Annotated in this window: 52 protein-coding genes and 2 pseudogenes (2 of these 54 only partly in view); 27 read left to right on the top strand and 27 right to left on the bottom strand. The window is 60.3% G+C overall.

Going from position 1 to position 57,513, the window contains the following annotated elements:
- A protein-coding gene (locus HX898_RS18190; RefSeq protein ID WP_180195317.1) for a PLP-dependent transferase crosses the window boundary here: on the bottom strand, positions 1–859 show its 5' portion. It extends 332 nt beyond the left edge of the window; 859 of the gene's 1,191 nt are visible here — the first part of the coding sequence; the start codon lies at positions 857–859; its stop codon lies off the left edge, out of view.
- Positions 856–1,578 (bottom strand): FadR/GntR family transcriptional regulator, encoded by a 723-nt coding sequence (locus HX898_RS18185; protein WP_171598049.1) that lies wholly within the window; start codon positions 1,576–1,578, stop codon positions 856–858. Before HX898_RS18185 ends, HX898_RS18190 begins: the two co-directional genes overlap by 4 nt.
- A 353-nt stretch (positions 1,579–1,931) precedes the next feature.
- On the opposite strand from HX898_RS18185, the gene HX898_RS18180 reads away from it, so the two are divergent.
- Positions 1,932–2,210, top strand: a complete 279-nt coding sequence (locus HX898_RS18180; RefSeq protein WP_180195316.1) for a hypothetical protein — start codon at positions 1,932–1,934, stop codon at positions 2,208–2,210.
- Between the two features lie 368 nt (positions 2,211–2,578).
- Complete coding sequence (locus HX898_RS18175; RefSeq protein WP_180195315.1) at positions 2,579–4,204, top strand: carboxylesterase family protein; 1,626 nt, start codon at positions 2,579–2,581, stop codon at positions 4,202–4,204.
- Between the two features lie 104 nt (positions 4,205–4,308).
- On the opposite strand, the gene HX898_RS18170 is transcribed toward HX898_RS18175, so the two are convergent.
- From HX898_RS18170 to HX898_RS18160, 3 genes are all read right to left on the bottom strand, one after another.
- The gene (locus HX898_RS18170) at positions 4,309–5,199 is read right to left on the bottom strand and encodes a LysR substrate-binding domain-containing protein (RefSeq protein ID WP_180195314.1); all 891 of its coding nucleotides are present in this window, start codon (positions 5,197–5,199) and stop codon (positions 4,309–4,311) included.
- Between the two features lie 210 nt (positions 5,200–5,409).
- A complete protein-coding gene (locus tag HX898_RS18165; RefSeq protein ID WP_171598053.1) occupies positions 5,410–6,225 on the bottom strand; it encodes an endonuclease/exonuclease/phosphatase family protein in 816 nt (271 codons plus the stop codon).
- A 92-nt stretch (positions 6,226–6,317) separates the two neighbouring features.
- Positions 6,318–7,781 (bottom strand): phosphatidylserine/phosphatidylglycerophosphate/cardiolipin synthase family protein, encoded by a 1,464-nt coding sequence (locus tag HX898_RS18160; protein WP_180195390.1) that lies wholly within the window; start codon positions 7,779–7,781, stop codon positions 6,318–6,320.
- A 272-nt stretch (positions 7,782–8,053) separates the two neighbouring features.
- On the opposite strand from HX898_RS18160, the pseudogene HX898_RS18155 reads away from it, so the two are divergent.
- From HX898_RS18155 to HX898_RS18140, 4 genes and pseudogenes are all read left to right on the top strand, one after another.
- Positions 8,054–8,338: pseudogene (locus tag HX898_RS18155) on the top strand (uracil-DNA glycosylase family protein); the annotation flags it as partial.
- A gap of 142 nt (positions 8,339–8,480) precedes the next feature.
- Positions 8,481–8,735 carry a DUF2934 domain-containing protein gene (locus HX898_RS18150; protein WP_138331323.1) on the top strand — a complete coding sequence of 85 codons (255 nt, stop codon included), beginning with the start codon at positions 8,481–8,483 and terminating at the stop codon, positions 8,733–8,735.
- Between the two features lie 316 nt (positions 8,736–9,051).
- Complete coding sequence (locus tag HX898_RS18145; protein ID WP_018071066.1) at positions 9,052–9,225, top strand: hypothetical protein; 174 nt, start codon at positions 9,052–9,054, stop codon at positions 9,223–9,225.
- Positions 9,226–9,399: 174 nt separating this feature from the next.
- Complete coding sequence (locus HX898_RS18140) at positions 9,400–12,117, top strand: response regulator (RefSeq protein ID WP_180195313.1); 2,718 nt, start codon at positions 9,400–9,402, stop codon at positions 12,115–12,117.
- A 31-nt stretch (positions 12,118–12,148) separates the two neighbouring features.
- Here the strand turns inward: HX898_RS18140 and HX898_RS18135 are convergent, their stop codons facing one another.
- Complete coding sequence (locus HX898_RS18135) at positions 12,149–12,544, bottom strand: hypothetical protein (protein WP_180195312.1); 396 nt, start codon at positions 12,542–12,544, stop codon at positions 12,149–12,151.
- A 218-nt stretch (positions 12,545–12,762) separates the two neighbouring features.
- Here HX898_RS18135 and HX898_RS18130 point away from each other — a divergent pair, with 218 nt between their 5' ends.
- The gene (locus HX898_RS18130; RefSeq protein ID WP_180195311.1) at positions 12,763–13,065 is read left to right on the top strand and encodes a DUF3175 domain-containing protein; all 303 of its coding nucleotides are present in this window, start codon (positions 12,763–12,765) and stop codon (positions 13,063–13,065) included.
- A gap of 5 nt (positions 13,066–13,070) precedes the next feature.
- The gene (locus HX898_RS18125) at positions 13,071–13,796 is read left to right on the top strand and encodes a glutathione S-transferase (RefSeq protein WP_180195310.1); all 726 of its coding nucleotides are present in this window, start codon (positions 13,071–13,073) and stop codon (positions 13,794–13,796) included.
- Between the two features lie 12 nt (positions 13,797–13,808).
- Here the strand turns inward: HX898_RS18125 and ligD are convergent, their stop codons facing one another.
- From ligD to HX898_RS18065, 12 genes are all read right to left on the bottom strand, one after another.
- Entirely contained in the window at positions 13,809–14,687 is an 879-nt protein-coding gene (gene ligD / locus HX898_RS18120; protein WP_180195309.1) for a non-homologous end-joining DNA ligase, read from the bottom strand.
- On the bottom strand, positions 14,684–15,691 hold the full coding sequence (locus tag HX898_RS18115) for a DNA topoisomerase IB (RefSeq protein WP_180195308.1): 1,008 nt from the start codon (positions 15,689–15,691) through the stop codon (positions 14,684–14,686). Before HX898_RS18115 ends, ligD begins: the two co-directional genes overlap by 4 nt.
- Positions 15,692–15,706: 15 nt before the next feature.
- Complete coding sequence (gene glgX, locus HX898_RS18110; protein ID WP_180195307.1) at positions 15,707–17,863, bottom strand: glycogen debranching protein GlgX; 2,157 nt, start codon at positions 17,861–17,863, stop codon at positions 15,707–15,709.
- 103 nt (positions 17,864–17,966) lie between these two features.
- Entirely contained in the window at positions 17,967–18,761 is a 795-nt protein-coding gene (locus tag HX898_RS18105) for an SDR family NAD(P)-dependent oxidoreductase (protein WP_180195306.1), read from the bottom strand.
- A gap of 115 nt (positions 18,762–18,876) precedes the next feature.
- On the bottom strand, positions 18,877–19,467 hold the full coding sequence (locus HX898_RS18100) for a hypothetical protein (RefSeq protein ID WP_180195305.1): 591 nt from the start codon (positions 19,465–19,467) through the stop codon (positions 18,877–18,879).
- Positions 19,464–19,847, bottom strand: coding sequence for a hypothetical protein (locus tag HX898_RS18095; protein ID WP_017992140.1), 384 nt, complete (start codon positions 19,845–19,847; stop codon positions 19,464–19,466). Before HX898_RS18095 ends, HX898_RS18100 begins: the two co-directional genes overlap by 4 nt.
- A gap of 43 nt (positions 19,848–19,890) precedes the next feature.
- A complete protein-coding gene (locus HX898_RS18090) occupies positions 19,891–24,369 on the bottom strand; it encodes a caspase family protein (protein ID WP_348649465.1) in 4,479 nt (1,492 codons plus the stop codon).
- A gap of 596 nt (positions 24,370–24,965) precedes the next feature.
- Entirely contained in the window at positions 24,966–26,180 is a 1,215-nt protein-coding gene (locus tag HX898_RS18085) for an MFS transporter (protein WP_180195302.1), read from the bottom strand.
- A gap of 444 nt (positions 26,181–26,624) precedes the next feature.
- Positions 26,625–28,118 (bottom strand): sulfatase, encoded by a 1,494-nt coding sequence (locus HX898_RS18080; protein ID WP_180195301.1) that lies wholly within the window; start codon positions 28,116–28,118, stop codon positions 26,625–26,627.
- Positions 28,119–28,156: 38 nt separating this feature from the next.
- On the bottom strand, positions 28,157–29,014 hold the full coding sequence (locus HX898_RS18075; RefSeq protein ID WP_180195300.1) for a carbohydrate ABC transporter permease: 858 nt from the start codon (positions 29,012–29,014) through the stop codon (positions 28,157–28,159).
- Positions 29,011–29,973: a sugar ABC transporter permease gene (locus tag HX898_RS18070; RefSeq protein WP_138389717.1), complete on the bottom strand. Its 963-nt coding sequence runs from the start codon at positions 29,971–29,973 to the stop codon at positions 29,011–29,013. Before HX898_RS18070 ends, HX898_RS18075 begins: the two co-directional genes overlap by 4 nt.
- Before the next feature lie 2 nt (positions 29,974–29,975).
- Positions 29,976–31,268: a sugar ABC transporter substrate-binding protein gene (locus HX898_RS18065; protein WP_180195299.1), complete on the bottom strand. Its 1,293-nt coding sequence runs from the start codon at positions 31,266–31,268 to the stop codon at positions 29,976–29,978.
- A gap of 244 nt (positions 31,269–31,512) precedes the next feature.
- Between HX898_RS18065 and HX898_RS18060 the strand changes: the two genes are divergently transcribed.
- The gene (locus HX898_RS18060) at positions 31,513–32,421 is read left to right on the top strand and encodes a LysR family transcriptional regulator (protein ID WP_180195298.1); all 909 of its coding nucleotides are present in this window, start codon (positions 31,513–31,515) and stop codon (positions 32,419–32,421) included.
- On the opposite strand, the gene HX898_RS18055 is transcribed toward HX898_RS18060, so the two are convergent.
- From HX898_RS18055 to HX898_RS18040, 4 genes are all read right to left on the bottom strand, one after another.
- On the bottom strand, positions 32,422–32,904 hold the full coding sequence (locus tag HX898_RS18055) for a GNAT family N-acetyltransferase (protein WP_180195297.1): 483 nt from the start codon (positions 32,902–32,904) through the stop codon (positions 32,422–32,424).
- 76 nt (positions 32,905–32,980) lie between these two features.
- On the bottom strand, positions 32,981–34,186 hold the full coding sequence (pcaF, locus tag HX898_RS18050; RefSeq protein WP_180195296.1) for a 3-oxoadipyl-CoA thiolase: 1,206 nt from the start codon (positions 34,184–34,186) through the stop codon (positions 32,981–32,983).
- A gap of 9 nt (positions 34,187–34,195) precedes the next feature.
- Positions 34,196–34,900, bottom strand: a complete 705-nt coding sequence (locus HX898_RS18045) for a 3-oxoacid CoA-transferase subunit B (RefSeq protein ID WP_180195295.1) — start codon at positions 34,898–34,900, stop codon at positions 34,196–34,198.
- Positions 34,897–35,604: a 3-oxoacid CoA-transferase subunit A gene (locus HX898_RS18040; protein WP_180195294.1), complete on the bottom strand. Its 708-nt coding sequence runs from the start codon at positions 35,602–35,604 to the stop codon at positions 34,897–34,899. The genes HX898_RS18045 and HX898_RS18040 overlap by 4 nt, the downstream gene beginning before the upstream one ends.
- Positions 35,605–35,763: 159 nt before the next feature.
- On the opposite strand from HX898_RS18040, the gene HX898_RS18035 reads away from it, so the two are divergent.
- A complete protein-coding gene (locus tag HX898_RS18035) occupies positions 35,764–36,522 on the top strand; it encodes an IclR family transcriptional regulator C-terminal domain-containing protein (RefSeq protein ID WP_138389723.1) in 759 nt (252 codons plus the stop codon).
- A 104-nt stretch (positions 36,523–36,626) separates the two neighbouring features.
- Here HX898_RS18035 and HX898_RS18030 read toward each other — a convergent pair whose 3' ends face one another.
- Complete coding sequence (locus HX898_RS18030) at positions 36,627–38,171, bottom strand: acid phosphatase (RefSeq protein ID WP_180195293.1); 1,545 nt, start codon at positions 38,169–38,171, stop codon at positions 36,627–36,629.
- 198 nt (positions 38,172–38,369) lie between these two features.
- Here HX898_RS18030 and HX898_RS18025 point away from each other — a divergent pair, with 198 nt between their 5' ends.
- The 15 genes from HX898_RS18025 (at position 38,370) to HX898_RS17955 (ending at position 53,689) form a co-directional block, all read left to right on the top strand.
- Positions 38,370–39,659: a cytochrome c peroxidase gene (locus tag HX898_RS18025; RefSeq protein ID WP_180195292.1), complete on the top strand. Its 1,290-nt coding sequence runs from the start codon at positions 38,370–38,372 to the stop codon at positions 39,657–39,659.
- 125 nt (positions 39,660–39,784) lie between these two features.
- Positions 39,785–40,033, top strand: coding sequence for a plasmid stabilization protein (locus HX898_RS18020; RefSeq protein WP_180195291.1), 249 nt, complete (start codon positions 39,785–39,787; stop codon positions 40,031–40,033).
- Positions 40,030–40,452: a type II toxin-antitoxin system VapC family toxin gene (locus tag HX898_RS18015; RefSeq protein WP_180195290.1), complete on the top strand. Its 423-nt coding sequence runs from the start codon at positions 40,030–40,032 to the stop codon at positions 40,450–40,452. The genes HX898_RS18020 and HX898_RS18015 overlap by 4 nt, the downstream gene beginning before the upstream one ends.
- Positions 40,453–40,563: 111 nt before the next feature.
- On the top strand, positions 40,564–41,490 hold the full coding sequence (locus HX898_RS18010; protein WP_171598072.1) for an ArsR family transcriptional regulator: 927 nt from the start codon (positions 40,564–40,566) through the stop codon (positions 41,488–41,490).
- Positions 41,491–41,700: 210 nt separating this feature from the next.
- Entirely contained in the window at positions 41,701–43,209 is a 1,509-nt protein-coding gene (locus tag HX898_RS18005; protein ID WP_180195289.1) for an alpha-N-arabinofuranosidase, read from the top strand.
- A 187-nt stretch (positions 43,210–43,396) separates the two neighbouring features.
- The gene (locus HX898_RS18000; RefSeq protein WP_180195288.1) at positions 43,397–45,301 is read left to right on the top strand and encodes an ABC transporter substrate-binding protein; all 1,905 of its coding nucleotides are present in this window, start codon (positions 43,397–43,399) and stop codon (positions 45,299–45,301) included.
- A 112-nt stretch (positions 45,302–45,413) separates the two neighbouring features.
- Positions 45,414–46,418 carry an ABC transporter permease gene (locus tag HX898_RS17995; protein ID WP_003554064.1) on the top strand — a complete coding sequence of 335 codons (1,005 nt, stop codon included), beginning with the start codon at positions 45,414–45,416 and terminating at the stop codon, positions 46,416–46,418.
- Positions 46,419–46,421: 3 nt separating this feature from the next.
- Positions 46,422–47,279: an ABC transporter permease gene (locus tag HX898_RS17990; RefSeq protein ID WP_062940577.1), complete on the top strand. Its 858-nt coding sequence runs from the start codon at positions 46,422–46,424 to the stop codon at positions 47,277–47,279.
- A gap of 1 nt (position 47,280) precedes the next feature.
- Entirely contained in the window at positions 47,281–48,270 is a 990-nt protein-coding gene (locus HX898_RS17985) for an ABC transporter ATP-binding protein (protein WP_180195287.1), read from the top strand.
- A complete protein-coding gene (locus tag HX898_RS17980) occupies positions 48,267–49,079 on the top strand; it encodes an ABC transporter ATP-binding protein (protein ID WP_180195286.1) in 813 nt (270 codons plus the stop codon). Before HX898_RS17985 ends, HX898_RS17980 begins: the two co-directional genes overlap by 4 nt.
- A 238-nt stretch (positions 49,080–49,317) precedes the next feature.
- Positions 49,318–50,151, top strand: a complete 834-nt coding sequence (locus HX898_RS17975; protein ID WP_180195285.1) for a DUF5131 family protein — start codon at positions 49,318–49,320, stop codon at positions 50,149–50,151.
- A gap of 102 nt (positions 50,152–50,253) precedes the next feature.
- Positions 50,254–51,462, top strand: a complete 1,209-nt coding sequence (locus tag HX898_RS17970) for a three-Cys-motif partner protein TcmP (protein WP_180195284.1) — start codon at positions 50,254–50,256, stop codon at positions 51,460–51,462.
- Between the two features lie 96 nt (positions 51,463–51,558).
- A complete protein-coding gene (locus tag HX898_RS17965) occupies positions 51,559–52,515 on the top strand; it encodes a hypothetical protein (protein ID WP_180195283.1) in 957 nt (318 codons plus the stop codon).
- Between the two features lie 97 nt (positions 52,516–52,612).
- Positions 52,613–53,236, top strand: coding sequence for a DUF488 domain-containing protein (locus tag HX898_RS17960; RefSeq protein ID WP_210273154.1), 624 nt, complete (start codon positions 52,613–52,615; stop codon positions 53,234–53,236).
- A 9-nt stretch (positions 53,237–53,245) separates the two neighbouring features.
- Entirely contained in the window at positions 53,246–53,689 is a 444-nt protein-coding gene (locus tag HX898_RS17955; protein WP_180195281.1) for a DUF488 domain-containing protein, read from the top strand.
- Positions 53,690–53,939: 250 nt separating this feature from the next.
- Here the strand turns inward: HX898_RS17955 and HX898_RS17950 are convergent.
- A pseudogene (locus tag HX898_RS17950) lies at positions 53,940–54,044 on the bottom strand (helix-turn-helix domain-containing protein); the annotation flags it as partial.
- 192 nt (positions 54,045–54,236) lie between these two features.
- Here HX898_RS17950 and HX898_RS17945 point away from each other — a divergent pair.
- Positions 54,237–54,536 carry a hypothetical protein gene (locus HX898_RS17945; RefSeq protein ID WP_180195280.1) on the top strand — a complete coding sequence of 100 codons (300 nt, stop codon included), beginning with the start codon at positions 54,237–54,239 and terminating at the stop codon, positions 54,534–54,536.
- A gap of 175 nt (positions 54,537–54,711) precedes the next feature.
- Here HX898_RS17945 and HX898_RS17940 read toward each other — a convergent pair whose 3' ends face one another.
- Entirely contained in the window at positions 54,712–55,608 is an 897-nt protein-coding gene (locus HX898_RS17940; protein WP_180195279.1) for a GGDEF domain-containing protein, read from the bottom strand.
- 204 nt (positions 55,609–55,812) lie between these two features.
- On the opposite strand from HX898_RS17940, the gene HX898_RS17935 reads away from it, so the two are divergent.
- Positions 55,813–56,247 (top strand): hypothetical protein, encoded by a 435-nt coding sequence (locus HX898_RS17935; protein WP_180195278.1) that lies wholly within the window; start codon positions 55,813–55,815, stop codon positions 56,245–56,247.
- Positions 56,248–57,068: 821 nt separating this feature from the next.
- Here HX898_RS17935 and HX898_RS17930 read toward each other — a convergent pair.
- Both HX898_RS17930 and HX898_RS17925 read right to left on the bottom strand, forming a co-directional pair.
- Positions 57,069–57,290: a hypothetical protein gene (locus tag HX898_RS17930; RefSeq protein WP_171598086.1), complete on the bottom strand. Its 222-nt coding sequence runs from the start codon at positions 57,288–57,290 to the stop codon at positions 57,069–57,071.
- Between the two features lie 210 nt (positions 57,291–57,500).
- A protein-coding gene (locus HX898_RS17925; RefSeq protein WP_138389741.1) for a hypothetical protein crosses the window boundary here: on the bottom strand, positions 57,501–57,513 show its 3' portion. The gene runs 194 nt beyond the window's last position; only the last 13 of its 207 coding nucleotides appear in the window; the start codon falls outside the window, past its right edge; its stop codon occupies positions 57,501–57,503.

The following is a 57,513-nucleotide window of genomic DNA, read 5'->3' as shown; positions in this document are numbered from 1 at the left end:
GGCAGACTGCCTCCACCACGTCGAGCTTCTGCAGGCGCCTGGCGATTTCGAGAGCGGATGCCTCGTGGGCCCGCATGCGCAGCGGCAGCGTGCGCAACCCGCGGATCAGGAGCCAGGCGTCGAACGGCGAAAGCTTGCCGCCGAGATAAGGATAGGCCTCTGCCTTGACGCGCGCAATCATCGCCTTCGAGCCGGCGATGACGCCCGCCACCACATCGCTGTGGCCACCGAGATATTTCGAGGCCGAATGAATGACGAGGTCGACGCCGAGCGTCAGCGGCCGCTGGAAGAACGGGCTCGCCCAGCTGTTGTCGATCATCGAGACGGCGCCATGTTGTCTGGCGAGTGCTGCGAGCGCGCCGACGTCATGCGCCTCCATCACCCAGCTCGTCGGGCTTTCCATGTAGAACAGTTTGGCGCCGGGCAGCGCCTGGGCGACCGCTTCCTCGTCGCGCCCGTCGACATAGGTCACCTCGATCTTCATCCGCTTCAGGATGGTGCCGAACAGCCGGAAGGCATCGGGATAGACATGTTTGACGGCAACGATGCGGTCGCCCGGCTCGACGAAGCTCAGCACCGCCGACGAGATCGCCGCCATGCCGCTGGCAAAGCCCAGCGCATCCTCCGCACCTTCGAGCTTGGCGAGAATTTCCTCGAAGGCACGCACCGTCGGGTTCAGGCCGCGTGTATAGATCGGCCGCACCTTCTCGCCGCGATAGGAGGCGATCATGTCGTCATAATCGGAAAAGGTGAAAAGCGACGTCTGGAAAATCGGCGGCACGACGGCGTCGGCGAAGTTGCCTTCGTCATGCGCGGTGATGAGGGAAGCAAGATCGAACGATTCTGCGCCGTTGCTCATTTGGACATTTCCTTGATGTCTTCCTCGACGATATCGAGAATTTTCAATGTTTCGGCGCGCGCCGCCTCGGGATCCCCGGCAGCGATCGCGTCGAAAAGGGTGCGGTGAAAGGGAAAGGACCGGCGCGCGAAATCCTGCCGGTCGAACGGATGCTCCCAGAAGCGCTCAAAGGTCTCGCGCATCTGCTCGAGAAGCTGGCGAAACAGCGGATTGTGGGTGGCGTCGTAGACGGCGAGATGGAAGGCCAGATCCTCCGGCCCGGAGGTGCCCTTCTCCAAGTGCACACGCTCCATCGCGTTCAGCTTTTCCTCGATGACGACGAGGTCCGTGCTCGTGCGCCGCCGCGCCGCGACCATGCCTGCCTCGCATTCGATGCCACGGCGAACCTCCAGCGTCTGCAGCAGCACGTCGCGCAGGTGAACCGTGTCGAACGACAGCGGCATGTGGATCGTCGCTCTGGAAACCGGTTTCAGCAGATAAGTGCCGCTGCCCTTGCGCGTTTCGATGACGCCGAGCGCCTGGAAGTGGCGGATCGCCTCGCGGATGGTCGAGCGGCCGACTGCAAGGGCCGCCATCAGCTCGCGCTCGGCCGGGAGCCGATCGCCCGCCTTCAACCGTGCCTCCTCGACATAATCCGCCAGCGCATCGGTCACCTGACGCGCGCGGTCCATGACCGGAAGCGGCCGGATCACTGGCCTGTCGCTACTATTTGCCTTCATGGTTCCCCATTTTCTTATCAGGCAGTCAGCCTCTAGGATTGGTCTGACATCTTAGCATTTATCAAAGAGCGAAAGACGTCAAGGGGTGTTTGTTCGTAGGTTGGCCCGCCGCTCCACAATTCCCTTTGCACCTTCGAAACGGTCTCGAAAATACCTCGACACGCGATGTGGTTGGCCTGCCGGACGGCGCCGTGGTCAAAGTCTCTTTGATATCCGGAGCCGCAGATGCAGGCGCACCAGCGCCAGTAGATGCCGTCAGTCCCCGAGGCGGCACCCGGTGGCGCTTACTGCAGACACGCCGTGGAACCGGCTCTCTCTTCAGGTGTTCCTCTCGATCAGCAGGGAGCTTTCAAATGACCTACGTCGCATCGCCAAGCTACGACCGTAACGACGCCAGCCGCGCGTCGAACCTTCGTCAGTGTCTCGAGACTGCCAGACGCCACCTCGATGAGACTTCGCACAACTCGGAAACAGAGAAAATCGAAACGCTCGTGGCTTCCGCCATCGAGGCGGGTTGGGAGGAGGATGAGGTGCGCGAGGCACTGAGCGCCGGCGACGAGCAAGGAAACAAGATGCCGGAGCACAAACCACCCGTCCCAACGATCGGCGTGGTCCCTTCGTCATCTTTCTGACAAGTGGCGGACGCTAGCGCGATCCTGGCAATCGGCGAGATTTCCGTTTATCTCGCCGTGTGATCACCTGTGCGGATAGCCAATCGCCACCACTCGGGCACCGAGTGGTGATACACCAGGCACGCTCAAGACGCTCCACGTCCGGCAAGACCAAAGCGCGCAGAAGCGGCCCGCGCGGCGTCCGATCTCCTGGCTGGAGGCCGGTCGGCAAGAAGACCCGTCCAACCCGCCGGTGTGATCCTCTCTCCAGCAAACCATCTGACTGTGGCCTGACAATTGTCGGCGCCGACCTAGTTAGTCACCGACGGCCGGGGATGGCGGCCGTCGGGCTTTTGAAAACTCGAAATCAACGACAAGAGGATCAGTTGATGAAAAGGACGTTCCTATATTATTGCGCTTTGATATCTGCGCTGGCGGCGATGACAGCTTCCATTGCCGGCGCACCCGTTCTCGCCGAAGAGTTTGTTGCTTCGCAGAGCAAGACGGTCGTCGAAACTAAAAAGGGCAGTCTCGTCGGCGCACTCGACGATGGCATCTACAGCTATCTTGGCGTCCCCTATGCACATGCCGACCGCTTCATGCCGGCGGAAGAGGTCGCGCCTTGGAAAGGCATCCGTCCCGCAGTCACCTATGGTGAGAACTGCTTCATCCCCCGCATGAAGGAAGTGGCCGGCGACGAACTCTTCAATCCGCACCGCTATCTGCCGATGAGCGAAGCCTGCCAGTTTCTGAACATCTGGGCGCCAGCGATCAAGGACGGAAAGAAGCGGCCGATTATGGTTTGGATCCATGGGGGCGGCTTCACCAATGGCTCCGGCATCGAGCTGACCTCGTATGACGGCCATAATCTGAGCAAGGACGGCGATGTCGTCGTCGTCACCCTCAACCACCGGCTCAACGTGCTCGGCTTCCTCGATCTTTCCGCCTACGGAGAGAAATACAAACGGTCGGGCAATGCCAGCGTCACCGATCTCGTTGCTGCGCTGAAATGGGTCCACGACAATGCCGAGGCCTTTGGCGGCGATCCCGGCAACGTGACGATTTTCGGCCAGTCCGGCGGCGGCTACAAGGTGCGCGCCCTGATGGGGACGCCGTCAGCCAAGGGCCTCTTCCAGAAGGCCATCGTCCAGAGCGGCTCCCGGACCGATTCCGTCGTCGATCAGGCATCTTCGCGGAAGGTGGCCGAACTGACGCTTGCCAACCTCGGTCTCAAGGCTGAGGAAATCGACAAGCTTGCCGACATCGACTACTACGATCTCCTTGCCGCAGCCGACAAAGCCGTCAAAGACGCGACCGCCAAGGGTGCGAAGGACGCCCGCTACGCACCTGTTCAGGACGGCGACTACATTCCCGCGAACCCTGTCGGGACAGAGTGGGTCGACCAGGCCAAGGACATTCCCCTGATGGTCGGGAACACCCTCAACGAGTTCGAGACGGTGATCAGTCACAAGGCGGGCGAGCTTTTTGCCGACAACAAGAACAACTGGGACGAAGACAAGTCTCAGGCCAAGCTGAAGGAGCGCTTCGCCGACAAGGCCGACGCGGTCGGCAAGGCATTCATGGCCGCCTACCCCGAGAAAAAGATCGCCGACGCCTATTTCCTCGATCTGCGCTTCCGGCCGGGAGCCATCCGTGATCTCGACCTGAAGGCAAAGCAGAACGGGGCTCCGGTCTACTCCTACATGTTTGCCTACGAGTCACCGGTCCTGGATGGGATTGCCATGGCCTGGCATTGTGCGGAACTGCCCTACGTGTTTGCAAACGCCGCCTTGGTCAAGACATCGACCGGCGGTGGCAACGACGCGCTGGCGCTTTCCAGGAAGGTGAGCCAGGCCTGGGTCAACTTCGCGCGCAACGGCAAGCCGAGCGCCGAGGGCTTGCCCGACTGGCCGGCCTATACAACCGACAAACCAGCGACCATGGTCCTCGACAAGGAGCCCCGCGTGGCGGTCGATCTCGATCGCAAGCTGCTGCAGGCTGCAGGCGCTCTCTAGCGCCAATTGCGGGATTGGACATACGGCGCCGGCTGATATCGACCCGGCCGGCGCCGGCCTGCCTCGCGGCAAAGGCGTCTATTCTTCGCCAACATCTGCCGCCTTCAAGATCCCCCAATCCGAGGTCCGATCCAGCGGACGAAGAGCGAGGCAGGTGGGCCGAGCCGTTTGAAACTCCGCGCAACGAGCCAATAGGCGCCGTGAGGAATGGCAAGATCGAAGAGCCGAAGCAGCCGACCCGTCTCGATCTCATCCGCGGCGAAGATCTCGTCCATCAGCGCTATGCCCTGCCCGCGCAGGACCGCCTGCATCACCAGGCCGCCATCGGCATAGATCGGTCCCCGCGCCGTCTCCGGCATAGTGACCTCAGCCGCCTCGAACCAGCGCGACCACACGTCCCGGTTTTCCTCATGCAGCAGCGTGTGGCGCAGAATGTCCTCCGGCCGCTCGATCGCCGGCCCCGTCGTGAGCAAGACAGGCGCTGCGACCGCAATCATCCTGACATCGGCGAGATGCTCGCTCTCGGCCCTTGGCCAGGCGATCGCGACCGCGCTGTGGCGGATGGCGATCTCGGCCTGGCCGCTGCGGAACTCGACGAGGCGCGGATCGGAGTCGATCGTCACCTCGATGTCGGGATGCCTCTCGCGAAATTCCGGCAGGCGGGGAACCAGCCAGCAGGCCGCGAAGGAGGGTTCCGCGCTGATCGTCACCGCTGCCGTTGCCGGCCGGCTGCGGATTTCTTCCAGGCATTCGTCGATCCGGTCGAAGGATGACGTCAGGATCGCCAGCAGCTTGTTGCCCGAGGCGGTCAGGTGGACGCCGCGATGGCGGCGCTCGAAGAGGGCTTCGCCCAGCAACGTCTCCAGCTCGCGGATCTGCCGGCTGACCGCCGCCTGCGAGATGAACAGCTCCTGCGCCGCCAGCGTGAAGCTCTCGAGACGGCCGGCGACCTCGAAACTCCGCAAAGCCGTCAATGGCAGGCGTCCGCGCTTCATCCATAACCTCAAGTCATTCGAGGCCGACGATAAGCTCGTTTGAAGGCGGGAGGCAAGAGGCGGCAAATGATCGCGAAGGAGAGATATCGATGCGCAGGCGGATATTCGAGATCATATTGAACGTCATCCGGCTGGTGACGTTTCAGCCATGGCCAGGTGAAAGCGCCGGCCGAAGTGACGACGACGACAGCACCCATTGTCGCCATGACATCAGCCCGGCACCGGTTCCAGATCGATCAGCGCCTTGATCGGCAGGTGGTCGGAGGCGATGCGCGCCAATGGCGTGTCATGCGCTTCCACCTCCGAAATGATCCCCTTGCGGTTGGCGATGATCCGGTCGAGCGCCAGAAGCGGCAGGCCGGCAGGGAAACTCGGGACGGCGGGCGGCAGCGGTCCGAAGGCGGATTGGAAGGTGTTGAGCGAAGAACGGTCGCCGAGCCGCCATTCGTTGAGGTCCCCCAGCAGGATGGTCGGCATCTCGTGCCTGTTATTGATCAGTTCGACCAGCATGCGGGCCTGCTGGGCTCTGCTATGGCGCAGCAATCCGAAATGCGCGGCGATGATGCGCAGCACCCCGCCCTTCTCGAGTTCGATCTCGGCAACGAGCGCGCCGCGCGGCTCCAGCCCCGGCAGCTTGACCTGATGCACGTCATGCACCAGCCCCTTCTTGAAGAGCACGACATTGCCGTGCCAGCCATGCGCCTTCGCCATGCCGGCAACCGGCACCGCGATCAGCCCCGTCTCCCGCTCCAGCCGCCCGAGATCGAGAATGCCGGTGCGCTCGCCAAAGCGCGTGTCGGCCTCCTGCAGCGCGATCACGTCGGCGCCGATTTCATGGATGACGCGGCTGGTGCGCTCCGGATCGAAGCGGCGGTCGGTGCCGATGCACTTGTGCACGTTGTAGGAGGCGATCAGCGTTCCGGCGCTGCGCGGCCTTGTCTCCGTATAGGCCGCGTCGAGCCGCTTTTTCCTGCTCCTGATCGAGGCGAGAATGCTGGCGGGAAGGCTGTCTTTTCTGGCGTGCATCGGCAGGCGCACTTGTTCCGTTGATCGAAAAGCTTGTCACAGCAGTATAGGCAGGCAAGCCGAACTTGCCACGTCCGATCACAAAAAATCCGTCAGAGATAGGGCGACCCTAGCCATAGCACCTTCTCGAGCAGCCGCACCGCGAAGGGTCGCGCCTGCAGCCCCTCAAGCGTCACCGGCGTCGCCGTTTTCAGGGTTTCCTCGATATGCTCGTCGATCTCGGCGGCGAAGCCCTCGTTCAGCACTTCGAGATCGACCTCGAAATTCAGCCGCAGCGAGCGCGGGTCGAGATTGGAGGAGCCGACATAGGCCCAGGTGCCGTCGATCGTCAGCAGCTTCGAATGGCTGAAGCTGCCGGTGGAGCGCCAGATGCGGCAGTAGTTCTTGAGGATCTGGTCGAATTGCGCCGTCATCGCCCGGTCGACCAGCACGAGGTTGTTGACCGCAGGCACGACGATATCGACTTCGACGCCGCGCCGCGCCGCCGTCACCAGGGCGCTGATGAGTTCACGGTCCGGCAGGAAATAGGGCGACATGATGCGGATCGATTGGCGCGCCACGGAAAAGGCGCCCATCAGCATCTTATGGTTGGTCTCGACGCTGCGGTCCGGGCCGGAGGCGACGACGCGCATCAGGATGGGATCGCCGGGGCTGCGCTGCGGCGGTTCGATGCGCCAGGGCTCGTCGTTCAACAACTCCTGCGTGGAGAAGCGCCAGTCTTCGGCGGCGAGGTCGAAAAGGTCGGCCACGACAGGGCCGGTGACGCTGAAATGCGTGTCGTGGGCAAAGCTCTCGCCTGTTGCCTCCTCGCTGAAGCCCGCCCTGATGTTCATTCCGCCCGTCAGCGCAATTTTCCCGTCGACGATCAGGATCTTGCGGTGGGTGCGCAGATTGGCATAGGGCAGCCGCAAGCCCATGATGACGTTGCCGTTGAAGACGGCAACGGTGACGCCGCCTTCCCTCAAATGGCCGAGAATGCTCGGCACCGAATAGCGCGCACCGACCGCGTCGATCAGCACCCGGACCTCCACACCACGTCTGACCGCCGCAATCAGCGCATCGGCGATGCGAAGGCCGACAGCGTCGCGGTCGAAGATATATGTTTCGAGCAGGATGCTGCGCGTCGCCTCGTCGATGCTCGTCTTCATCGCCGCATAGGCCTCGTCGCCGGTTTCCAGCACATCGATCGTATTGCCTGAGGTCAGCGGATTGCGCGTCACCCGGTCGCCCAGCGTCTGCAGCGCCGCGAAGCGGCGGCCGAACTGGCTGATCACCGTCTCGGCCTCGGCGTCGAAGGTCTCCAACTCGTCGAATTCGGCCGCGAGCAGCAGCGCGTCGCGGCGGACGCTCAACGATTTGCGGCGGATGCGGTTGATGCCGGCAATCGCATAGAGCACCGCGCCGATGATTGGAGACAGAATGATAACGCCGACCCAGCCGATCGCGGCGCGCACCTCCTCCTTGGTCATGGCGGCATGGATCGCCGCCGCGGCCCCCATGGCGATCGAGACGACAAAGAGGATATGCGGCCAGTAGGTCGACAGGAGATAGAACATCGCTGGCGAATATAGCCGCGAAACGCCGGCGTTCAATCGCGCCGCCGCTCTCCCATGACGCGAATTTTTTCGCCGTGACCATTTTGCCGGCCCGGGACCGCGCGAATGCGCCAAAAGCTATCCCCCTCCTGCCCAATTGAAAGCGCGCTGCCCATTCCATTGCGGGAACAATGCCGGCACGGATCGATTGATCCCGAGGAGACTGAGGATCGCCATCATGAACATAGCCGCAAACGTCGGTCCGGCCTTGGCGCTCGAAGTGGCGGATGCCCGGCGAGATCAGGCGTTGTGCCTGATGGCTCGGCGCCGAGCTCAACATCCTGCGGCCGAAGCTCGTCGTGACGCTCGACGCAAGCGCGCTTTATGCGCTGGTCGGGCCGAGGGCGAAGCTGACGCCGGAGCGCCGCCATATCCTCTATCCGGCAAACCGTCCGCCTATCCTGGTCACCATCCACCCCTCCTATCTCTTGCGCATCCGCGACGAGGCGGAGCAGCGCCGGCAGCACCGGGATTTCGTCTCAGATCTGCACAAGGCGGCGGCGTTTCGGCCCGCATGAGTGCCGATTCTCAACCCTAATATGCTGCGATGCGAAATATTTCCGGTTGCGGCGCGATTTCGCTTGAAAGAGCTCCCCTCCTCTGGAACCATCCGAAGAGTATCGCGTTCGAACGACGGCATCATGTGACTGGAGATCAGCGATGGCAGAAACTCGGGAAGAGTGGATCAAAAAACGTGCATACACCCTTTGGGAAGAAGAGGGTTATCCGACAGGGCGAGATTCCATCCATTGGGAACAGGCACGACACGAGCGCGACGCGCTCGAGGGCTCGGCTGCGTCTCCCAACGGCAAAGAGGTCAAGCCCAAGGCGAAGCGCACTGCGACGGGCGCCAAGACGAATGGCGTGGTCACGCCGGCGCCGAAGCGCACCGCGAGCCGCAAGACCGCGTCCTGAACACTAGAAGACTGAGCATCTCGATTAAAAAGGGCGTCGGCTCGACGCCCTTGATCCTTTTTTGTCATATGCCTGAATTGGTTGTGCGATATTGAATTGCAGGGGTGGGCTTCCATGCGGGGGTGAACAGAGGCCGGATGACGCTGCAAGCTTTGAGGCTTCCAAAAAAAGTTGAGCCTTGCCCCGATAACGGGGAACAAGAAGATACGATGACTGTTTATGGCGGGACGAGGAAGTTGCCATGAACGACGGTCATACCGAAATCCTCTTTTTAGCCAGCAACCACGTGTCGACTGCGATCGTGTGAGGGATGGAGATGTCGCTCCTCATCATCGCCGCGCTACTCTACCTCGGTCTCGCGCTCGGGTTCATTCTTGTCGTCGACAATCTCGTCGGGCTGGTTTTCCGCGATCCGCGCGCACCGGTGCAACTGGTCTCCGTCTACATCGGCCGCGCCTTCGCCGCATCGCAGAAACTCTATCGAAAATAACAGCCTGCAGGCGCCGTCCGCTGACTGCTAAAAGTGTGGAACGCCCGGCAGTTAAGGATATTTCGACCGCGCCCTTTCCCTCCTATCGGAAGCCTCTATGTTGACGGTTTGGAAGGGCTGACCCCCGAGGTGGCCAACTACACCGGTGCGCGGACGACAAGGAAGCGATTTTGAATGGGAAGCGTCGGGAACGGCTGGCCGAGAGGCGGCGGCGAAATCGGCGAATTGTTACGGCATCCGGCTTTCCACGCCGTTGGTCTCGGTCCGGTCGAAAGCTGGCCTGCGTCTCTCAAGCATATCGCCGAAATGGTGTTGAATTCCCGCCAGCCCAAATTCGTCGCCTGGGGTCCGGAGCTCGCTTTTCTCTACAATGACGCCTACGTGCCTGTTTTCCCGCAGCGCCATCCCGACGCACTCGGAAGACCCTTCCGCGAGGTCTGGGCGGATATCTGGGAACAGTTTTCGCCGATCGTCGCCAGCACGCTGGAAGGCAGTTCACAGCTCTTCAAAGAGCTGCTCATTCCGATGCGCCGCGACGGCCGCACCGAGGACACCTGGTTCACCTTCTCCTACACGCCGCTGCGCGACGATGACGGCAAGGTCGCCGGCATCCTCTGCGCGGCCCTTGATGTCAGCGACCAGGTGTCGGCCAAGCGCGGCGAACAGACGGCGCTGGAAGAATTGCGCGCGAAATCGGAGGCGCTTGCGGTCGTCAACCGGGCGGGTGCCGCGGTCACCGCCGAGCCCAGCGTCGAACGCCTCACCCAGATTGTCGTCGATGCCGGCGTGACGCTGACCGGCGCCGAATTCGGCGCCTTCTTCTACAATGTCGACGATGGCGAGGGCGGCAGCTACATGCTCTATGCGCTCTCCGGTGTCGATCGGAAGAACTTCGAGAAATTCCCGATGCCGCGCAATACCAAGGTCTTCGCGCCGACCTTCGACGGCGAAGGCATCGTGCGCTCCGACGACATCCTGCTCGACCCGCGCTACGGGCAGAATATGCCGCACTCAGGCATGCCGAAGGGGCATCTGCCGGTCAGGAGCTATCTTGCCGTGCCGGTGAAATCCCGCGACGGAAGCGTCATCGGCGGTTTGTTCTTCGGCCACGGCCAGCCCGGCCGTTTCTCCCAAGCGGCCGAGGCAAGCCTCGTCAGCCTCGCCGGTCAATCGGCCGTCGCGATCGACAATATCCGGCTCTTCCGTGCTGCCAAAGTCGAAATCGACCAGCGCCGCGACATGGAAGATCAGCTGCGGAAACTCAACGAAATGCTCGAGGTCCGCGTCGCCGCCGAGATCGCCGAACGCCAGCAGGCCGAAGCCGCACTGCAGCAGTCGCAGAAGATGGAATCGATCGGCAAGCTCACCGGCGGCGTTGCCCATGACTTCAACAATCTGCTGCAGGTGATCTCAGGCAATCTGCAGCTTCTCGGCAAGGACGTGACTGATAACGGCCGGGGCAAGGAACGCATTTCCAACGCGCTTGCCGCCGTCGAACGCGGCTCGCGGCTGGCAAGCCAGTTGCTCGCCTTCGGCCGCCGCCAGCCGCTGGAACCGAAGGTCGTCAACATCGGCCGTCTCGTCACCGGTATGGACGACATGCTGCGCCGCGCGCTCGGCGAGGAGATCGAAGTCGAGACCATGGTCTCCGGCGGCCTTTGGAACACCTTCGCCGATCCGACCCAGATCGAGAACGCACTGCTCAACCTTGCGATCAACTCCCGCGACGCAATGGATGGCGCCGGCAAGCTGACGATCGAGGTCGGTAACGCCTTTCTCGACGATTCCTACAGCCGCACCCATCCTGAAGTCACCGCCGGCCAATATGTCGTGCTCGCCGTGAGCGATACCGGCTCCGGCATGACGCAGGAGGTGATGGAGCAGGCCTTCGAGCCCTTTTTCTCGACGAAACCGGAAGGCAAGGGCACCGGTCTTGGCCTGTCGATGGTCTATGGCTTCGTCAAGCAATCCGGCGGCCACGTGAAGATCTACAGCGAGATCGGCGAAGGCACGACCGTCAAGCTCTACCTGACCCGCTCGTTCCGGAGCGAGGATCGCGTCACGGCCGCCGACAGCGTACCCGCAGCCGGGGGCACGGAAACCATCCTTGTCGCCGAGGACGATGAGGGCGTGCGCGTCACCGTCGTCGAGATGCTGTCAGATCTCGGCTACTACGTGTTGAAGGCCAAGGATGCGCAAAGCGCACTCACCGTGATCGAAAGCGGCGCCCATATCGATCTGCTCTTTACCGATGTCGTCATGCCTGGGCCGTTGCGGAGCCCGGAGCTTGCGCGCATGGCGCGCGAGCGTCTGCCTGACATCGCCGTGCTCTACACATCGGGCTATACCGAAAATTCGATCGTCCATGGCGGCAGACTCGATCCCGGCCTCGAACTGCTCTCCAAGCCCTATACGCGCGAGGAACTCGCCCGCAAGATCCGCCACGTGCTTACTATCAGGACGCAACGCCGCCAGGGGGCCAGCAATGTCGCAGTGGCCGTTCCCAAACATCCCGAGATCGCCCGTGAAAAGCTGAAGCTGCTGCTCGTGGAAGACGACGCCTTCATCCGTATGGATACTGCTGAGATTCTGCAGGATCTCGGCTATGACGTCATCGAAGCTGATAGTGGCGAAAGGGGCGTGGAAATCCTCGGACACACCATTGTCGACATCATCGTCGCCGATGTCGGCCTGCCCGGCATGTCGGGCCAGGTCTTTGCCGCCAAGGCCCGCGAGGCCTTTCCGTCGGTCGGCCTGGTCTTTGCCACCGGCAACAGCAGCCTGCCGGATGCAAACCGTCTCCCAGGCTCTGTGCTGCTGTCGAAACCCTTCAGCAGCACGGCGCTCGACCAGGCGGTCAAGAATGCCGTCCAGCAGCGGCCTGGCGCCTAGAGTATCTCTGTTCTTTGCTGTAACTTCTGCTTTATGCGTCGGCGCCGTCGAACTCGGGATATTTGCGCATCAGATCCACCTCGCTGGTGCAGCTGTCGTCGCGCGCCGTCAGTTCGATCGAGAGCGTGTCGGCAGGATCGAGCCGGCCATCATCGTGGTGGCTGCCGCCATCGTGGTGGCTGCCGCCATCGTGACGACTGCCGCCATCGTGATAGACGGGAATGCGCGCGCCGCTCTGACTGACCAGCACGGCATCCCGCTCAAAGCCCCTCTGCAACAGCCAGTCACGCGGCGCCATCAGGCGGATGTCGACCTCGTAGGAACGCCCCTTCCCTTGCTTGAGGCTGACGGTATAGGTGACCGGCGATACCTGGCCGTTCACGTCGATCGCGCCGTTTCCATCGGCTTTGACGATGTGTTTTTCCATGTTCTCGGCTCCTTCTTATGTGCGGCCCGTGTGCAGGCTTTCCCATCGGAAACCTGATAAAATCGGCTTTTGTTCCCGAATCCGGGGCTTGCAAGCCATGCCCGCGGCCGGAACTTTTGGGCTCCGTACCGGTTCAATCCCTTTGCAAACCGACCGCCAACCAAGGATCGACAGCCGGTGGCTTGCCGCCGACCGCATCCGGTAAAAGGATTTTCGACATGGCCAAATCGAAGAAGAAATGGTCGCAGGACGTCACCGAACACAGTACCGAACACAGTGATGCGATGGACCTGAAGGAAGGCGTGTTCAAATCGGACGATCCGAAGAAGATTGCCCGCTCCGTCAAGCACTCTGCCGAGGAGAGCGATCGCCGCAAGTCGAGCCCTTATCGCGCCGCCATGTCGATGCTGACCTTCTACATCGATCGCGCCGGCGAACAGCTGACGAAAAAGCGGCGTGGCGCCCTTGAAAAGGCCAAGGACGAACTGCGAAAAGACTTCGGTCGTCAACCGAAAGATTGAGCGCTATGGCATACGAACTTTATTATTGGGACGGCATTCAAGGCCGCGGCGAATTTGTGCGGTTGGCGCTGGAAGAAGCCGGCGCCGACTATATCGACGTGACCCGGCAGCCCGGGCGCGGGACCGGTGCCATGATCGACATCATGGAGAGTGAAAGCGAACCGCACATTCCCTTTGCCCCACCCTTCCTGAAGGACGGCGACCTCATTATCCCGCATGTCGCCAACATCCTGTTTTATCTCGGTCCGAAGCTCGGCCTTGCGCCTAAGGATGAAGGCCTTCGCCATGTCGTCAACGGCCTGCAACTGACCGTCACCGATTTCGTCGCCGAAGCGCACGATACGCACCACCCGATCGATATGTCGCTCTACTATGAGGACCAGAAGCCAGAGGCAAAAGCCCGCTCGGCCGCTTTCATTCGCGACCGCATTCCAAAATTCCTCGGCTATTTCGAGCGGGTGCTGCGGCAGAACCCGAAAGGCGCCAACCATATGGTCGGCGATGCGCTCACCTATGTCGACCTCTCGCTCTTCCAGGTGGTCGCCGGTCTGACCTATGCCTTTCCGAAGGCCATGACGAACAGCAAAGCGGAATATCCCGCCCTGCTGGCGCTGCATGATGCGGTGGCGAAACGTCCGAACATCGCCCGCTATCTCGCCTCCAACCGCCGCCTCGCCTTCAACGAGGAAGGGATTTTCAGGCACTATCCTGAGCTCGACGGTGCGGGCTAAATTAAGAGCCGTTCATTCGAGCGGCACCGCCGCATCGAAGAAATTTCCCCACGGGTCTCTCGGCTGGGTCTCCAACCGTTGCGGCACGTTTCCGAGCGTGAAAGCGGCGGGACCGCTCACCTCGTTCAATTCCGACCAATCCAGCGGCATCGAAACCGGCGCACCCGATCGCGCCCGCGTCGAATAGGCCGCGACTGCCGTGTTGCCGCGGCCGTTGCGGAGATAGTCGATGTAGATATGCCCACCGCGTTTTGCCTTCGTCGCGGTTGCCAGATATTTCTCCGGCGCGTCGGACAACATGCTTTCGGCCAGTGAATGGGCGAAATCCTTCACCTCCGCCCAGCCGGCCTTCGGCGCAAGCGGCGCTACCACATGCAGCCCCTTGCCGCCCGACGTCTTGACGAAGGCAGCCAGGCCACGCGCTTCCAGCCGCGTCTTCAATTCAAGCGCTGCGGTTATGACAGCGCTCCAGGTCACGTCCTCGCCGGGATCGAGGTCCATAGTGATCATATCGGGTCTTTCCCAATTGTCGGCCGTCGTGCCCCAGGGATGAATTTCGAGCACGGCCGACTGCACCAGCGCCACAAGACCGTCGAAATCGCCGATGCGCAGAAGCTTTTCGCCGTCCGGATCCTCAGGATCGGCGATCTCCTCGATATGCGGATTCATGCCCTTCCAAGCATGTTTCTGGAAAAACCGCTGGTGGCTTTTTATCCCGTCCGGCAGGCGCAACAGTGCTAAGGGCCGGTTGACGACATAAGGCGCCATAAATGGCCACACCGCGGCGTAGTAATCCGCCAGCGCCTGCTTGGTCACGCCCTCATCCGGCCAGTAGAGCCGCTCGGGATGGGTCAGCGATACATCAGATGCCGGTGGTTGTCTGGGGCTCATTCTTCGATCTCGCTTGTGAGGAAATCAAGTAGCCTGTTTTCCTCGGCCCGCAAGCCCCGAAGCGGCTCGTTGCCGCTCTCCATCAGCGGATGATCGTTGCCGGCGAGCGCGATGATCGCGGGATGGATATAGCTCGAGCGCGAGATCGCCGGTGTGTTGTGCAGCGCCTCGGCCGCGGCTTCAGACATCTGCTTGACCGTCGGCCGGCCGCCACTGAGGATCGCCTCGCGCGCCGCTCCGAAGGCCGCCAGCGATCCGGCCCAGGTGCGGAAGGTTTTCGCCGAAATGGGAATGCCCGATAGCTCGGCCAGATAGGCATTCAGCCGTCCGGAATCGATTGGCTTCAGCGCCCCGCTTTCATCCTTCCAGACGAAGAGCTGGCGGCCGGGCAGGTCGGCTATCTCCTCCAGGATCTTCTGCAGCCTGGGGTGCTTGAGGCTGCGCCGGACACGCTTGCCGCCCTTGGCGCGGAATTTCAGCTCGATCTGCCCGTCGACGATCTTCAGGTGCCGCTTCAGCAGCGTCGTTGCGCCATAGGTGCCGTTCTCCCTGACATAGGCCTGGTTGCCGACGCGTAAGTGCGCCTCGTCGAGCAGCGTCGTTAAAGCCGCCAGCACGCCGTTGACATCCTCCGCACCGGTGTCGAGATGCCGCAGCACGGTGCGGCGTATCCGAGGCAGGGCCCGGCCGAACTCGATCAGCTGATGGAATTTGCCCGCGCTTCGGAAGGACTGCCATTCCTTATGGTAGCGGTATTGCTTGCGCCCGCGCGCATCGAAGCCGGTCGCCTGCAGATGGCCGTTGTCGTGGAGGCAGATCCAGACATTTTCATAGGCCGGCGGCAGACCGAGCGCGCCGATGCGCGCCCGCTGCAATTCGTCGGCAAGGGTCGTGCCGTCGGGCATCACATAGCTGAAACCCTTACCCTTCCTTCGTCTGCGGATGCCTGGTTCGGTATCGCTGACATAGACGAGACCAAGGTCGGTGATGGCTTCGGCATTCATGTTCTCTGCGACCCGTTACTTGCTCCTGCGGCCGAACTGGAACCACCACCGGCGCCCGGCCTTGGTCATGTCCTTCAGCGGCTCGGTCTGTCCCTCCGGCGCAAAGACGGCCACGCTCTGGGCATAGACCATGACCGGATTATCCTGATCGCGAACCTTGAAAGCATCCCTCTCCGCCCCGGTGTCGGCAATCCGCGACCATTTCGTCAGTCCATTTACCTCCGGCACGTGGAATTCGCAGTCGCCGCCGGCATTGAAGATGAGGAAGAGGTCATCCATCGTCTCGGTCTCGGGCGCATTCGCGCTCTTCGAGAGATAGACGCCGAGCACCCGCAGCTCATCATCGTTCCAGGCATCGTCATCCATGAAGCCGCCGTCCGGTCTGTACCAGGCGATCTCGATGCGGCCGTCCTCGCCGGTTTCGCCGGTCAGGAACCGCTCCTGCCGCAGAACGGGATGGGCCTTGCGGAAGGCGACGGCCTGCCGGCAGAAATCGAGGAAAGGATCGTCGAGCCCTGCCCAATCGGTCCAGCCGATTTCGTTGTCCTGGCAATAGGCGTTATTGTTGCCGTCCTGGCTGTTGCCGAGCTCGTCGCCGGCCAGGATCATCGGCACGCCCTGGGAGAGCATCAGCGTCGCCATCATGTTGCGGCGCCGCCGTGCCCGCGCGGCGTTGATATCGGCATTATCGGTCGCACCCTCGGCACCCATATTGTCGGAATGATTATCCGAATGGCCGTCCCGGTTATCCTCGCCGTTCGCCTCGTTGTGCTTGTCGTTGAAGGAGACCGTGTCCATCAGCGTGAAGCCGTCATGGGCCGACAGAAGATTGATCGAGGAGGTCGCTCCTCGGTCGGAATGGTTGAACTGCAGCGCCGAGCCGGTGACGCGCGCCGCCACCTCTGACACCATGCCGCCATCACCCTTCCAGAAACGGCGCACGTCGTCGCGGAACTTGTCGTTCCACTCGCGGAACGGATGCGGGAAGCCGCCGACCTGATAACCGCCCTCGCCGATATCCCAGGGCTCGGCGATCAGCTTGACGCCCGACAGCATCGGATCCTGCCTTATGGCGCCGAAGAAGCCGCCCTGGCGGTCGAATTCCAGATCCTGCCGCCCGAGCGTGCTGGCGAGATCGAAGCGGAAGCCATCGATATGCATGACACCCACCCAGTAGCGCAAGCTGTCGAGCACCATGCGCATCACCATCGGGTTGGCAACATTCAGCGTATTGCCGGTGCCCGTCGTATCGAACGTATGGCGCGGATCGTCGGGGGAGAGAATGTAATAGCTTGCATTGTCGAGCCCGCGGAAGGACAGCGTCGGTCCTTTCTCGCTGCCTTCCGCGGTATGATTGTAGACCACGTCCATGATGACTTCGATGCCGGCGGCATGGAACTTCTTCACCATGGTCTTGATTTCGGTGATCTTGTCGCCGGACATGTAGCGCGATTGCGGCGCGAAGAAGCCGAGTGTCTGATAGCCCCAGTAGTTGCGTAGGTTGTTTTCCAGGAGATAACGATCGTCGAGGAAATATTGGATCGGCAGAAGCTCGATCGCCGAGATGCCGAGCTTGACGAGATGGTCGATGATCGGATCGCTGCACATGCCGAGAAAGGTGCCGCGCAGCCGGTCGGGCACCTTTGGATGCGTCATCGTCAGGCCGCGCACATGCGCCTCGTAGATGATGGTGTCGGGCCAAGGACGGCGGATCGCCTCTTCACCCGCCCAGTCGAAGTCCGGGTCCTGCACCACGCCCTTGACCATGAAGGGCGCGCTGTCGCGCTCGTCGAAGGAAAGGTCGTCCTCGCCAATCTGATAACCGAACAGCGCATCGTCCCATTTAAGCTCGCCCGTCACCTGTTTGGCATAGGGATCGAGCAGCAGTTTGTTCGGATTGAAGCGATGGCCGGCGGCAGGATCGTAGGGACCATGCGCGCGATAGCCGTAGACCGTGCCCGGTCCGACGCCGGCAATATAGCCCGACCAGATGTCGCCTTCGCGCTTCGGCAGCGGCAACCGGGCGACCTCCTTCTTTCCATCAGGCGAGAAGAGGCAGAGCTCAATCTGTTCCGCATGGGCCGAGAAAATGGCGAAATGGGTGCCCGAGCCAATATATTCCGCCCCGAGCTCCGGCTTGAGGAAGTCGAGTTCCGAAAATGAAAAGCTCATGGTGCCCCGCTTGGTAAAAAGACCAAGCGGATAACGTAACGGCGGTTCGAAAGTTCCCTCGTGAAAGGGAAAAGGGAACGATGTTGCGCGCCGAAGAAAGGGCCTATGGCATCAGCTGGCCGCCATTGACCTCGATGATCTGGCCGGTGATGTAGCCAGACAGTGTCGGCGAGGCGAGGAAGAGATAGGCGCCGACACAATCTTCCGACGTGCCGACAAAACCCATCGGGATCGACTTGCGCTGCAGCTCCATCTGCTCGTCATTGGTATAACGCTCGTGGAAGGGTGTCGCGATAACGCCCGGCGCCACCGCGTTGACGCGGATCCTGTCGGCGACGAATTCCTTGGCATGACCGCGCGTGATCGTCGAGACGAAGCCCTTGGACGCCGCATAGAGGATCGCACCATTGCCGCCGCCATTGCGCGCGGCGATCGAGGTGGTGTTGATGATGAAGCCACCTTGCTTCTTCAGCCAAGGATGCGCCGCACGCGTGGCCGCCAGCACCGAGCGGGCGTTGAGGTCCATGACCGCGGCATAGTGCGCGTCGGTATATTCCGAGGTCGGCTTGCGCCCCAGCATGCCGCCGGCATTGTTGATGAGCCCGTCGAGATGACCGAAGGTCTTCGCCGTCTCCTCGACGACACGCTCGGTCTCGCCTTCCCTCGACACGTCGCCTTGGATCAGATGCACGGTGCCGCCGGCAACCCGGATCTCCTCGGCAAGTTTTTCCGCCGGTTCGCGGCTGGCATTGTAATGCACACCGACCTTGGCCCCTTGAGCGGCAAAGGCGCGGGCGAGTGCCGCGCCAATCCCGGTCGAGGCGCCGGTGATCAGCACGGCCTTGCCGGACAGGTCCGGCAGTTTTATGGATGCGAGCGATTGCGCAAGTTCGACCATGGCGACGATTGCCTCCCGAAAAACCAAGGACATAGGTGATGAAACGAATAGGAGAAGTCTTATCAGGGGAAATCGATGAAGGGCAATGCACGAAAGAGCGAGATTCGCATGGTGCCTAGTCCCGACCAGCGGGATTGAGCTCCCGAGAGAGATCGACAAGTGTCGCGCCCCGGCCAGGAAAAGTTTCCTTGTTGCTTTCGATGTAAGGGCCATAAACGTCAAGGAAAGACTGCACAGTATCATTGAAGAAGACTGCCGTTGTTTCCTTGGAGCAGAGCGACGCGCTCACGCAGAGACCAAGCCGGTTGAAGAAATAGACGACCTCCCTGACTTGCTCCTGGCGCGCAGGCTCCTGCGCAATCCGACGGTTGAAGAACTGCAGAAGGTTGTCCCTGGCGTGTCGGCTCGTCTCGGCCGTCCTCCTGTCGGCGGGCGGGACCGTCTCGATGAACGCCGTGTAGAACTTACGAAGTTCACCATAGGCTTGCCGATAGCCCTGCGTTTCCCAGGTCTCGATGAGAGTGAGCGTATATTTCGTGCGTTCGGTCTCCTGGTTCTCGCGGTACTCGAAGACTGCCCAAAAGATACCCCCCACCGCGCCGACGAAGGTCACCACGGTGACAATGCTGCTCAGAAGCGACCAGCCGGCATCCGAAACGTAAAAGAACGAGAGCCCGTCCCGCCGCTTGGATGATGGCTGGCTCATGGCTTGCAGTTCTCGACCAGATCGAACCGCACCGACGGATCGATCGTGCCTTCGTGCCCATCCAGCAATCGCTTGAGGCAAACAAGGCTTGCCTCGTCGAAGATGTAGACCGAGCGTAGCTCGCGCTGGTTCCGGGCGGTGGATTCACTGCCGGGCGGTAATAGCCCGGGCATCCGATCAAGACCGCGGCGTTCGCGTCCGTCGTCCCCGGCGCAGGCGGAGAGATCGACCTCCGCATTGCTCGTTTCCGCGCTCCGGGCGGTTGAAAGAAACTTTTCATAGTCCTGACGGAAGCATTTTGCCCTTACCCCATCGAGCTCGACGACCTCGTCACAGATGAGGCACGCGGCACCGGCGGCGGCAGGTGCGAGAAGCAGCATGGCAGCTGCCAGGGCCGCAACCGTTCCATAGGCGTCGCGGAATCTAAAAGAGGGCATAGTCTCCCACCAGTCGGCTGTTGATGATCCAGGGTGTCTGCTTGCCGTCGCTCGCCGCGAAAACCAGCGTCTTGACGCCGCGATACAGTTCGGAGGCCTCGATGCGACCATTATGGTTGTGGTCATAACGATCGCGTTTCTTTCCAAGGACGGTAACGATCGCGTTGGTGAACAGGCCCCCGACCTCGCGCCGCCCGAGCGACTCCTGTCGCCCCTTCGCAGCGGCGAGAACGGTGAGATTGGACCTGAGGGCGGCGAGGCTGTTGGCGAGATCGTCGTTGGTGGTGAAAGACCCGGCCCCCGCGGCGCCGGAGTGGCAGGCGTCAAGTAGGATGGTGATGCGCGCCTCGGTCCTTTCGAACAGCGCGGCCAGCCGGTCGAAAGGCAAGGCTGTGTGTTCGAGATCCGTTGGATCGGTGGCCGACGTCGCGAAATAGAAACGCCCATTGCGGTCCTGCATGCCATGGCCGGCCAGAAACAGGACCGCGTGGTCCCCACGGGCCAGCCCGTCCAGCAGTCGCGCCGTCGCCTCCAGGATGGCCTCGGGTGTGGCCCGCCTGTCCTTCGGCCCTACCTCGCCGAGGAACGGTGGCTCCTTGCCAAGCGGCTCGGTCAGCGTTTCGAGCACCGTGCCTGCATCGCGCAGAGGGTAATTGAGCGAACGGAGACGCTCATCCTCGTAAGTGTTCACTCCGATGACGAGCGCGCGGGTGACCGCACGGCGCGCAAGAGGCTCGCCGAGATCAGCCGATACCGGGAGGCTCGCCAGGCCCGCAGAATTGAATCCGATGACCGACACCCAACGCGCGTCCTTGAGCCTCTCGAACGACACTGCATTTCCGACGGTGGCCGCATCAACCGTTTCGGTCAGCACACCGTCCTGAAAAACGGACATATGCACCGTCTCTGCCGGATCGAAGTGCAATACGGCTCTTACGCGACCGCCGTTTTCCTCGAGCGCGATCTCGCCTGTCAACGACGGCGGTACGCCCACCTCGGAGACGGCCTGCGGCGTCTGCCCGCGATCAAGGACAGCGCGCGCCAGATCTGGGACCAGGCGCGCCGTGCCGAACCGGTCGAGACTATACTGTCCAACCCTACCGGGAAACTTCAGATCGATGAGGGCAGCGGCCTCGGCTGTCGCGTCGTAAAAGTAGTCCTTGGTCCAGACCGCGATCTCGTCGTCGGCGATGCGCCCGGACAGGAGCGACGGCCTATCGTCCAGAATGGCGTGAATATAGAAGTTGCCGTCAGAATTAAGTTGCACCGCATGGCGACGGTCTTTCGTCAACCAGGCCTCGACGAGGAGGTCGCCATTCGGAAGATTCTCGCCGATCCAGAGGAACTTCTGTGTTGCGCGGTCACGCACAGTAATGACGCCGTTGCCGGGCGCATAGGTCAGCAGCAGGTCGTCATTGGCTTTGATACGAAAAGGGTGCTGGTACCACAGACGATGGGCATTGTTTTCGAAGAAAAATGCGCCTTCCGCCTGAAGTGCCGCACTCGCCGCCGGCGCGGCGCGCGCGATATCCATGACGTAAAAAGCAGCATAGGGCCTGAGGCTCCCGAACGTCGCGCCCGCGACACACTCCGCACGCGCCACCCATACTGCCCCGCGAGACGTGCGGACCGTCGAGACCTCGACAACATCGCGAGGCGCTAACAGCGAGCCCGTGCCCCCCGTGTTCGAGGATTCTCCGAGCAGAAGATGTTCACAGTCGGAGATCGGACCCTCGTCCCCGACGGGCAGAGCCCAGTCGAAGCGCCAGCCCGCACGCTCCGCCTCGCGGCGGAAGCGCCCCATCGCCTCTGCGGATCGTTTCAGCCGCTTGTCACGATCAAGCGCGTGAAGGTCGTTATTCTCACCTGCCGCGTAGGACGCGACGAGGCGTTCACCGTCGACCATTGGATCGAGCGCGACGCCGAGGCGCAAGAGTTGTTCGGGCAAGGCAGCGGCGAGAGGTGTGTCGTTGCCGGCTCTGATGGAGCCTTGGTCGTTCGATGCCACGGCCGTATCGATCATGACTGCCTGAAGCTCAATTTTGCCCAATGTGCGCGACAGGCTCTCCGTAAAATCGCGGGGGCGGCGGCTGTCGGCGTCCGCGACCTCCCAGTCTTCCCAGGTACTGGTCGTCTTGAAGCCGCCGGCAACATCGAATTCCCGAGCGACACTGACGGGCGACACCATGCCAAGCGACCAGAACATATGAAAATGAAGGGGAATGGTCTCGCCACCTTGAGAACTGTAAGCGCCGGAGGAATTTGCCGTCGAGGCGTAATCCGGGTTCTGGAGCGCACCAACGCGGTAGCCGGCGCCACCCCAGATGGCGTAGGCGGCATTCTCCAGATCGATCGCCACGCGCGTCTGACCGCGTTCCGCGGTGCAGCAAGACGGCCCGGTAATCTGCTCCCGTATGCGCAAATGATCACCGAAGGTGGAGGAAAAATTCACCTCCGCCCAAGGCGCGAGCGTGGTGAAGACGACGCTGTCGCCGAGCGCCCAGCGAAGGTCGCCGGCATCCGCTGTCGCAGCCGTATGCCCATCGACCATGTCGACGATGTCGAGCCGGCCATTATGCTCGACGCCGATGAAGCGGTGGGTCGGCGAGATCTGCAGGTGTGTGCCTGCCCGCTCGACGATTTCCGTCCCGCTTGCCGCATCCAGCAGAAGAAAGCGGGTATCGTTGAGGAGGATGCGGCGGGAGAATTTAGGGACATCGATGCTATGTGTGAACGCCGCGCGGCCCTCGGCGGTGTTGAGGACGATCTCAGCAGGCGCCGGTGCGATTTCGAGCCGCTCCGATTCTTCCTTCAGAACGATCTCCTCCTCGCAGGCGCGCAGATAACCCACCAACGTAACGGATAGGTTCAAAGGCCCCGCTTGCAGCGGAATGGTTGAAACTGAACCACTCGCTGCGGCACCACGCGTCGCCAGGGCGACCATGGCGCGTGTCTGGCCGAGACCGTTTTTGATCGCGAACGGATTGGGCGCGTCAGGACCCAACGCGACATGCCCCTTGCCTTTAAAACGGACGGGCTGTTCTGCTTTGACCATGAACCAAACCGGTATGCGATCTTCGAGCGTGTTGCCCGACCACTCGATCGCAAAGCTGTTTCCCGCGCGGAGCGGTCCCTGATGCGGCAGTGTCCATTGGAATTTTTCGGCCAGACGCCGGAGCGTCTCCTTCTCCTCGTCGCATGACCGGCCGAGCCTGCGAGCAGCTTGTTTTACGCGAGCCTGAAAGCCCTCCAGTGTCTCGCCCTCGTGCCACCCGACCGCTCCATCGACGATCGGTCCCGGTCCGCGGGTGGGCGGAGGTGCTAAACCCGCTTTCCGGCCATCGAAAACGCCGCTCTTTCCGGCTGCGTAGGGTTTGGGCGAGCCCTTTTCGGACTTCAGGAAACATGCCCCGCCGCTCGGGTTGAACGTATAGGCCCGGCACATGTCAGTTTCCGAGCAGATCGCCATACATTCGCCTTCCGTCAGGCCACGCAGAAGCGGATCGGCCAGCCCATGTCGAATGTCATTGCCAGCAAGATCCGTATTCGGCTGCGAGGTCCACGTTCCTTCGGACGCGGTGACCTCGGCCAGTTCGTCGGCAAGGCGGGCGAACTGCCCAGGGTAGGGATCCTGGCCGCTACGGAGCCGGGCGACGAGGGTAGCACATGCCTTTCCAACCCGGTCGTATTCGGGGCCGAATTGCGCGAGACCGAAGGACATCGACCATGTCCCCAACTTGAGGTTCAGCGACCGCCCGGAGGAAAGGCGGGCGATGAGCGCTGCATCACGAGCGGCATCGAGGACCGGTCTCTTGCGGATGCCATCGAGGGGAAGCGTTGCCTCAGGGCCTCGATCCACCGTCAGACCCGCGCCAGAGCCCGACGGTGTCGAGTAGCCCGCCACCTCTTCTAAATCAAGGACCACACCGGCTTCGGCATCGCAGGCAAGACGAAGGCAGACCTTGCTGTAGCCGGTGGAGGCGCAGATTTTGCTCCCGATCCCGGTGTCGTCCGGCTGCCACGGTGGCAAGACCGCATCGCCGACAACCGGGCCTGTCCTATGGGAGAGCTCCTCCTCCATGTTGACGGCATGTGCCTCGCGGATCGATGCGGGGGCTTCCCAGCTCCGATCCGCCGCCCAGGCCGCCATCGCAGCCATGGTCGCTTGGTCTGTCTGCCCATTCACCGGCCCCGAATAGTAGCCGAGCCGTGAGAGGGCCGTTTGAACGCGACGAACAGTCCCATCTTCTGGACCAGAGCTTGGACGATCCTGTTCTGCAACCTGTCCCTGCGCGCGTTCAGCTTCCAGGGAATTGAGATGCGCGACACGGAGGGTTGTTGGAGCCTCCCATCCCCGGTCGCGTGCCCACGCTATAACCGAACTCCACGTCTCGACCCCGGCATCTCCGTCGATCGGACCATGATAGTAACCGAGCGCTTCCAGGGCACGCTGCAGGCGTTGCACTTGCGACCTTGTCAGCTGCGACCGAAGAGTCGGTATCGGTTTAGACGTTCGGCGACCAGCATCTGGTGGCGCAGCATCACGCGTGACGCCGTCGGTCAAGCTCCTGATGACGTCGAGAGGAGACTGCGCCAGAGCCGGCTGCGACAGCAACATGACACATGCCAGAGCAATCCCTATAACCCTCATTGCTGCAGCATGGCCCCCAGCCAAAAGTTAATAAACAGTATACTGCCGAAGAACTGAGGGTTCCTCAAGTGAATATTTAAGGATTGGCGCGTCTTAGCCGTTACTTCCCTAGCAGAGAGCGTCGCCGCATCGTCCGCTACTACACCAATACGAACTCTACTTTTGCGTGAATCAAGTTATTCCTTGCCTTGTAACGCTTTGTTCTTTCGCCATCCAGAATGGCACACAAGCCAGCGGATCTGAATGATCGCGGTCCGGCCTCGTCGTCCATTTGTTACGGTGGAGGCGACTGTGCAGCCTGCGGTGTTGGCGATTTGGCGGCAAAAATCGCGACGATGCGAAAACCTTGAGTGGGCGTCGTCACCGATGTCCACTCTCGATACCGCCCGTGAGGATTGGCAAGGCGCCTGTTACGGCGCCATGCCGAAGGCCGGCTGCGGTTTCTGGCGGGCGAGAGGCGGGAACGCGAGCGCTATCGCCGCAGCCCCCAGCCCGACCATCGCGGAGCCGATGAACAGCCAGGAATAATTGGCGAAGGTGTCGAATATCCAGCCGCCGATGAGAGGGCCGAAGGCCATGCCGAGGCTGGAGAGCATCGTCGCCGCACCGAAGACCGTGCCGATGATACGCGGCCCGAAATATTCACGCGCCAGCACGGCATAGAGCGGCATCACACCGCCATAGGCACTGCCGAAGACGATTGCGAGCGCGTAGAATTCGCCGAGCTGGCTGACGAAGAGATAGGTCGCAAGGGCTGCCGCCTGCACCAGCAGGCCCGCGACGAGCACCGGCTTCACCCCGATCCTGTCGGCAAGGCTGCCATAGAGCAATCGGCCGCCCAGTCCCGCCAGGCCCTCGACGCTGTAGATGCTGACGGCCGCCATCGGTGCGACGCCGCAGATCGTCGCATAGTTCACCATGTGGAAGATCGGCCCGGAATGCGCCGCGCAGCAGGCGAAGAAGGTCAGGCCAAGCACGATGAATTGCGGCGATCGAAAGACTTTAGACAGTTGCGGCCGAGCGCCGTCGGCCGCGAACTCGGTTCCGGTGTCATTGGTCTCGGCAGGTGGGCGCCTGACCAGCAGCGCGGCCGGCACCAGCAGCACCCAGGCGGCAACGCCGATGATCAGCATGGCCGGCCGCCATTCATAGGCCGAGATCAGCCAGCGCGCGAAAGGGGAGATTGTCATCGGCGCGACGCCCATGCCGGCGGAGACCAGCGACACCGCAAGCCCGCGGTTTTCGTCGAACCAGGCGGTCGTCGCCGCGATCATCGGCGCGAAAAACGTGCTTGCCGCCAGTCCGACAAGAATGCCGTAGGTCAATTGGAACTGCAGCAGCGTCTCGGCCCGGCTCGCCAGCACCAGCGCCAGACCGAGCAGCACGGAGCCTATCAGCACGACGACGCGCGGGCCGAAGCGATCGCTTGCCGCCCCCCAGAAGAAGCCGCCGAAACCCATGACGATGAAGTTCAGCGTCATCGCGCTCGCTATGCCGACATGCGACCAGCCGGTCGCCGTCGCGATCGGCTCCTGGAAAATCGCCAGCGAGAACATCGCGCCGAGCGCGACGCATGTCATCAATGCGCCCGCGGCGACGATGACCCAACGATAGGAAACACCCATGGCTTCATAACCTCCATGCCGACAGAGTGACCGCGACGCATGCGGCAAGCCTACCGCATTTCGTGCCTGCGATCTCAAGACGTTTGGGCCGCGGCGGATTCGACAGCGCACTCACATCTTTTTTTGTGTCGAACCGGCGATGGCCCTATCGGCGATGCGCTCTGATCCTCGAAGCTAGAGCCTTTCCTGGTCAGATTGCAACATTCTGTTGGCTCAAACGGAGTCGGATGGTCGACCGGCCGGCGCGCGTCGTAGCCAAGCTCTACGGCCAAGCCGGCCGGTCGATCAGCCGGCCCGTTTCAGCCAACCCGAAGGGCCGGGCATCTTTGCGCCAGGGCAGAGGCGATCGGCTCGGACGTACCAAGAGGTATGCCCTTCGCCAATCGCCTCTGCCCTGACGAAAACCTGCTCCGGCAGAATGCTACAATCTGACCAGGAAAGGCTCTAGTCCAATCCCAGTCTCTGGAACAGTTCGGCCGGTGCACCATACCGTTCGATGACTTGCCGCATAAGACGCAGCATTCGTTCTCGCTCTTCAGGTCGGTCCTGCCAGAGGTCTCGCTTCTGCTCTGGATCAGAGCGTCGATTAAATAGCAGCGGCTGGCTGTCGAGGTTCCGCCGGTCTCCGGGGCCGTCGGGAGTGATGGGAATTTTCCATTGCGGCATGTCGATACCGGGAATGTAGCGCCCATGATCGACGGGCTTGTCCTGCGGCTCGATGGTGGTTGGTACCATTGTCGAGTAGGCGTAAAGCGGCTTGTCGCGATCCGGTGGCTGGATCAGCGTCCATTCGCCATCGGTGCAGCAGATGCCTTGCCCGAATGTCCCGTAAATGACGGCGTTCCGCGCGTTGCCGATCTCGCCCTTGAGAAGCGGCAGAAATGAATGCGAGTGCGTCTGTCGTGGCGGCTCGACGCCGGCGATCGCCAGGATTGAGGCGAAGAGGTCGACGGTCGACGTCAGATTTTCAATCGCGCCGCCATTGGCTTGGAGGCCGGGGTGCCAGACGAGCAGCGGAATGTTCGCGTGGCTGTCGAAATGCGGGAATTGCTTGCCATAGCCGCCCCGTTCACCGAGATCATGTCCATGATCGGTGGTGACGATAACGGCCGTGTCGTCCCAGAGCTGCAGTTCGTCCAGGGTGGTGAACAGCTTGCCCAGCCACCGGTCCGTCATCGTCAGTTTGGCGCCATACTGGGAGCGAACGAACGCCAGCTCCTCGGGGCTCGCCTGGCTCATGAACCCCGCCTGGCGCGCCGCATCCTGATAGGGCGGCCACAACGTAAAGCGGTCTCGCGCCGCACCGTCGCCGTACATCGAGGCATAGGGCTCCGGGACATCGAAGGGCTCATGCACGTCGAAGGACTCGACCTGCAGGAAGAACGGCTTTCCGGTCTTCGGTTTGGCGAGCCATTCGCTCGCTGATGTCATCACCTTGGCAGGAAAGAAATCGGCCTCATCCTTGAAGTTTGCGACATTCGAGAAGTAGCGGTGACCATAACCCGGGCGCCATTTTTCGATATTGTGCACCCATTGCGGCAGATCTGCCTCAGGCACGAGCGGCTCCCAGAAATCCAGCTCGTGCCCTCGAATGAATTCCGCGCCCTGGAAGCTCTGGATGTAGCCGTTCGCCGACTCCTCCCAGTAGTGATAGTGATCGGTGACGATCGCGGTTGTGTAACCCGCACTCTCCAGCAGTTTCGGCAGGCGTAGGTCGAAGGGTTCGAGCGGTCCCCAAGGACGCCATTGCATGCCGCTGAACCCGGCAAAAATCTCACGCCGCGCCGGCATGCAGGGCAGGCTTCCGACAAAGTGATTGTCGAAACGCCACGCCTTTTTGGCGAAAGACTGAAGGTTCGGCGTCGCGAACTCGGTTCCGCCATAGGCCGAGAGAGCATTGCGGTTAACGCTGTCGATAAGCACGAGTATGATGTTCATGGAAGGACCTTCGATGTTCGTTCGAGGCGTTCACACCGCTACAGCTTCACTGCACCGGCCGCGAGATCGGAGACGAGCTTTCGCTGAAGCAGCATGAAAAGGACAAGTGTCGGCAGCGTCGAAATCACCGACGCCGTCATCACCAGATTCCATTGCGTGGTGTATTCGCCGAAAAAGCCGGCAAGCCCCACCGGCACGGTCTTGTTTTCGTCCGCTGTCATCAGTGTCAGGGCAAACAGAAATTCATCCCACGCCGACACGAAGGCGTTGACCGCGACCGTCACCACACCCGGCCAGGCGATCGGCAGAATGACCTTGAAGATGATCTGGATCGTCGAAGCGCCGTCGAGCTTGGCCGCCTCATCGAGATCCTGGGGAATTGTGTCGAGGTAGCCGAGCAGCAGATAGATGGCGAATGGCAGGTTCATCGCCGTATAGGACAGAACCAGGCTCAGCGGATTGTTGATCAGCCCCACGGCGAAAAACATCGAATAAAGCGGCGTGATCAGGATCACGTAGGGAAAGAGCTGCGTGCAGATCACCAGGATCAGCAATAGGCCGCGGCCGCGGAAATCGCGGTTCCGCGAAAAGCCATAGGCGGTTATCAGCGAGATGGTAACGGCCGCTACAGTCGAGATCGTGCAGACGACAAGGCTGTTTCTGAGGTAGTTCGGGAACGGCGAGTTTTGAAGGAGGGTGTAGTAGTTTTCCAGGGTAATGCTGGTGAATAGCTGAAACGTCCGGGTGAATATTTCCTTGTCCGGGCGGAAGGAAATCAGCACCACCCAAATGAAGGGAAACGCCAAAATCAGCAGCAGGCCGATACCCAGAATGACGGTGATCAGGTCCTTGGCAAACCTGATATGCCGCGCCCGATGCGCCATCGAAACATTCATGACGACGCTCCCCGTTTCCTGCGGGAGAGAACCCCGAGGTAGATGAGCGCAAAGGCGAACATCATCAAGCTCATCAGAACGCCGATGGCGGCACCCTCGCCGACGCGATAGTCGACAAACGAAACCGTATACATCTTCGTTGCCAGAACCTGCGTGTAATCGCCCGGCCCTCCCCGCGTGGCGAGCCAGACGTAGACGAAATTGTTGAAGGTCCAGATCGTCGTCAGCAGCGCGACCACCGCGATCACGGGCTTCAGCATCGGCAGGATGATGCGCAGGTGTATCTGAAACTCGGACGCCCCGTCGATGCGGGCCGCTTCCCTCAGTTCCCTCGGAATCGACTGCAGCGCCGCGAGGAAAGTGATGATGACGAAAGGAAGCTCGCGCCAGATCAACATGGTTTCGACCGCCCCCCAGACCGTCGACGTCCTGGAAAGAAACGGAATTCCCCTGTCGATCAGTCCTGTCGATAAGAGAAACTGGTTGACCGCGCCGTAGCGGGGGTCGAGCAGCCACTTCCAGGCGGCGACGGCGACGACCGGCGGCGTTACGAAGGGGACAAGGACCAGCGACCGGACGAGCCAGCCGATGCGCCATCTGGCAAAGACCTCGGCGTTGAGAAGGATGGCGAGCGCAAGTCCGAGTGCCAGTCGAATGACGACCGTCACGAATGTCAGCAGGAAAGCCGTGTTGAACAACGCGCCGGCAATTCCTTCATCTTTGAGGACGGTGACAAAGTTGGCAAAGCCGACCCACTGACCCGGCTTTCCCAGATCGAAAAGACTGAGTTCCTGAAAGCTCAGCGCAATATTGTAGAATGCCGGGCCGGCGAAAAAGATTGCCAGGATGAGCATCGCCGGCATGACCAGGCCATAAGGCTCGAAATGCCAACTCCGGAATAATCCTCGTCTTTCGACGCGCTTGGCCAGCGCGCCGTCCGGGTTTGCGGAAACAGACATTGTCAGCCCTTGCCGCGGGCGAGCAAGTCGTTGAGTTCCTTGATGATGACATCCGCAGCCTCATCAGGATTGCGCTGCCCGGAGAATACGGCGCCGAACTCGCGATTGATAAGGGCTGTCATGCTCGACACCTTGATCGGGGAAGAGATGTACCGCTCGAAGGTCTGCGCCAATGGCAGCATCGTCACATAGCCCTGCTCGGCCGGAGGAAACTGGAGCTGTGAAAGCAGCGACTTCTGCGAGGGATATTGGTTGTAGGTTTTGAAGGTCTCGGGGCCGACGAGATATTTGACGAACTCCCAGGCCTCCTTCTGATGCTTGGTGTTGGGATTGATGCCGAGCGCACGTCCGCCAAGATGGGAGATCCGCTTCTCCGTCCCTTTCGGAATAGGTGCGGTCAGCAGGGGCTTGTCCGATTGTTTCTGGGCGGCCCTGAAGGTTTGCGGCGGAAAGAACGTGATCGCGCAATCGCCTCGGCCGAGCCCGCCGATCAGCTCGGGATCGCCCCACGCATTCACGGTGATGAGGTTTTCGGGTGCTGTTCCATCCACGAAAAACTGATTGAAATAGTTCATTGCCGCCGCCAGTTGCTGGGGCGTCACGGACACTTTCCATTTCCCCGGGCTTTCCTCCGTGACCAGGGTCGAGCCATTGCTCCAGAGGTAATAATTCACAAGCGTCCACATGCCGCTGTCGGGTGCGCTGCCTGCGGGGAAGCAGAAACCGTATTGTTCAGTTCCGCCACCTTCGGTGGTCAATTTCTTGGCAGTTGCAGCAAGATCATCCCAGCTATCTGGAAAGTTTGAGACACCGGCTGCCTGCAGGAGATCAGGGCGATAGGCCATCGAGAATGTATCTGCCGTCCATGGCAGGCCGAAGATCTTATCGTCGAGGGTGGCGAGGTCGAGAGCCAGAAAATCGTCGGTGCCAGCTCCAGGCGCATTCGATTGGATGAGAGGACTGAGATCGAGAAGCAGCTTCGATCGCGCCAGATCACGCGTCCACACGAAAGCCAGCTGCTGAACATCCGGTCCCGCACCGGCGGGAATTTCGCGCGCCAACTGGGCAAGCGTGTCGCCGCCCGACATCGTCTCCAATTTAACCTGGACATCGGGATGACTGGAATTCCAGGCATCGACGGCGGCAATCAGGCCTTGAATTTCGGTTGGGGGATCGAATTGACGAAACGTCAGTTGGACCTTGTCCTGTGCGGCCGATGGAGCGATCGCAAAGATCATCGACGCCGCCGTCGTCGCGGCGAAAATCAGCTGTCGGCCTATGCTATTTTTAAACATCGGTTCCTCCTCCTTCTATCCCCATCCCGCGCCCCGATTTCCTTGTCGAAGGCTTATTCTTCTGTGTAGGGCGTCCGTCGAGAACGTGCCCATGAGCACGAAATTCCCTTCCATTGGGGCTTTCGCAGCACTTGGCACGCTCGAATTAGTCTACTATTGTTGTGTACAATGTGGCGCAGATGGCGCTGAGGTCAAATGCAAACATGCTATATGTTATGCATAATTCGCATAGGGAGAGAGATAGATGCGGGAGCTACGCCAATTCGTCGAAGTGGCAAACCAGCGATCGATCTCGCGTGCCGCCAAGAAGCTGAATATTTCGCAGCCGGCGCTTTCCCGGGCGATCCGGCAACTCGAAGACAGCTACGGCGTTCCGCTGTTCAACAGGACCGGAGCCGGCGTCGAATTGAGTGTTTACGGTTCAGCCCTTTATAGCCGGGCAGTGCGGATATTGCCGGCGCTCGATGAAGCGAAAGAAGAGATCGAACACCTTCAGGGTCGCGCCAAGGCCGTTATTCGGGTGGCCACCGGCGATCTTTGGGGGCTCGTGATATTGCCGGGGATCATAAAAGCCTTCAGCCGGACGCATCCGGGTGTCGTCGTCCACGTCGAGATAGCCGATGACGGCACGCGTTTCGAGGGAATGCGGCACGGCGTCTACGATCTCGTCTTCGGAACGCTCTCCTACAAATATGAAGCCGTCATGCAGGTCGAGTTCGAAACCCTGGCAAGACAGGCGACCTACATCTACTGCGACAAGGATCACCACCTGGCCAAAGCGGCAACTGTCACCCTCGATGATCTTCTGCGTCAGCGCTGGATCAGTCCCGGTTACGGAGATGATGAAGGGCCTGGTCAGCTCGAGCGTCAGACCCGAGATTTTGCCGTACGTGTGGACTCCATGCTGCAGGCTCTGTTGATCATGCAGGGTTCGCCGCTGGTGATGGCCGCCTCCAGCGGCTTTGTGAAATTATTCGATGGATTCGGGATCAGACCCGTGATGTTCCAGGATCACGGCCGGGTGCAGGAATCGGGCGCAATCTATTTTCCGCGCGCACTCGAAAAATCCCCGGTCCGCGATTTCCTGCGTCTGGTGCGTGGTTCGATTCCGTTGTTGGCGTTGCCTGAATTCTCGCTCACTGAAACTGCGTGATTAAAGCGTGCGAAACATCACCAATGCATCGACATAACCTTGCGTCGGATGAAGGAAAACACCAGGAAGCCGGCCGACGATATCGAAGCCCAGAGATTGCCACAGCCCTACCGCGCGTTCATTGCTGCTGACGACGAAATTGAACTGCATCGCCCGGAAGCCCCGCAAGCGGGCATGCTCCAGGGAATGCTCATGCATCAGCCGGGCGACGCCACGGCCGCTCGCGGCGGCATCGGTCATGTAGCCGCAATTGCAGACATGCCGGCCGCCGCCTGCCTGATTAGCCTTGATGTAATAGGTGCCGAGGATCACGCCATCCTCTTCGGCGACGAAGGTCTCGCGGTCCGGTCCCATCCAGTAGGCGAGCGCATCGGCTTCGCTCAGATCGCGATCGAGCGCATAGGTTTCGCCGGCGCGGATCGTCGGACCGATGATCCTCCAGATGGCGCTTCGATCGTTCTTGTCTGCGAGTCGGATCAGCATGCCCGATCTCTAGCGAAACCGGGCGCGCCGCGCAACGGGTCAGCAGCCTCCGGCAAAAGCCGGAAGCGTCCCGACCTCAAACCCTTTCAAGCGCTATCGCAATCCCCTGCCCGACGCCGATGCACATGGTCGACAGCGAATATTTCCCGCCGGTCTCCAGAAGCTCGAGTGCCGCCGTGCCGGTGATGCGTGCGCCCGACATGCCGAGCGGATGGCCAAGCGCGATCGCGCCGCCATTGCGGTTCACGCGTGCGTCGTCATCGGCAATCCCGAGCGCGCGCAGCACCGCCAGCCCCTGGCTGGCAAAGGCCTCGTTGAGTTCGATCACGTCGAACTGGTCCGCGGTCATGCCGAGCCGTGCCATCAGCTTGCGTGAGGCCGGGATCGGCCCGACACCCATCACCCTTGGCGGAACCGCGGCAGCCGCGCCGCCGAGGATGCGGGCGATCGGCGTCAGGCCGTATTTTCGCGCCGCCGCTTCGGAAGCGACGATCAGTGCGGCGGCCCCGTCATTGACACCGGAGGCATTGCCTGCCGTCACCGTGCCGCCTTCCTTTTTAAAAGGTGTGGCGAGTTTCGCCAGCGTTTCGATCGTCGTCGCGCGCGGATGCTCGTCCTTATCGACGACAACAGCATCGCCCTTGCGCTGCGGGATGGTCACCGGGATGATCTCCTTCGCCAGCCGTCCGCTTGCCTGGGCGGCGGCCGCCTTCGCCTGGCTTCGCACCGCGAAGGCATCCTGGTCTTCGCGGCTGACATGGTAGTCCTCGGCGACATTCTCGCCGGTCTCCGGCATGGAATCGACGCCGTATTGCTTCTTCATCAGCGGGTTGACGAAGCGCCAGCCGATCGTCGTGTCGTGAATTTCGGCGGCGCGCGAAAAGGCCGTCTCGGCCTTCGGCATGACAAAGGGCGCGCGTGACATGCTCTCGACGCCACCAGCGATCATCAGCTCTGCCTCGCCGGAGCGGATGGCGCGCGCCGCCGTGATCACCGCATCCATGCCGGAGCCGCAGAGCCGGTTGATCGTCGTGCCGGGTACGGCGATCGGCAGGCCGGCGAGCAGCGCCGACATGCGCGCGACATTGCGGTTGTCTTCACCCGCCTGGTTGGCGCAGCCGAAGATCACATCGTCGACGGCTTCCCAATCAACGGCGGCATTTCGTTGCATCAGCGCCTTCAGCGGGATTGCGCCGAGATCGTCGGCGCGCACCTGGGACAGCGAGCCGGCGAAGCGGCCGATCGGCGTTCTGAGATAGTCGCAGATAAAGGCTTCGGTCATGGCTTTTCCTTAGAGTTTGGGGACGACGAGGTCGGCAACCGACCCGTCGACATGCAGCGGCGCGCCGGTCATCGCCTGCAATTCCTCCTGCGACATCGCGGCCAGCTTCTCGCGCAGGACGAAGCGTCCCTTGACGATGTCGATGACGGCATGGCTCGTATAGACGCGGGTGATGCAGGCGACGCCGGTCAGCGGGAAGGTGCATGCCTCCACCAGCTTCGGCTCGCCTGTCTTGGTGACGTGCTCGGTAATGACGCAGACCTGCTTGGCGCCGTGCACCAGGTCCATGGCGCCGCCGACGGCCGGCACGCCCTTGCTGCCCACCCGCCAGTTGGCAAGGTCGCCGCTCTGGGCGACCTGATAGGCGCCGAGGATCGCGACGTCGAGATGGCCGCCGCGCACCATGGCGAAGCTGTCGGCGTGATGGAAGAAGGCAGCACCCGGCTTCAGCGTCACCGCCTTCTTACCGGCGTTGATCAGATCCCAGTCCTCTTCGCCTGCCGCCGGCGGCTCGCCAAAGTTCAGGATGCCATTTTCGGTGTGGAAGATCGCCTGGCGACCGGGCGGCTGATAACGGGCGACCATTTCGGGAAAGCCGATGCCGAGGTTGACATAGGCGCCGTCGGCGATGTCCTGCGCGGCGCGCCAGGCGATCTGCGCATTGGAAAGCTTGATGTCTTCGCGGGTGTTGATGGAGCTGTGATCGATGGTCATACGTAGGCCACTCCGGCTCGAATGAGCTCTTCTTCCTGCTGGGGATTGGGAACAGTGACGACACGGTCGACGAAGATGCCTGGCGTCACCACCTGCTCGGGATCGATGCCGCCGGCCGGAACGATGGATGAGACCTGGACGATGGTCTTCGCCGCCGCCATGCACATCAGCGGATTAAAGTTGCGGCCGGCCTTGTTGTAGGTGAGATTGCCCTGGATATCGCCGATCCCAGCCTTGACGATCGCGAAGTCGGCCTTCAGCCAGCGCTCCTGCACATAGTGGCGGCCATCGAATTCGGCGATGACCTTGCCGTTGGCAAGCTCGGTGCCGTAGGCGGTAGGCGTGTAGAAAGCCGGAATGCCGGCCCCGCCGGCGCGGATGCGCTCGGCAAGGGTTCCCTGCGGCACCAGCTCGAGCTCGATTTCACCGGCCAGATATTTATCGGTGAAGGCGCGCGGATCCGACGACCGCGGGAAAGAGCAGATCATCTTCCGCACCATGCCGGCATCGATCATCGCAGCGATACCGATGCGCCCGTTGCCGGCATTGTTGTTGATGACGGTGAGGCCTTTGGAGCCCTTGTCGATCAAGGCATGAATAAGCTCGATCGGCGCGCCCGAGCCACCAAAACCACCGATCATGACGGTCGCGCCATCACCGATCTCAGAGACGGCTTCCGCCGTGCTCCCGACTGTCTTGTCCATGCGGGATCTCTCCTTGGCTAGATGCGGCCGGGAACTGGTTCCCGTCCTTTGAGCGTCAGGGATAAAGCGCAGCGGGCCGGACGGCAACAATTTTGTGCGTTATTTGACATTTGTTCATATATCGCACAAAGTGGATGAATCGATCGGAGAACCGGACCCATGCGCGAAACGGATTTCGTCAGCGGCTTCGCCCGTGGCCTGAAAGTCATCGAGGCCTTCGGCGAAACACGCCAGCGCCTGTCGATCGCCGAGGCCTCGAAGCTGACCGAGCTTGACCGCGCCACAGTGCGGCGCTCGCTGCTGACGCTTGCCGAGCTCGGTTATGCCGATTATGACGGTAAATTCTTCACGCTGACGCCGAAGATCCTGCGTCTTGGCCATGCCTATCTCGCGGCGACGCCGCTGCCGGCGCTGTTGCAGCCGCATCTCGATCATCTTTCGGAAAAGGCCGGCCAGAGCGCTTCGGCTTCGGTGCTCGACGGCACCGACATCGTCTATATCGCCCGCGCCTCGCAGCGCCGCGTCATGTCGATCAATTTGACCCCCGGCAGCCGCCTGCCCGCCTACTGCGCCTCGATGGGGCGCGTGCTGCTCGCGGCTCTCGCCGAGAGCGAGGCACGCGCCATCCTTGCCCGCAGCGAGCTGAAGCAAAACACGGCAAATACCAGGACCGACCCGGACGAGCTGATCGCCGAATTCCGCCGTGTCCGCGCTGAGGGTTACGCCATTATCGATCAGGAGCTGGAGATCGGCCTCTGCTCCATCGCCGTGCCTATCGACAATGACCGCGGCGAAACGGTCGCGGCGATCAATATCGGCGCACCGGCCGCCCTCGTGCCGGCGGCGGAGATGAAGGAACGTTATTTGCCGCTGCTGAAGGAAACACAGGCCGCGTTGCGGCCGCTGCTGCGCCGGTGACGGGGTAAGCAGTTCCAGCAAAAGTGCGCAGCGGTTTTGCGTCCGGAATGCGTAAAAAAGGTGACAGAGCAGCCCCGGTCAACGCCGGGGCCGTTCGTATTCGGTCAATGCGTCAGGTCGAGCGCGGCTGTGAGGTCGCCCATCGGCGGCTGGTCGTTATTGCGCAGCGCCTTGTCGCGGGCAATGACGCCGGGCAGCACCGGCAGATCGTAGCGCGCGGTGATGAAGCGGATGATCGACGTCGTGTCGTACTGGTTATGATCGACCATGCCGCCCTTGGCAAAGGGCGAGATGATGAAGGCCGGAATGCGGTTGCCCGGACCCCAGCGATCGGCCTTCGGCGGCGCGACGTGATCCCAGAAGCCGCCATTCTCGTCATAGGTGACGATGACGAGCATATGGCCCCATTGCGGGCTCTTCTCGAGGTGGGAGACGATATCGGCAAGATGCTGGTCTCCGCTCGCAACATCGGCATAACCGCCATGTTCGTTGAGGTTGCCCTGCGGCTTGTAGAAGGAAACCGCCGGCAGCTTGCCATCGTCGATATCCCTGAGGAAGGCTTCGCCGCCAAGGCCGCCGTCTCTCAGATGCTCGGCGCGCGCCGGCGTACCGGGCGCGAAATTGGCGAAATAGTTGAACGGCTGGTGATGGAACTGGAAGTTCGGCACCGGGGTGGCGTTCTTGCCGTCCAATGCCGCCTGCCAGGCGCCGCTATACCAGGCCCAGCTGACGCCCTTGAGCGACAGGAGATCGCCGATGGTGATTGCATGCTGCGGCGGCAGCGTCGTTGCGGCCGCCGGATCGGCATAGGCCGCATCACCGTCCTTGGCCGGCGGATTGGCGCTCGGCTGGTAGGGCGGCTGCATGGTGTTGACGGCGTAGAAGTCGGGGGTCAGCGTGCCGTCGGAGACAAATTTGGGTGCACCCTCCAGCGCCGACTTCGGGGCGTTTTCCGCCACGGTCAGCGATGTGCCGTCCGCGTCGACCTTGGCGATGGTGGGCTTGGCCGGGCTTTTGTCGGCATCCGGATAATAGGGCGTGCAGGCGCAGACCAGCGCGAAGTGGTTGAGGAAGGAACCGCCGAAGGCGCCCTGGAAGAAGTTGTCGGCAATGACGTATTTCTTGGCGACCTGCCACATCGGCAGGATGGAGCCGTCGTAATGGCCCATGACGAGGCTGCCGGAATCGGCCCAGGCGACGAACTTGTCGTTCTTGCCGCCGTCGATCTGCATCTGCTCCTGGTAGAAGCGATGCCAGAGGTCGCGGGTGATGACCGAAGGCGCCTCTGCGAAACCCTGCGGATCGTCGATCGCGAAGGAGGCGTTGGCGAGATGGGCCGACTGTGCCTCGGTGACGGCAGGCGAGACACCCTTGGCGGTGAGGCCGCCCCAGGCCGGCGGCAGTTCGGACAGCGGCTGGCCGTCGCGGTCGAGCTGGCGTGCGCGATCGGCCGTCGCGTTCGAGAGCCCGTCGGCGCCGGGAAAGCTGCCGTAGAGATTATCGAAGCTGCGGTTTTCGGCATAGATGACGACGACATTGTCGATCTTGTCGTAACCGGCCGGCGCCGCATGAGCTGCCGTCGCCACCGCAAGCGGCACGATGGCCGATCCGGCGAGACAGATCGAGTGGAGGAGTTTCAGTCTTTTCACGTGGGTACCTCATGGCTAGGGGGCGTTGGCTAGAGGGAGCGGAGAACGCTCGGGGGCACTTCGACGCTATTCCGGCCGTCTATCAACTTTGTGACATCCGGGGTTGCCGTGATGCCGCAGGAGGATCGCCGTCATCAATTTGTTGCAAGGAGGTTCGATCATGGTGGAAACCAGCGCCAACTTATTGGAATCCTTATCATGACGACGAAGATCATCTGGCTTGTGCGGTCCGGCCTGGCCGTCGGCATGGGTGCCATGGCGCTTGGTCTTGCCATTTTTCCCCTGCGGCAAAGCAGCGCGGCGACCGCCGCCGGCCTGCATCCTGGACCGATGTCGCGCACTGAGGCCTTCGCCCGGGCCGAAATGCTCGGCGCAATTGGCCGCAAGATATTCTCAGATCCGTCGCTGTCAGCCTCGGGGCTCCAGGCCTGCGCTTCCTGCCATGATCCCCGTCACGCCTTCGGCCCGGCATCGGCCATGCCGGTCGAAATGGGCGGCGAACATGGGGACCAGCCGGGGCTGCGCGCCGTTCCGACGCTGCGTTATTTGCAGGCGGTACCCGCCTTCACCGAGCACTATTACGATTCCGAGGACGAGGGCGACGAGAGCGTCGACAATGGCCCGACGGGCGGCCTGACCTGGGACGGCCGGGTCGATCACGGCGCCGATCAGGCGAAGATCCCGCTGCTCTCGCCCTTCGAGATGGGCAACAAGGATGCCGCCGAGGTGGTGGCGAAGCTGCGCAAGGCCGCCTATGCCGACGACATCAAGGCGGCGTTCGGCGAGACGGTGTTCGACAATCCTAAGGATGCCTTCGATGCCGCCACCGAGGCGCTCGCCACCTTCGAGCAGAGCGGCCCGGATTTCTATCCCTATTCCAGCCGCTATGATGCCTTTCTCGCCGGCAAGGCAACGCTGACGGCGCAGGAGTTGCACGGACGACAACTGTTCGAGGATCCGGCCAAGGGCAATTGTTCGAGCTGTCACTTAAGCGAACCTGCCAATGACGGCGAGCCGCCGCAATTTTCCGATTTCGGCTTCCTCGGGCTCGCCGCACCCCGCAACATGGCGATCCCGGCCAACAACGATCCCAACTATCACGATCTCGGTCTTTGCGGCCCTCAGCGCACCGACTTTGCCGGACGTAGCGACTATTGCGGCCTGTTCCGCACCCCGACACTGCGCAATGTCGCGCTGAAGCAGAGCTTCTTCCACAACGGCTATTTCCACTCGCTGCGCGACGTCGTCTCCTTCTATGCGACGCGCGACAGCGATCCCGGCCGCTGGTATCCCAAAAATTCAGGCGGCACCGTCCGCAAATATGACGACCTGCCGCAGGCCTATTGGGACAATCTCAACCAGGATCCGCCTTTTGGCCGGAAGCCGGGCGACGCGCCCGCCCTCACCGATCCCGAAATCGACGACATCGTCGCCTTTCTCGGAACCCTGACCGATGCCGACCTGCAGCCTGAGGCGAGCGGGCATTGACCCGGGCCGGCGGACCACTCTTGTTGTGGACCTGCCAGGCTGAGAACGGAAACACATCTCGGGACCGTTGCTTGAGAATATGCAATCAATGATTTATATGCTGTCATTGATGAATGGAGGCAATGATGGCCAGCATGACGATCCGCAATCTCGATGATGGATTGAAGCAACGGCTGCGCGTTCGCGCCGCCACGCATGGCCGGTCAATGGAAGACGAAGCACGCGATATTCTGCGTACGGCACTTGCGACTACCGAGCCGGTGGCGCGCAATCTCGCCGATACCATTCGCGCCCGCTTGAAATCGGTCGGAGGGGTTGAGCTCGAAATTCCGCCCCGGCAGCCGATCCGGGACGCGCCGGACTTTGACGCGTGATCGTTCTCGATACCAACGTCATTTCGGAACTGCTCACGCCGGCGCCGAATGTGGCTGTAATCGAATGGCTCAGGGCACAACATCCACTATCGGTGTTCACGACCGCGATTACCGAAGCGGAAATTCTATATGGCTTACGCCTCCTTCCTCACGGACGACGTCGGAATGATCTCGAGGCAGCAGTCCTGCCAATATTCCATGAGGACATGAGTGGCCGTGTCCTGCCATTCGATCGTGACGCGGCAGACGTCTACGCCATCATTGCCACTGATCGCCGCAAGGCTGGCAGGCCGATCAGCCAGTTCGATGCGCAGATCGCAGCCATCGCCATCTCGCGCGGCGCTTCACTCGCAACGCGCAATGTGTCCGATTTCGAGGGAATCGGCTTGCAGATCATCAATCCGTGGAAGGATCTCTAAGTCCCTCGCATCGCAGAATTCTAAACCATCTAAGTCAGCCACGACCTAAGCATTCCCACTTGATGTATCATAATTTCCGATATACATCATTTCATCGGAAATACTGGGGGAATGATGGAACGCTCGTTTTTGACGATTGCCGCCGGCGAGAATAATGATGCGATACGCGCGCTTTCGGCGCCGGCGCGGCTCGAGATGCTCAAGCTGCTTTGCGCCAAAGGGCCGATGAATATCAACGATATCGCGCGTGCTCTTTCGCTGCCTCAATCGACCGTCGCCACCGGGATCCAGATTTTGGAAGACGCCCGGCTTGTCGATTCCCAATTGACGAAGGCGCGCAAGGGAAACCAGAAGATCTGCTCGGCGATCTACAGCGAAATTCTGATCAGCTTTGAGGAAAGTGCGGCCCAAAGGGCCAACAATATCATCGAAGTCGAGATGCCGGTTGGGCTCTACACCAGTTGCGACGTGCATGCGCCGTGCGGTCTTTGCTCCACCGAGAGCGTCATCGGCCCTCTCGACGTGCCCGACTATTTTCTCGATCCGCAGCGCATGCAGGCCGGGCTCGTCTGGTTCGGCAGGGGCTATGTGGAATATAAATTCCCCAACAACGCCAAGGTGTTGAACAAGGATATCCGCGCCATCGAATTTTCGCTGGAGCTGTCGTCGGAAGTGCCCGGCACCAATCCGGACTGGCCGTCGGATATAACGCTCTGGGTCAACGGAATGGCGATCGGCACCTGGACGTCGCCCGGCGACTATGGCGACAAGCGCGGCGCCTTCACTCCGGCATGGTGGAAGCTTGAGGGCTCGCAATATGGTATGATGAAGACCTGGCGTATCTCCACGCGCGGAACCTTCATCGACGGTGTCGCCGCCTCGAATGTCACGCTCAGCGATCTCGCCCTTACGCAGCACTCTTCCATCCGGCTCCGGGTCGGCATCGCGGAGAATGCCGGCCATACTGGCGGCGTCAATATATTCGGCCGTGGCTTCGGAAATCACGGACGCGACATCATCATGCGGCTGCACGTCTGAAATATCAAAATCGGAAATCTTGATTTACATATCACGCTTATTTCCAGTTTTGACGACCGATAAAATCGGTCAAACATTTGTAATAAAACAATTTTTTATCATCACCACATTAGTATGATTAAAACCGCAACGCGGTTGACAGAACAACATTCCTGATATCAAGTTAGAGGCAAGAAAACAAAATTTCTGATATATAAACGGGAGGATCCGTTGAAGACGAACGTTGTGGTTCACCGCGATTTCCGCATCGCGAGCATTGATTCCAGGCTCTACAGTTCATTTCTCGAGCATCTCGGCAGGGCGATCTACGGGGGCATTTATGAGCCCGGACACCCGACGGCCGATGAGGACGGATTCCGGCAGGATGTCCTCGATCTGGTCCGTGAGCTCGACACGCCATACTGCCGCTATCCCGGCGGCAACTTCGTCTCGGCCTATAATTGGGAGGACGGCGTCGGCCCTCGTGCCGAGCGCCCGGTGCGCCTCGACCTTGCCTGGCGCACCCGCGAAGCCAACCAGATCGGCGTCAATGAATTCGTCGACTGGTGCAAGAAGGCGAATACCAAGCCGATGCTCGCCGTCAATCTCGGATCACGCGGCCTGGATGCCGCCCGCAATTTCCTGGAATATTGCAATCATCCCGGCGGCACCTACTGGTCGGATCTGCGCCGCAAGCACGGCTGGTCCAATCCGCACGATGTCAAATTGTGGTGCCTCGGCAACGAGATGGATGGTCCCTGGCAGGTCGGCCACAAGTCGGCCTATGAATATGGCCGGCTGGCGGATGAGACGGCGAAGGCCATGCGCGGCTTCGACAAGTCCCTCGAGCTCGTGGTCTGCGGCTCGTCCAATTCCGACATGAAGACCTATCCCGAGTGGGAAGCGCAGGTCCTCGAGCAGTGCTATGACAGCGCCGACCATATCTCGCTGCATATGTATTTTGCCAACCGCGAGAAAAATACGCTCAACTATCTCGCCCGCGCGACGAAGCTCGACCGCTACATCACCACGATCGGCGGCGTGATCGACTACATCAAGGCGAAAAAACGCTCGAAGAAGACGATCGGCATTTCCTTCGACGAATGGAATGTCTGGTATCATTCCAACCAGCAGGACAAGGAGATCCTGGCGCGCGACGAGTGGCCGGATGCACCGCATCTCTTGGAAGACGTCTATAATTTCGAGGACGTGCTGCAGGTCGGCGGCATCCTGAACACCTTCATCCGTCGTTCCGACCGCGTCCGCATCGCCTGCATCGCACAGCTCGTCAACGTCATTGCCCCGATCATGACCGAGGACGGCGGTGCGGCCTGGCGCCAGACTATCTATTATCCGTTCTACTACGCCTCCAGATATGGCCGTGGAACGGCGCTGCAGCTGGTCGTCGATGGCCCGACCTATGACAGCGACGAGGAGAATGATGTCCCCTATCTCGACGTATCTGCCGTCCATTCCGAGGACGGCAAGACCCTGACTTTCTTTGCCGTCAACCGCCATCCGAGCACGGCGCTCGATCTCGATGTGCGGCTGGAAGGCTTCGGAAATGCCCGGGTGATCGAGCAGGTGGAGATGACCCACGGTGAGCTGGAAGCCGTCAACACGGCAGCGCGGCCAAAGACGGTCGTTCCCGTCAATGTCGAGAGTGGAAAGATTGAGGATGGACGGCTGCGGTCGGCGCTGAAACCGTTCTCCTACAACGTCATCCGGCTGTCGGTGTGACAGCTACCGCCGGACGTTCCGGCTGAAGATATTTGGCTCGCTGCGAGGAGGCAGGGAGCCGGAGGGATGGTTCACTGAGGTCCCGGACCTGACTGTTCAAGTCCTGACGCTTCTGCGAACCGACAACCGCGACGTGCCCATGCGTGCCTTTGCGGCCGCCGTATCGTCGCTTTCTAGGGAGGAGTTCATGCAACAGTGGAAGAGGCTCGCATTTGGCGTCGCGCTGGCCGCACTCGGCCTGACAGCGACGGCCAAGGCCGATGACTATACCTCCTTGCCGCGCAAGGAGACGCTCATCGTCGAAAATCCGGAAGGGACGATCAAAAATCCCGGCTGGTTCAACATCTGGGTCAATGGCGGCGGCGGCGTTTCGACCGGCCTGCAGCAGCTGACCATGGATACGCTCTGGTATATCGACCCCGAACAAGGACTTGGCGGCGCCACCTGGGACAATTCGCTGGCTGCCGACAAGCCGCAATATAATGCCGACTTCACCGAGATGACCGTGAAACTGCGCAAGGGGCTCTTCTGGAGCGACGGCGTGGAGTTCACGGCAGACGACGTGGTCTATACCGTGAAGACGCAGATGGATCACCCCGGCATGATCTGGAGTGCTGCTTTCTCGGTGCAGGTGGCAAGTGTCGAGGCGACCGACCCCTCGACTGTGGTGTTCAAGCTGAAGAAGCCCAATTCGCGCTTCCACGCTATCTTCACCGTTCGCTGGAACGGCGCCTGGATCATGCCCAAGCATGTCTTCGAGAAAGTCGAAGATCCGCTTCGTTATGATTTCGCCAATCCCGTTTCGCTCGGCGCCTACAAGCTCAAGTCCTATGATCCCCAGGGCAAATGGTATACCTGGGAGAAGCGCGACGACTGGCAGCGGACATCGCTTGCCCGCTTCGGCGAGCCGGCCCCGAAATACGTGACCTATGCCGATCCCGGCCCGCCGGATAAACGCACCATCGCTCAGCTCGAGCACAATCTCGATATCATTCACGACAACACGCCCGAGGGCATGTTCACGCTGAAGGAAAAATCCAAGACGATCGAAACCTGGTTCCCGGGCTTTCCCTTCGCCCATCCGGATCCGACACTTCCGGCCGTGATCTTCAACACCCAGAATCCGCCCTTCGACAACGCCGATGTACGCTGGGCGCTTGCCCTGCTGATTGACATCAAGGCCGTTGATATGGCGAGCTACCGCGGCGCTGCGACGCTGTCGGCGCTCGGCGTGCCGCCGACGGCGGCCACGATGAAGGACTATCAGGCGCCAATGCAGGATTGGCTGAAGAATTTCGAGATCGATACCGGCAAGAGCAAGATCAAGCCTTATGACCCGACGGTCGGGCAACAGATCGCCGATATCCTGCGCAAGCAGCCGAAGTTCAAGGACCAGATCCCGACCGACCCGGAGGCGATCAGCGGTGCCTTCGGCTATGGCTGGTGGAAACCGGATCCGAAGGCTGCCGGCGAACTGCTGGAGAAGGCAGGCTTCAAGAAATCCGGCGGCAAATGGCTGACCCCGGATGGACAGCCCTTCAAGATCCGGATGACGGTCGAGGGCGACACACGCTCGGTCTTCACCCGCGCAGGCACCCTGATTGCACAGCAATGGGCCGCATTCGGCATCGACGCCAAAGCCGTGCCGGCCGCGAAACTTTGGCAGACGGCGCTACAGCCCGGCGATTTCCAGGTGGCGATCGCCTGGAGCGTCGAAACCTGGGGCGGCGATCCCGACCTGTCGTTCTTCCTGGACAGCTGGCACTCGCAGTTCGTGGCCAAGAAGGGTGACAATCAGCCGCCGCGCAACTGGCAGCGCTGGAGCAATCCGGAGCTCGATAAGATCATCGAAAGCATTCGCGGCATCAGCGCCGACGATCCCAAGGGCGTCGAGCTCGGCAAGGATTATCTGAAGCTGGTCGCCCGCGAAATGCCGACGATCCCGCTGATGTCGTATAACGTCTTCACCTCGATGGATACGACCTATTGGACCGGTTATCCGACGATATCAGATCCCTATACCGATCCGGTGCCGAATTGGGCCAACTCCAGGCTGATGATGGTCAAGCTGAAGCCGGCACAACCGAAATAATCCTCCCAACGCCGGCGCGAGTGTTGCGCGCCGGCCCCCTATCGACGGGCATGTAGCATGTCCGTCGATCCTTTCCACTTGGTGAAGGGAACCAGAGAGGAACCACCGCCCTATGACGTCCTATCTGATCTTTGTGCTGAAGCGGTTCGGTCAGTTTCTGCTTGTCGTGTTTCTTGGCGTGACCATCACATTCTTCGTCACCCACCTGACCCCGATCGATCCGGTCGAAGAAAGCATAGGCGCCATCACGCAGATGGGGCAGTCCGATCCGAATGCGATCGAACTGATGCGCCAGTCGCTTCGCGAGCTTTACGGCATGGAGGGCTCGATCTGGCAGCAATACCTGCATTTCTGGCTTCGGCTAGCGACCGGTGATCTCGGTCCCTCGCTATCGGCTTTTCCCACCCCCGTTTCCACCATCATCCTGCGGTCCCTGCCCTGGACCATCGGGCTGATGACGGTGTCGACCCTCATCACCTTTGTGCTCGGCAATGCGATCGGCGCGCTCGCCGGCTATTACCGCAAGGACATGGTGCTGAAGGCCGTCAGCCTCGTCTTCATCGCCCTGCTTCCCATTCCCTATTACATCCTGGCCTTCGTGCTGCTGATTGTCTTCGGCTATCTCTGGCCGGTGCTGCCGATCAATGGCGGTTACGAGATGAACGCCAATCTGGACCTCTCCTTCGCATTGGTCTTCGATATCCTGAAACACTCGATCCTGCCGGCGTTGTCGCTGATCATGGTCGGCGCCGGCAGCTGGCTGATCGGCATGCGCGCGCTCGTTTCCAACATCATCACCGAGGATTACGTCGTCTTCGCCGAACTCGGCGGCGTTCCGAAGCGGAAGATCCTGCGCTCTTATATCGCCCGCAATGCCATGGTGCCGCAGTTCACCGGGCTTGCCATGTCGCTCGGCGCGATCTTCAACGGCACGGTCATTACCGAAATCGTCTTCGGCTATCCGGGCATCGGCAACCTGCTGATCGAAGCGGTGCATGCCGGCGACTACAGCCTGGTGCTCGGCCTCAGCGCATTGTCGATTGTCGGCGTCGCCGCCGCCGTCTTCATCATCGACATTCTGAGCCCGCTGATCGACCCGCGCATCAAGGTGGAATAGAGCATGTTTACGATCGTCCGCGACCTCGCGCGCCAGAATATGGAATTCCTCTGCGGCCTGCTGCTTTTTGCCGTCATCGTCGCATTGATAGTGGTGTCCTATTTCTCGCCTTACGGCGCCACCGACATCTATCTTCTGCCGCCCGATATGCCGCCCGATGGCGAATATTGGCTCGGCACGACGTCGCGCGGCCAGGACGTTTTCTGGCAACTGACGACCGCGCTTCGCAACACCCTGTTTTTCGGCATCGGCGTCGCCTTCATTTCACGCATCATCTCGCTGGTCGTCGGCCTCGTCGCCGGTTATGCCGGCGGCGCGGTCGACCGGGTGCTGATGGCCATCAACGACAGCGTCATGGTCATCCCGCAATTTCCGCTGCTGATCCTGTTCTATTTCGTGCTGAAGGACAGCATGACCTGGACGGCGCTGATCGTCATCATGGCCGCGCTCGGCTGGTCCTATGATGCACGCCTCATCCGTTCGGTGGCGATCAGCCTGAAGACGAGATCCTTCACCACCCAGAGCGTCTATTCCGGCATGAGCATGCGCAAGATCCTCGTCGAGGAGCACCTGCCCTATGTTCTGCCGATCGTCTTTGCCACCACGATGAACAACATGATCTGGTCGATCGGCATGGAGATCACCCTGTCGGTGCTGGGCTTCACCGATATCGAGACGCCGACCATGGGCATGATGATCTATTGGGCCAATGCGCATTCGGCGCTGATATCAGGCATATGGTGGTGGGTGGCCGCCCCCGTCGCCGTCATCGTCGTCCTCTTCCTGGCGCTCTTCCTGCTGTCCATGTCGATGAACGAATACAATGATCCGCGCAGCCGGCTGAACCGGATGGGAAGTTAGTATGGATCCTTTGGTCGAAATTGAGAACCTGAAAGCCTACTACCGTGCCTTCCTCTACGGCGTCGATCGTGAGGTGCGCGCCGTCGACGATATCAGCCTGACGATTGCCCGCGGCGAGGTCTATGGCGTTGCCGGTGAATCGAGCAGCGGCAAGACGACCTTGATCAAGACCATTGCCGGGGCGATCCGGCCGCCGCTGAGGGTCGTGTCGGGGAAAGTGACATTCCATTTCGACGGCGGCACCCAGAATATCTACGCGATGAAGCCGGAAGAGCGCCTGGCGCTGCGCTGGCGGCATCTGTCCTATATCATGCAGGGCTCGATGAATGTGCTCAATCCGGTGCGCCGGATCCGTCATTCCTTCACCGATTTCGCCTTTCGCCACATGAAGGTCGGCAAGGCCGAGTTTTTCGAAAGGGTCGCCACCCATCTGCAGCGGCTGAAGCTGGATCCGCATCTGCTCGACGCCTATCCCCACGAACTCTCCGGCGGCATGCGCCAGCGCATGACCATTGCGCTGGCCACCATCCTGACGCCGGAATTCATCATCGCCGACGAACCGACGACCGCGCTCGACGTGATCGTTCAGCGCGACGTGCTGTCGATGATCCGCGAAATCCAGCGCGAGATGGGCTCGTCCTTTTTGTTCGTCACCCATGACATGGGGGTTCACGCGACGGTCTCCGACCGCATCGGCATCGTCTATGCCGGGCGCCTCGTCGAGGAAGCGCCGACCGCCAAACTCTTCAGCAAACCGCTCCACCCCTATACCCAGCACCTTGTCGGCAGCCTGCCGCGGATCGGCGATGCGACGGCCCGCCCTTCGCTGGAGGGGCGCCCGCCGAACCTCGCCATGCCGCCGGAAGGCTGCCGGTTTCACCCGCGCTGTCCGAAGCGCATGGAGATCTGCTCGCAGAAGGTTCCGCCGCTCGTCACCGTCGAGCCGCAGCGGCGCGTGGCGTGTTTTGCCGTTACGGGAGATCAGGTTTGAGCGCTCTTCTTAGCCTCTCGCATGTCACGAAAGTCTACCGCCAGGGCGGCATGCTCGGCCGGCGGTTGATCACGGCGGTCAAGGACGTCAGCTTCGAACTCGGAGCGGAGCCGGAGATCCTCTCGATCGTTGGCGAATCCGGCTCGGGGAAATCGACGATCGCGGCAATGATCCTCGGCCAGACCGAACCGACGGAAGGCGAGCTTCAATTCAGCGGCAGCACCGTTGCCATCCATAGCAGAGCCGAACGCAAGGCTTTCATGAAGGAGGTCCAGCCGGTTCTGCAAAACCCCTTCGAAGCCTTCAATCCGCTGAAACGTGTCGACCGTTATCTCTTCGAGACGGCCCTCAATTTTTCGTTCTCGGGAAAACGGCCGGACCGGCAGCAGGCGGAGCGGATGGCGGATGCCGCACTCGTCCATGTCGGCCTGACCCTCGAAGAAGTGAAGGGCCGGTTTCCCCACGAACTGTCAGGCGGCCAGCTTCAGCGCGTCGCCATCGCCCGCGCGCTGATCCCGCAACCCCGCCTGCTGGTGGCCGATGAACCGGTCTCCATGGTCGACGCATCGCTGCGCATGGCCATCGTCAATCTCTTTGCCCGCTTGAAAAACGAGCTCGGTCTTTCCATCGTCTACATCACCCACGACCTCGCCACCGCCTATTACATCAGCGACAACATCATCATCATGCGCAAAGGCGAAATCGTCGAGCGTGGACAGGCGCGGGCCGTGTTGGATGATCCGCAGCATGAGTATTCGCGGGCGCTGAAGGATGCGGTGCTTGCGGCGGATTTTAGTGCGGCGGTGTAAGGGCTGCGGGGAAGATGCCTGTGAAAGAGGTCGCCTTGAACAATTGGAACCAGCGGACCTGCTATTTGAGAAAAGATGCAGATCGGCGTTTCAATGCGTTGCAAATATTAGACAGGCTCGCCAAGAAGGGAAAGTGAACCGCCCCTTCATCGGCGAAAATTGTTCGTATTTTAATCGTTTGGTCATCATCGAAAACCAAGGTAGATTCAACCGCTGCTTTGCATGAAGGGTCTCGCCCATGGCGATGAATTCAACAATCGAATGGACTGACCACACCTTCAACCCATGGACTGGATGCACGAATATCAGCCCCGGCTGCGATCATTGCTATGCGGAAGCGTGGTCGAAGCGATCAGGTCAGGTCAAGTGGGGCAACTCACCGCGCAAGCGGACGACTGAGAGCTATTGGCGGTCACCGCATATATGGCAGCGCAAGTCGGGGGAATTCGCTGCAGCTCACGGCCGCAGGCAAAGAGTTTTCTGCGCATCACTTGCCGATGTTTTCGATAATCAGGCTGATCCGGCTTGGCGAATCGACCTGTTCCAGGTCATCCGGGCGACGCCCTCGCTAGACTGGCAACTCCTTACGAAGCGTCCGCAAAACATCAAGAAGATGCTTCCGCCAGATTGGGGCACTAAGGGCTATTCAAACGTTTGGCTGGGCTTTACGGCCGAAGATCAGGTCCGATTTGATCAACGCAAACATGTCATCCACGAGGTTCCCGCCCAAGTTTGGTTTGTTTCATATGAGCCGGCGATCGGCCCCCTTCGTATTTCAGAATCAGATCCCAGGCCCGATTGGCTGATCAGCGGCGGGGAAAGCGGCCCGGGTGCACGTCCGATGATGTGCAACTGGGTCAGGGACATTGTCGCAGATTGCGATGCACTCGGGATAGCTGCATTTCACAAACAATGGGGCGCCCCGGGAAACAATCCCCTCGTCCAGGAAAAAGGTGTCTCAGTTGCAGAGATTAAAGATCTTGACCCATTTGGCAAGGGCGGTGGTCTGCTGGACGGAGAGCTAGTCCGGCGCTTTCCGGTTGGTGATAAGAAGAGCGCAAACGCCGCCTGACCTTGACAGGGCTGTAACGCAGTCGCAACCTGTTGTTGATTAACAATAGGAGTCGCGGCAATCGCTGAATTCGGCTGGAAGATCGGTTCAACGGCACCTTCGTTGAGCGCGCACAGTGATGCAAAGCTTCGGCTCATCGCGCGTTATCTAGAAAGTTACTTTCCCGCAATTCTCGTAAATCATGCTCAGGACCGGCAGCGCATTACTCTTGTTGATGGTTTTTGCGGCGGCGGGAGATTTACGGATAACGGCTCAATCGTAAGCGGCACCCCATTTTTGTTTCTCGAGTCCGTTGCAAAGGCCGAACGGATAGCAAATGTTGCACGAACCAAACCTTTGACGATCGATGCGGAGTATCATTTCGTTGACAGTAAACGGGATCACGTCGAGTTTTTGCGCGCAGAACTGATCAAGGCAGGTTACCTCGACCAGCTTGACCGATCAATCTTCCTGTATAACGCCGATTTTGAAAAGGTCTTCCCAGATATTTGTCGTCGTATTGAAGGCCGGACCACGCGTGGGGTTGGGCGGTCAATCTTTCTGTTGGATCAGAAAGGCTACTCCGACGTTGCTTTCGAAACGGTTCGGAAAATTTTGCGCTTCAGCGCAGCAGAATGCATTCTCACCTTTGCGGTGGGTTGGCTGATAGACTATCTGACCGATAAGCCAGAAACGTTGAAGCGCGTCTCGCCTATCGAAATTTCAGAAGAGCAGCTTCGGGAATATCTCCGCTTCAAGGACGAGCAAGGTGGACGCTACGTCATTCAGCGTCTGCTATTGCGACACATTTCCGAGACGACCAAAGCTAGATTTCAAAGCCCGTTTTTCCTGCGCTCGAAAGAAGCCCGGAAAGACCTGTGGCTGGTTCATCTCTCAAACCATCTCAAGGCGCGAAATGTGATGGTCGACAGCCATTGGCTGATCAATAACCAGTCCTTGCATCAAGGGCACGGTGGCTTGGAAATGCTTGGCTTCAATCCGAACATAGATCCGGACGGCGCTCCGGATTTTTGGTTCGGCGCCAAGGACGAGGAGGTTATGAAAGATCGCCTCGCTGACGACTTCATGCGGAGAATGCGGGATGTCCATGGCAACATCTCGGTTCCATACGGAGATTTCGTCACGTCCATCGCCAACGAAACGCCCGCTCGCCTCGCCGACATTGACAAGGTGACGGCATTCTTGGTCGAGGAGAAAGAGCTGGACCTCCGAAACGAGGGAAATGGAACGAAACGTACGTCATTGCCTGTATATCGCGACACCATTGGTGTTGCCCAACAGCCGAAGCTCTGGTCGCTTGGCAGCAGATAGAGTTGCAGGCACGGGCATGGTTATGTTTGAGTGCTCATGTCGTGCCTGCCGCTTTCGGCCTCGCTCGCGAAGAGTCAAATCTTCAGATCGCCCAGTTTGGCCGTCATCAGATTGCAGATTTCCGAGGTCGGCTGGTCAGCCTTCCAATTACGCCGGTTTCATTTACGCTCTAATGACGAAGTAGCTCTGGCGACCATGTTTATCGGCTTTGCCAACCTCGCCCACGAGATGGTCGATACCTTCTCTTCGATACCAAGGACATATCGACCCATTGAAACCCTAGCGAGCATACTTATGTATGGTTGCGCGTTAACACGCGATATCGTCTTGGGGGATTTCACTGTGACTGTACCGAAATACATTTTAAGTATCATCTGTCTGGCAAAATCTCGGAAAACGTCAGGGCGATGCGTTGCCGGTAAACTCGTCGATGGGCCGAACAAAGGACACTGGATTCGGCCGGTAAGCGGTCGGCCATCTGGTGAGCTTTCCGAAGATGATCGCCGGTTCGAAAACGGGGAATTTCCGGCGCTCTTCGACGTTATTAATGTTCCCATGAAGGCGGTTTCGCCACACGCCTATCAGATCGAGAATCATTTGATCGACGACAGTTTTCATTGGGCGAAAACTGGGCAAGTGGCTTGGGCGGATATCCTGCCACTCGTCGATCAGATAGAAGGACCTCTGTGGGAGAACTGGTCCTCCAGCACAAGCGGTGTGAATGATCGGGTCGATGAACCACGGGCGGCTAACGTCGTTAAAGCATTCGGAGGCTCTCTTTGCCTAATTCATGTCACGAACTTGACGATTAGCGTCAGTGTCGAGGGGGCTGCCTTCCAAAATGCGAAACGGAAGGTTCGTGGCGAATTTCAGTATTCGGGGCACAACTATCGTGTCGCGATAACTGATCCGAAAATCGAAAACCAATATTTTGCGGGCAAGGATGGCGACTATGCCGTGGGCGAGGCTTTGCTGTGCATGAGCTTGGGCGATGCGTACAACGGATATGCCTACAAGCTGATCGCCGCCGTCTTCCTTCCGCCGGCAGCGTAGAAACTGGCTTTCCTGGCGACGAGAGGGAGGCGGCATGATAGACTGGTGTTATCAAGGCTGTGACTACGGCTGGGAGAAATTCTAAAGAGAGGTGACGATGGCCGGTAGCGAGGTGGAAGTGCTGACGATCGGCCACTCGACCCAATCGTATGAGGATTTCCTTAGGAAGCTGCGAGGCGCTCGCGTAACTGCAGTCGCCGATGTGCGGAGCGCGCCGTTTTCCAGGCATTTTCCACACTTCAATTGCGAGGCTCTGAAAGAAGAACTGCGAACGGATAACATTGCCTATGTTTTTCTTGGTGACGAGTTGGGTGGCAGGCCAAAGGACAAGCAGTTTTTTTGTGACGGCGTAGCCGATTATGAAAAGATGGCCCGCACGGAAACGTTCGAAAAAGGGCTGGATCGCGTCATAGAGGGGACCAGGAAATATCGCATAGCCCTAATGTGCTCCGAACATGACCCTCTCGACTGCCATCGCTGCCTCCTCGTCGGCCGGGCATTGTCTGAAAAGGGCATTTCTCTAGGCCATATTTTGGGAAACGGCCGAGTAGTCTCGCATGGCCAGATCGAATCAAGATTGCTGGAAATGGCAGGCCGCTCGGACGGAGATTTTTTCGAGACGCCACAGGAAAGATTGATTAAAGCCTATCGCGACAGAGCGATGAAGGTGGCTTATGCAGAACGAAACAGCAGCGTGGAACAAAGGATTCCGGCTGAGTAAGGGAATTTTATGACGGTCAACGTGTCGACGATCGGTTTTACAAAAACAAACGCTGCAAAATTCTTCGATCGAATTAAACAAGCTGGTGTGAAGAAGGTGATCGACGTCAGGCTGCACAACACCTCCCAACTTGCTGGTTTTGCCAAAGCGGACGACCTCGCATATTTTTTGAAGGAAATCTGTGGCGCACAATATGTCCATCAGCCGCTCCTGGCGCCGACTGATGACATTCTGAAAGCCTTCAAACGGGATAAAGGGGACTGGAACGTCTATCAAGGCCAGTTCCTTCGCTTGATGTCGGAACGGCAGATAGAGAACCGCTTGAAGCCGGACATGTTCGAGGGGACATGCTTGCTGTGTTCCGAAGACACGCCCCATCATTGCCATAGACGATTGGTCTGTGAATACCTCAATGACAAGTGGGGCGGCACATTGAAGGTAAAACACCTTTAACAATATCGGCTGATAACCAAGATATCGAGCGCAGCCGAAAAGCGTCATCTTAGCCGATTTGCTGAATTTGAAGTTGGCCGCGCCAGACCCAACGAGCGCGTCGCGCAAATTAACCAGCCGCCGGGAGTCTGGCATCTCAGCGAGCCAGTACTTGAGTCGATCGTGCTGTCGCTGCTCGTCTATTCGGCAAGCGGAGCAGGCCGGATACTAAACGAAACCGAAAACTCGCTGGCTCAACGTCTAGTTCCCATCAGACAATCCCCGACGCCCGAAACCTTCCCCTGTCCGTCATCTCGCAAAGACCGAGCTCATCAACAATCCGCCGAGCCGCCTGCGGCGCCACCCCGAGCGTTCTTGGATGTCGGCGGTCGGCGTCCGATACGAGGCCGACGCCTCGGAGGCCAATGGAAGCCGAAATTTGCCGTCTGTCACGCCAACGTGGATTACGGTTAGTCAATCGACAGACGATAGGTTCTGCAAAGTTTCAATTGACCGTTTCCGATGGCGAGGCGACACTCGCAAGCTGCAGCGAGGCAGGAGGAAAACGATGGACGACACAGACCGCTGGCGCGACATGGCAAGCGCACCGAGAGACGGTAGCCGGATCCTCGTCACGATTCGCCCGTCCGAACAGGGGCCGGCAGAAGTTGACCTCGCCTATTGGTCGAATGGCGATCAGTTCGGTGGAGAAGGCTGGCGCGCCTCTGATTCCTCACCCGGACACATCATCGAATATGCCGAGCCGGAATTGAAGTGTTGGATGCCGATGCCCTCGGCCAACCGCACCTCGATGCCCTCCCCCTGGGAAGGCGACGATGACCAGGAGCTCTACGGGTCGGGGATTTAAGCGATCGCGCAGTACCAATGGTTCCTGTCTCAGCGACCAGGTCCAGATGCCGTCGGCCACGACTTCGGCACGACGACTTCGTCTGATCAAATTGAGGTTCAACCGGATAGCTTTTGTTTTATGCATGTCGTTGTCCCGGAACCGCTGCACACGTCCGAGCGACATGCATAGGCGCCTACGCCGCGCGCACCCTGTCCCGGCCGCTTAACTTGGCCGCATAGAGTGCTTGATCGGCGCGTCGGTAAAGGTCCGACGCGCTGTCTGACGGGGCACAAGCGGCGATGCCGGCAGAACAGGTGTAGCTGAAGTCGGGAGATTCAGGCAGAGGCCGGGAGAAGCGGATCACCGTCAGCATGCACTCGACGATAGTAATGGCGTCTTCCGGCCCGGTTGCCGGCATCACGAGAAGGAACTCTTCTCCGCCGACCCGCCCAAAACAATCGTTGCGGCGAACATTCTGATGAATGCGATGCGCAAAATCGCGCAGGACGACATCCCCGGCCTGGTGACCAAGCCGATCGTTGATGTGTTTGAAATTGTCGATGTCGAACACGGCAAGGCATCCATTGTTTCCATGCTGGGCGGCCGCCAGCATGTCGTCGACGCGCGCCATCACAAAGCGGCGGTTGGCGACACCCGTGAGTTCGTCGGTGTAAGACGCCTTGATCGCCTGATCGCGATCTTGCCGGACAGTCCTGCCATGCGCTCGCAAACTGGTGATGTCGCTCGCAATGCACAACATCCAGCCGTTCTTCTGGACCGCCTCGGTCATCCAGAACCAGCGGCCATCGCAGAGGTCCGTCTCGAATGCGCGATAGCCGATCTTGCCACGGCGCGACTGTGTCGAGCGCAGCCACTCGTCGAAATTGCTCGTCTGAATGACTGTGCCTCGCCGCAGCTCAAAATTGCGCCGCATGAGATCCGGCCAGAGTGGAGTTTCATCCGGCTCGATGAAATAGGCCGAGCGAAAGGCGCTGTTGGCGTATCGCAGCCGGTCATCACCATCGTAAACGGCAATCAGCGTTTCGGTGCGTGCGGAAAGGTGCAGAAGCTGTTCGAATATCTCGTCCATACCGAACCCTGTCTGGTTGCCTTGGGATGAGATGGCGCAGAAACCCTATGAGAAAAGAGCCAGTCAGCAAGCAAAGGCGCCTGCAGTGATTACGGAAACGTCAACGAGATGCCGTTTTCAATCGTGATTGGACATCGGCTGCGACCTGAGCGACGCTGTTTTCGGGAGGCGGACCATCTATTTTTCCGGAGATAGGAGGCCGAAATGGAACAGTACGCACTCGATCAGTTGAAAACCATTGCAAAGGTCAGCACGACCTGCAAGCGCCTTGAAATAACGCGGCGCGAACGGCTTGAACGCTGGGCCGAAAGTCTCGAATGCAGCCCCAGACCGTTTCTCAAGACGCTGCACGAAACCGAATATCAGCCGATGGCCGATCGGCTTGCTCTCAGGGATGACGGCACCCCGATCTCCGTTGCATTCGCTGATCCCATTCTGCGCGCGGCAGGAATGGAAAATGATAGCTATGGAGAAGCCAAACGGTTCTTCGAACTCAGCGATGAGCAATTGCATGATCTTGTCTGCTTCTGCCATTTCGGTGAACGCGTCAGCGCGGCAACAGTCGCTCGCCGTTTGCGGAAGATGTCAGGTTCCAAACCAGACGGGTTTTTCGCTCAGCTTCGTGCGTGGTTTGCCTGATTGAAGCTAAAGGCCACCATCTGACGTGCTGGTCGGGGATGCATCGATCCCCGTCGGGTCGTTGCTCCTGCGGCATCGACTATCGCTGACATTTTGAGGGGCAGATTTCTGAAGCAGTTGGTTCCTGCTGGTCAGCAGGAACCAACTGCTTCAGCGCTGGCCGACCACGCCCCCTAGGGACTTGCGTCAGGGCGTTCACCAGCAGCACCCACATCTATGTCAGCGTGCTGGGGAAAGATGCCTCGCCGAGCGACTATCCCGTCAGGGAGGCGCTTGAAGAGGCCGTATCGCTACTTACCGCCAGCTAACCACGCGCTTGCCATTGTAGGTGATTTAACGGAAAATCCTCGGCATGGCCCTTGAGGCCTGGGCAGCCTGCCATGATCGGAGAACGCCGTGCCTCTGAAAAACATTTTGGCCGCAGCAGCAATCGTCTTCATGACACTCGCAGGATGCGCAACTAGCGGATCGGACAACACAACCTATGCACAGCCGCAGGGGATAGGCCCGGTTCGCGGTGAGATAGGCGGTTACTAGCCCATCGAGAGTGTTTCGACCGCTTTAGAAACACGGCCTGGCTGTTTACGACGAACCAACCTCGGCGCTCGATCCGATATCATCGTCGCTGTCCGCGGAGGAAGGCATGACGATGATGCTGGGCCGCAGCCGACGTGACAAATGCGGAGGCTAGAGCGTTTCCGTTTTTCTCCGAATCACGGAAATGCTCTATCTCTTTGTTTTTACGCAATTCCGGACGCAAAACCGCTGCGCACTTTTGCTGGAATTGCTCTAGGTTCCGTGCGACAGTTGGGCTTTGAGCCTCAATACTGTCGAGCATCGAATTCTTCAATCGTTTCGGGGTCCTGCATATATTCCCATTGCACACCGTTCAGCCGGCGCCAGATTTGTCCCGATGGGTTTCGGGCGGCGGCGTCGACGAGTGGCACCGGGAGGAGTGTCTCGTGCTTGTGCCAGAGTGTGACGTCAGTGACGCTAGCCTGCTTGGGCTTCCGGAACAGGTTGAAAAGGAGTGCGAAGTCCATGGCCGATTTTCCCCAAGGGATCCGACTATAGGGACATTTTAGGTACTTTCAAGTACCATAATTTTGGGAACCCGACGCGCGGAAAATATCGGCGCCACTGCTCACGAGTAGCATGCGTCATAGATCGAACAAAGGTCAGCTAGGGGCCTGATTGCGAACGCAGCAAAGCGGCCTCTGAGGTAGCACAGACGTCTCCAATTCCAGAAGCGCCTACATATCCGCG

Origin of the sequence: Rhizobium sp. WYCCWR 11128 (genome assembly GCF_013416305.1) — a bacterium.
In the GTDB taxonomy this organism is placed as follows: domain Bacteria; phylum Pseudomonadota; class Alphaproteobacteria; order Rhizobiales; family Rhizobiaceae; genus Rhizobium; species Rhizobium indicum.
This window is presented reverse-complemented; position numbering and strand designations above follow the sequence as displayed.

What these genes read in the sequence shown, in the direction of transcription:
- HX898_RS17935 (WP_180195278.1), top strand. Translation starts at nt 55,813, where the DNA reads ATGGAACAGTACGCACTCGATCAGTTGAAAACCATTGCAAAGGTCAGC.
- HX898_RS17930 (WP_171598086.1), bottom strand. Translation starts at nt 57,290, where the DNA reads ATGGACTTCGCACTCCTTTTCAACCTGTTCCGGAAGCCCAAGCAGGCT.
- HX898_RS17945 (WP_180195280.1), top strand. Translation starts at nt 54,237, where the DNA reads ATGGACGACACAGACCGCTGGCGCGACATGGCAAGCGCACCGAGAGAC.
- HX898_RS17955 (WP_180195281.1), top strand. Translation starts at nt 53,246, where the DNA reads ATGACGGTCAACGTGTCGACGATCGGTTTTACAAAAACAAACGCTGCA.
- HX898_RS18075 (WP_180195300.1), bottom strand. Translation starts at nt 29,014, where the DNA reads ATGAATGTTTCGATGGCGCATCGGGCGCGGCATATCAGGTTTGCCAAG.
- HX898_RS18080 (WP_180195301.1), bottom strand. Translation starts at nt 28,118, where the DNA reads ATGAACATCATACTCGTGCTTATCGACAGCGTTAACCGCAATGCTCTC.
- HX898_RS18095 (WP_017992140.1), bottom strand. Translation starts at nt 19,847, where the DNA reads ATGCTGCTTCTCGCACCTGCCGCCGCCGGTGCCGCGTGCCTCATCTGT.
- HX898_RS18020 (WP_180195291.1), top strand. Translation starts at nt 39,785, where the DNA reads ATGGCCAGCATGACGATCCGCAATCTCGATGATGGATTGAAGCAACGG.
- HX898_RS18185 (WP_171598049.1), bottom strand. Translation starts at nt 1,578, where the DNA reads ATGAAGGCAAATAGTAGCGACAGGCCAGTGATCCGGCCGCTTCCGGTC.
- HX898_RS18035 (WP_138389723.1), top strand. Translation starts at nt 35,764, where the DNA reads ATGCGCGAAACGGATTTCGTCAGCGGCTTCGCCCGTGGCCTGAAAGTC.
- HX898_RS18060 (WP_180195298.1), top strand. Translation starts at nt 31,513, where the DNA reads ATGCGGGAGCTACGCCAATTCGTCGAAGTGGCAAACCAGCGATCGATC.
- HX898_RS18175 (WP_180195315.1), top strand. Translation starts at nt 2,579, where the DNA reads ATGAAAAGGACGTTCCTATATTATTGCGCTTTGATATCTGCGCTGGCG.
- HX898_RS18125 (WP_180195310.1), top strand. Translation starts at nt 13,071, where the DNA reads ATGGCATACGAACTTTATTATTGGGACGGCATTCAAGGCCGCGGCGAA.
- HX898_RS18045 (WP_180195295.1), bottom strand. Translation starts at nt 34,900, where the DNA reads ATGACCATCGATCACAGCTCCATCAACACCCGCGAAGACATCAAGCTT.
- HX898_RS18100 (WP_180195305.1), bottom strand. Translation starts at nt 19,467, where the DNA reads ATGAGCCAGCCATCATCCAAGCGGCGGGACGGGCTCTCGTTCTTTTAC.
- HX898_RS18180 (WP_180195316.1), top strand. Translation starts at nt 1,932, where the DNA reads ATGACCTACGTCGCATCGCCAAGCTACGACCGTAACGACGCCAGCCGC.
- pcaF (WP_180195296.1), bottom strand. Translation starts at nt 34,186, where the DNA reads ATGACCGAAGCCTTTATCTGCGACTATCTCAGAACGCCGATCGGCCGC.
- ligD (WP_180195309.1), bottom strand. Translation starts at nt 14,687, where the DNA reads ATGAGCCCCAGACAACCACCGGCATCTGATGTATCGCTGACCCATCCC.
- HX898_RS18170 (WP_180195314.1), bottom strand. Translation starts at nt 5,199, where the DNA reads ATGAAGCGCGGACGCCTGCCATTGACGGCTTTGCGGAGTTTCGAGGTC.
- HX898_RS18150 (WP_138331323.1), top strand. Translation starts at nt 8,481, where the DNA reads ATGGCAGAAACTCGGGAAGAGTGGATCAAAAAACGTGCATACACCCTT.
- glgX (WP_180195307.1), bottom strand. Translation starts at nt 17,863, where the DNA reads ATGAGCTTTTCATTTTCGGAACTCGACTTCCTCAAGCCGGAGCTCGGG.
- HX898_RS18105 (WP_180195306.1), bottom strand. Translation starts at nt 18,761, where the DNA reads ATGGTCGAACTTGCGCAATCGCTCGCATCCATAAAACTGCCGGACCTG.
- HX898_RS18135 (WP_180195312.1), bottom strand. Translation starts at nt 12,544, where the DNA reads ATGGAAAAACACATCGTCAAAGCCGATGGAAACGGCGCGATCGACGTG.
- HX898_RS18025 (WP_180195292.1), top strand. Translation starts at nt 38,370, where the DNA reads ATGACGACGAAGATCATCTGGCTTGTGCGGTCCGGCCTGGCCGTCGGC.
- HX898_RS17975 (WP_180195285.1), top strand. Translation starts at nt 49,318, where the DNA reads ATGGCGATGAATTCAACAATCGAATGGACTGACCACACCTTCAACCCA.
- HX898_RS18145 (WP_018071066.1), top strand. Translation starts at nt 9,052, where the DNA reads ATGTCGCTCCTCATCATCGCCGCGCTACTCTACCTCGGTCTCGCGCTC.
- HX898_RS17990 (WP_062940577.1), top strand. Translation starts at nt 46,422, where the DNA reads ATGTTTACGATCGTCCGCGACCTCGCGCGCCAGAATATGGAATTCCTC.
- HX898_RS17985 (WP_180195287.1), top strand. Translation starts at nt 47,281, where the DNA reads ATGGATCCTTTGGTCGAAATTGAGAACCTGAAAGCCTACTACCGTGCC.
- HX898_RS18055 (WP_180195297.1), bottom strand. Translation starts at nt 32,904, where the DNA reads ATGCTGATCCGACTCGCAGACAAGAACGATCGAAGCGCCATCTGGAGG.
- HX898_RS18040 (WP_180195294.1), bottom strand. Translation starts at nt 35,604, where the DNA reads ATGGACAAGACAGTCGGGAGCACGGCGGAAGCCGTCTCTGAGATCGGT.
- HX898_RS18160 (WP_180195390.1), bottom strand. Translation starts at nt 7,781, where the DNA reads ATGTTCTATCTCCTGTCGACCTACTGGCCGCATATCCTCTTTGTCGTC.
- HX898_RS18115 (WP_180195308.1), bottom strand. Translation starts at nt 15,691, where the DNA reads ATGAATGCCGAAGCCATCACCGACCTTGGTCTCGTCTATGTCAGCGAT.
- HX898_RS17940 (WP_180195279.1), bottom strand. Translation starts at nt 55,608, where the DNA reads ATGGACGAGATATTCGAACAGCTTCTGCACCTTTCCGCACGCACCGAA.
- HX898_RS18130 (WP_180195311.1), top strand. Translation starts at nt 12,763, where the DNA reads ATGGCCAAATCGAAGAAGAAATGGTCGCAGGACGTCACCGAACACAGT.
- HX898_RS18010 (WP_171598072.1), top strand. Translation starts at nt 40,564, where the DNA reads ATGATGGAACGCTCGTTTTTGACGATTGCCGCCGGCGAGAATAATGAT.
- HX898_RS17960 (WP_210273154.1), top strand. Translation starts at nt 52,613, where the DNA reads ATGGCCGGTAGCGAGGTGGAAGTGCTGACGATCGGCCACTCGACCCAA.
- HX898_RS18140 (WP_180195313.1), top strand. Translation starts at nt 9,400, where the DNA reads ATGGGAAGCGTCGGGAACGGCTGGCCGAGAGGCGGCGGCGAAATCGGC.
- HX898_RS18165 (WP_171598053.1), bottom strand. Translation starts at nt 6,225, where the DNA reads ATGCACGCCAGAAAAGACAGCCTTCCCGCCAGCATTCTCGCCTCGATC.
- HX898_RS18070 (WP_138389717.1), bottom strand. Translation starts at nt 29,973, where the DNA reads ATGTCTGTTTCCGCAAACCCGGACGGCGCGCTGGCCAAGCGCGTCGAA.
- HX898_RS17995 (WP_003554064.1), top strand. Translation starts at nt 45,414, where the DNA reads ATGACGTCCTATCTGATCTTTGTGCTGAAGCGGTTCGGTCAGTTTCTG.
- HX898_RS18065 (WP_180195299.1), bottom strand. Translation starts at nt 31,268, where the DNA reads ATGTTTAAAAATAGCATAGGCCGACAGCTGATTTTCGCCGCGACGACG.
- HX898_RS18085 (WP_180195302.1), bottom strand. Translation starts at nt 26,180, where the DNA reads ATGGGTGTTTCCTATCGTTGGGTCATCGTCGCCGCGGGCGCATTGATG.
- HX898_RS18000 (WP_180195288.1), top strand. Translation starts at nt 43,397, where the DNA reads ATGCAACAGTGGAAGAGGCTCGCATTTGGCGTCGCGCTGGCCGCACTC.